Below are 55,319 nucleotides of genomic sequence, written 5' to 3' on the forward strand. Positions count from 1 at the left end.
AGCCAAAGCCAAAGCCTGCCAGCGCTCGTTAGCGCATAACTTGCCTGGAAGGGCCTGCCCTGCGCGATACGCTGATGGCCAAGATGCTCAAGCGCGCTCCCCACACAGATCCAGTGCAAACCAATGCTCGGCCGAATCGGCATCCAGCCCCGCGCCCAGCAAGGCGAACAGCTTGCCCAGCGCGGCCTCGCGGGTCATGCCCCCACCACTGACCAGCCCGGTGTCACGCAGACGACTGCCGGCGGCGTAGGTGTCGAACACCACCGACCCTTCCGGACACTGGCTGATGGCGACGATCAGCACGCCAGCCTGGCGGGCGTCATGCAGTACGTCGAGCAGCGCCTGGTCGTCGGACGGCCCGGTGCCGCTGCCATAGCATTCCAGCACCAGGCCTTGGATACCGCTGTCGAACAGGCCGCGCAGCTGTTCGGCGGCAAGCCCCGGGAACACCGGCATGACCGCCAGCTTGACCGGCTGGCGCTGTTGGCGATAGTCCAGGCGGGCCGGCAGTTCCGGGGCGCGCTCGCCATCACGGTGGCGGGGCAGCACGGTGAAGGCGTCGAATGCCTCGCTGCGCAGTTTCGAGGCCCGGCAGCCATGCAGCAGTTGACCGTGGAAGTACAGCTGCACGCCATCTTCCAGGCCGTTTTCGAACAGGCTCAGGGCTCCGACGAGGTTGGCCCAGGCATCGCTGTCCGGCGCGCCGGCCGGGAGCATGGAGCCGGTCAACAGTACCGGCGCCGGCAGCCCCAGCAGCAGGAATGACAGGGCCGCGGCGCTGTAGGCCAGAGTATCGGTGCCATGCAGCACCAGCACGCCGTCATGGCCGTCACGCTCGACGGCCTCGACGATGGCTTCACGCATCGCCAGCCAGTTGGCCTGTTGCATGTTGGCGCTGTCGATCAGCGGGTTCAGTTCACGCAGCGACCACTGCACCTTGGGTGCATCGCCGCAGGCGGCGAAGTGGTCACGCATGCGCGCTTCGAAGCCGCCGGCGGGCGCCAGGCCTTCGGCGGTCTGCAGCATGCCGATGGTGCCACCGGTGTAGAGGACGAGAAGATTCCTAACTGCACGCATGGGAGGATTCCGTAGCGATGTAGCGAAAGAAGAGGCAGCCGCCCACGAACGGGGCGGCTGGGGCAGGGGAGGATATCAGCGCTGCAGCTGCGCCTGGTCGGCGGCTTTGTCAGCGGCTGTTTCAGCCTGCGGATTGGCCGGCCAGGCGGCACGGTCCAGGTCCAGGTCGGCGAACTTGCTGGCGTCGAACACCGGCTGCTTGATGCCCGCCTTGCGCTGCTCGTCGTAGTCGCGCATCACCCGCAGGCCGACCTTGAACAGCAGGGCCAGGGCGATCAGGTTGACGAAGGCCAGGCAGGTCATGGTGATGTCGGCGAAGGCGAACACGGTCGACAAGTTCTGTACCGAACCCCAGATCACCAGCGCCAGTACCAGGCCGCGGAAAATCATCAGCACCACGCGGTTGCGGCTGAGGAACTGCAGGCTGTTCTCGCCCAGGTAGTAGTTGTAGAGGATGCAGGTGAACACGAACAGCGACAGCGCCACGCTGACGAACAGGCGGCCCCAGTCACCGACCACGGCGGCCAGCGAGTTCTGGGTCAGGACGATGCCGTCACCTTCGAAGCCCGGGGTATAGAAGCCCGACAGCAGGATCAGCAGCGCGGTGCAGGTGCAGATCACGAAGGTGTCGAGGAACACGCTGAAGGCCTGGACCACGCCCTGCGCGCCCGGGTGCTTCACGGCGGCCACGGCGGCGACGTTCGGCGCGCTGCCCAGGCCGGCTTCGTTGGCGAACACGCCACGCTTCACGCCCATGACGATGGCGCTGCCGAGCAGGCCGCCAAACGCCGGGTCGAGGCCGAAGGCGCTCTTGAAGATGGTCTCCAGCATGGCTGGCACGTGTTCGATCTGGGTGCCGATCACGTACAGGGTCACGCCGATGTAGGCCAGGGTCTTGACCGGTACCAGCAGGTCGGACACCGCAGCGATGCGCTTGATGCCGCCGATGAAGGTGATGGCCAGCAGCACCGCGAGGACGATGCCGGTACGGCTCGGGTCGAAGCCGAAGGCGTTCTGCAGCGAGTGGGTCACGGTGTACGACTGCACGCCGATGAAGGCGAAGCCGTAGGTGACCAGCAGCAGGATCGAGAACACGATCGCCATGCTTTTCAGCTTCAGGCCGTGCAGGATGTAGTACGCCGGGCCGCCGCGGTACAGGCCGTCGCCGTCGGCGCGCTTGTAGACCTGGGCCAGGGTGCATTCGAAGAAGCTGCTGGCCATGCCGACCAGGGCGGTGACCCACATCCAGAACACGGCGCCCGGCCCGCCGAGGGTCACGGCGATACCGACACCGGCGATGTTACCGGCGCCGACGCGGCCGGCGAGGCTCAGCATCAGGGCCTGGAACGAGCTCAGTTGGCCTGCCTGGCCGCGAAGGGATTCCTTGAAGACACCGAACATGTGGCCGAAGTGGCGGAACTGGACGAACCGCGAACGGATGGTGAAGTAACCGCCGAGTCCGACGATCAGCACGATGAGCAGTTTCCCCGAAAGGAAATCGTTGAGTGCTTCGAGCATTGGAAAATGACCTCGATTCTTATTCTTCGCGTGGAAAGACCAGCGGGCGGCAGGCGCTCCGCTATTCATTGGGGGCGCATGGTTGGCCATGACAACTATGGTTACAATTTCGCGGGTTGCTCCGTTTTGGTGCGACTTGATGCTAGACTTGCGCCACTCGCATCACCTGGACCCGCGCATCATGGGCGATCATTTCGCTGTCAACCTCAAATTGGCCTGTAGCCACTACCGCTCTATCTCCGAGGTTTGCCGGCAGCTGTCGATCAACCGGGCGCAATTCAACAAGTACCTGAGCGGCCAGAGCCGCCCGACGGCCTACAACCTCAAGCGCATCGGTGACTTCTTCGGTGTGGAGGACTACGAGTTGGGTTTGCCGCCCGAGCAGTTCGCCCGATTGATCGGTGCGCGCAACCTGGAGCCGCAGGGCGGCCAGCAGGACGACCCGATCAGCGAACTGTTCAAGCCGTTGCACAAGGAGGCGGGCAATCTGGCGCGGTACTGCGGCTACTACTTCGAATATTCCAACTGCATGTCGGTGCCAGGGTCGATCCTGGTATCGCTGGTGCACCTGTGGGAAGAACGGGGCAGTTTCCTGTTCGAGCGACAGGAGCGGCAGGAGCGCAGCACCGGCAACGACCTGCATGCCGAAGTTCGTTGCCGCTATCTGGGCGCGGCGTTCCAGCTGCAGGATCGGGTGTTCCTGATCGACTACGAGTCGCTGACCTTCAACGAGATGAGCCAGACCATCCTCATCCCCAGCTTCAAAAGCCGCATCAGCCGGCTCAATGGCCTCAAGACCGGGGTCTCCAGCGGTGACCGGCGCAACCCGGCCTGCACCCGGGTGGTCTGGGAATACCTGGGCGAGGAGATCAACCGCATCAATGCCTACCGCCAGATCAAACTCTATCGCCCGGACGATCCGCGTATCGATGACGACATCCGCGACCGGCTGAGCGCGGGGATGGTCAGCAACGGGCTGTTCGAGATCGAGTGAGCGCCGTCACCACCGGGCATGCCGCAGCCGCTGTGGGAGATTTGCGCCGGTGCCATGCACCGCGCTGCCTGCTTCGCGGGTAAACCCGCTCCCACAGGGACTGCCTCAAGACGTCAATCGAGAATGAACGCCGCCACGGTCTCGGCGACCTGGTCCGCCACCTCCGGCCTGTCGCGCAGGTGCGCGGCGATGCCATGGTCGCAGTCGGTCAGCATCAGGCACTCGACGTGGGGAGCGGGTACCGAGCGCAGCAAGGTGTGGGTCACTTCCTCGGGAATCGGGCTGTAACGCGTCACTCCCGCCAGGTTTCGTGTGCCCGCCGAGGTGCCGGGGCCCTGGCCGTGGACCTTGGAGTTGAGCCCGTCGTACTCACCGACCACCAGCAGCACCCGCCCTTGGAACTGCTGCAGGAACGCATAGCTGTCGCAGTCGAGAAAGGCAAAAGGCTTGCGGATCGCTTCGCTGAACGCCGGACCGAACGGCGCGGCATGGGCCGCATCGGGGTAGACCGCCGGACAGATCAGCACCAGCTTGCGTACCTGTGGTCGCTGGGCCGCCAGCTTGAGGGCGATGGCGCCGCCCAGGCTATGGCCGATCAAGGTGTCGCTGCGGCTGTCGAGGTGTTGGTGGAAACGCAGGGCTTCCTGCAGGTTGCTGGCCAGCGATGCGTCCTTCGCCCCCGGTTCGCTCGCCCGGCTGTGCCCGGAGAGGTTGCCGGTCAGCGAGCCGATTCCCCGTTGTTGCAGGCGGTACAGCAGTGGGTTGAGCCGCGTGAAGTCCGACCGGGCGCCGCCAACGACGAAGACCGGTGCCGAGCGCTCGGTGTGCGCCAGCAGCAGGCGGGCCTGCTGGCGATAACCGTCGAAGCGTTCTTCGATGAATCGCTCCGCGCCGGGCGCGGGTTCGTCGTATTGCCAGAGGGCACGTGGTGCAGCGCTCGGCTCGAGGTCCATCTCCTGCTCCTATGAGAATTGCGTGTTCAGCCATTCGATGATGGGATTGCCGGGTGTGCTCAGCAGCTTCAGCGCCATGATGCAGCAGACGCAGACTACCAGCGGCCTGATCAGACGTGGGCCGAAACGCACGGCACAGCGCGCGCCCAGCTGGGCACCGACGAACGCCGCTGCGGCCATCGCCAGGGCCAGTGGCCAGATGATCGCCCCGCCCAGCGTGAACACCGACAACGCCCCCAGGTTGCAGGCCGCGTTCAGTAGCTTGCTGCTGCACACCGCGCGCATCAAGTGTTGGCCAAGCAGGAGCACGCAGGCAAGCATGAAGAAAGACCCGACGCCAGGGCCGAACACCCCGTCGTAGAAGCCGATCAGCGGTGCAACGCCGAGGCAGAACAGGCTGAGGGACACCTTCGCTTGGCGTTGCTGCTCCTGGAGTTTCGGGCTGAATGCGAACCAGGCCGCGACGAGTATCAGCAGCACCGGCACGCAGGCCTGGAGCAGGGACTGCGAAACCAGGCTCACCGACAACGCCCCCAGCGCACCGCCGATGAACGCCATGAGCGCCATGGGCAGGCCGCTTTGCCAATCGATCATGCCCTTGCGGGCAAAGGCGACGGTGGCGGAAACCGTGGCCGAGGCGGCCTGGAACTTGTTGCTGGCGATGGCCGCCAGCGGATCGATACCGACGATGAACAGCATGGGCAGGGTGAGCAGGCCGCCACCTCCGGCAATCGCGTCGAAGAAGCCGGCCAGCAACGCCACTGCGGCGAGCAGCAGCAGAAGTTCGAGATCAAGGGCATGGGGCAAGGTTTCCAGCACGGTCGAAAGCTCCTGGTCAGCCGCGAACGAGCAGCGGGTCGTCGCTGATCACCAACGGACGGGCGAAGGGGGAGTAGGCGAACAGACGCACCAACAGACGGCGGTTGTCCTGGACCGTGTCGCGACCGTGCAAGGCCCGGCAGTTGTTGATCAGCAGGGCGTTGCCGGCATCCAGCACGAACGCCATGGGCCGGGCTGAGCCGAGCAGGTTCTGGAAGGCATCGAACGCGCGTGCAGCGGCCTCGCTGGCGTCGTCGTTGACTGAGAACCGGTAGGCGTTGTAGCGCATGCTGAAGCCGCCGTTGGGGTCGAACTGCAGCATCGAGGTGGCCTTGCCTGCCGCTCCCTGGCCCTGCACGAAGCATTCGCTGCGGCTGAAATCGAACGATGGCGATGTCAGCGCCAGAGCATGCAGGCCTCCCAACTGCTCGATGATGGGCGGCAGGGGAAACACCCGGGTCGGCTCCCTTGCCGGGTTCCAGCGGGCCGTAAGGATCAGCGCGGAAGGGGCGGGTGAGTGGCCATGGCAGGCCTGCACCGAACAGTTGTAGGGCGCTTCGGTGTGCGGGCCCAGGTGAAGCCCGGAGTGGGAGCTGAGTTCCACGGGTGCCAGGCGGTTTTCGCCGGTGCACGGGGTATGGCCGCCGCCTTTGAAATTGGCGACCAGGCGGACGAGCTTGCCGTCATTGTCGATATCGAAGGCGAACGCACGATAGTGGGCAAGTTCCAGCAACAGCTGGTTGCGCGAGGCGAGGTAGAGGCAGTCGGCGTCCTGTTCGAGCGCTGCCAGGGCGGGCAGGCGTTCGGGCGGCGGATCATTCGGCGCCTGCATCTGCGAGAACAGCAGCACCGAGAGGTTGCCCTGGGCGAATCGTCGCAGCGTCGATTGCTGGGCAAGCGTCAGGCCGGCCGTGAGCCGTTCGGCGTGGGCATGCGCCTGCCGCGCCGCCCCCCGGGCCTGGGGACCACCCAGCTCGGCGAGGGCCTGGCTGGCATCGGCCAGCGCTTGGGCCTGGGAGGGGGTGAATTGCACGCAAGCGACTTCCTGGTCGTTCATCTGACTCTATCCTTGTCGTTAGGGTTGTCCTGGCACGCCTTGCCCGAGACATCGGGCGAGGGGCAAGGCGGCAATTGGACCTATCGCACGGGCAAATCGAAAGTCAGATTATTCCTTGTCTTTGATCAGTCATTTCCTGGTCGGCGGGGCGACGGGATCTTGCGTCGATATGCGTAAAAAACAGCTGTGCTTGGCCCAGGTTGGACTTCCCCCTGCGGAAACCGCAAAATGGCCGCTTTCCTCCATCGATCTGACCGGACCTGTTGACTCTATGCGTATGCGCCTGATGCTGTTGGGTGGTGGCAATGCCCTCGGGCAAGCGCTGATTCGCCTTGGGGCCGAGGAAGACATCGCTTTCCTGGCGCCGCGTCCGCCGGAGGACGGCTGGGACCCGGCCAGCCTGACCCTGCTGCTCGACGAGCACCGCCCCGATGCGGTGGTCAACCTGGCCTATTACTTCGACTGGTTCCAGGCCGAGTCGGTCAGCGAAAAGCGCCTGGCCCAGCAGGAGCGTGCGGTGGAGCGGCTCGCCGAGTTGTGCCAGCACCACGAAATCATCCTCGTGCAGCCGTCCAGCTACCGCGTGTTCGACGGTTCGCGTGCCACGGCCTACAGCGAGAAGGACGAGCCCGTGCCGCTCGGCTTGCGTGGCCAGGCGTTGTGGCGCATCGAGCAGAGCGTGCGCGCCACCTGCCCGCACCATGTGCTGCTGCGCTTTGGCTGGCTGCTGGACGAGAGCGTCGATGGCGCGCTCGGGCGCTTCCTGACCCGCGCCGAGCAACCTCAGGAGCTGTTGCTGGCCGATGACCGGCGTGGCAACCCGACGCCGGTGGACGACGCCGCCCGGGTCATCCTCTCGGTGCTCAAGCAGCTCGACTGCAAGGCGCCGCTGTGGGGCACCTATCATTACGCCGGCAACGAGGCCACCACGCCGCTGGCGCTGGGCCAGGCGATCCTCGCCGAAGCCACGCAGTGGCGCCAGCTGGCCGTGCAGGCGCCGACCGCCCAGGCCCATGCCGCGCGGCCGGATGCCAGCGAAGAACCGCAGCATGCGGTGCTGGCCTGCAAGAAGATCCTTCACACCTTCGGCATCAAGCCGCGTGCCTGGCGCGCCGGCTTGCCGCCCCTACTGGACCGTTTCTACCGACATGGCTGACGCCCCCATCCTGATCACCGGCGGTGCCGGCTTCATTGGCTCGCACCTGTGCGACGCGTTGCTGGAGAAAGGCTACGCGGTGCGTATCCTCGACGACCTGTCGACCGGCAAGCGTGACAACCTGCAGCTTGGCCACCCCCGCCTGGAGCTGCTCGAAGGCGATGTCGCCGACGCGGCGCTGGTGGCGCGTGCCGCCGCAGGTTGCCAGGCGGTCGTGCACCTGGCCGCGGTGGCCTCGGTGCAGGCATCGGTGGAAGATCCGGTGAAGACCCACCAGAGCAACTTCATCGGCACCCTCAATGTCTGCGAGGCGATGCGCCTCAATGGCATCCGTCGCGTGCTGTTCGCCTCCAGCGCGGCGGTGTACGGCAACAACGGCGAGGGACAGTCGATCACCGAGGACACGCTCAAGGCACCGTTGACCCCCTATGCGGTGGACAAGCTCGCCAGCGAGCAGTACCTGGATTTCTACCGTCGCCAGCATGACCTGGAACCGGTGGTGTTCCGCTTCTTCAACATCTTCGGGCCACGCCAGGATCCCTCCTCGCCGTATTCGGGGGTGATCAGCATCTTCTGCGAGCGCGCCACCCGGGGTACGCCGATCACCGTGTTCGGCGATGGAGAGCAGACTCGCGACTTCCTGTTCGTCGGCGATCTGGTCCAGGTCATGGTGCAGGCGCTCGAGCAGCCGACGGTGGAAGAGGGCGCAGTGAATATCGGCCTGAACCAGGCGACTTCGTTGAACCAGTTGCTCAAGGCACTGGAGCAGGTGGTAGGCGGTTTGCCGGCGGTCAGCTACGGCCAGGCCCGTTCGGGAGATATCCGCCATTCACGGGCGGACAATTCGCGCTTGCTGGCGCGTTTCGATTTCCCTGAGCCGACACCCTTCGTCGAAGGGCTGGCGCGGCTGCTCGGCAAGGCTTGAATCCACTTCGCGGGTCAAGCCCGCTCCCACCGGATCAACCTGGTCCTTGTGGGAGCGGGCTTGACCCGCGATGACGTCACGAATGCCGGACCACACGCCGTCGGCAATCCTCCGGCCCCACCACTCGTCCATCCCGGGCCCGCACCTGCAGCGTCTCCAGCCCCTGGCCGCGATCATCGACCAACTGCGAGCGTGACTCCCCCGCCGTAAACAGGTAACGCTCCCCCCACTGGCGCAAGCCGATCACCAGCGGAAACACCGAGCGGCCCTTTTCCGTCAGCACATATTCCTTGTAGGCACTGCCATCGGATGCAGGCCGCTGTGCCAGCAGGCCGGCCTCCACCAGCAGCTTCAGGCGCGCGGCGAGGATGTTCTTCGCCAGGCCCAGGTTCCGCTGGAACTCGCTGAAACGACACAGGCCATCGAAGGCATCGCGCAGGATCATCAGTGCCCACCGGTCCCCGAGCACTTCCAGTGCGCGGGCCACGGGGCATTGCTGGTTGTTTTCGTCGAGCATGGCGCATTCCCTGAAGCGAGTCTGGTTGCATATTAAAACCACATTTGCTAGAAAGCCAATCGTGTGGTTTCAAATAGAAACCAGAATTGCCGAGGATCTGCCATGCCGTCCCTCTCTCGTGGACTGACCCTGTTGCTGGCCGCCGCCTGTGCCCTGGCCGTGGCCACGGTATATCTGGTCCAGCCGTTGCTGGAGTCTATGGCCGCAAGCCTGGGCGCGACGAGCGCGCAGGCGGGCCTGGTGGTCGGCGTGACCCAGGCCGGATATGCCCTGGGGCTGCTGCTGATCGTGCCACTGGGGGACCTGGTTGACCGCAGGCGGTTGATCCTTGGCCAATTGCTGATTGGCGCCGGCGCCTTGCTGGCCGTGGCGCTTTCCATGGGCTGGGCGATGTTGCTGGTGGCCATGGCCATGGTCGGGCTGGCCGCGGTGGTGGTGCAGGTGATGGTGGCGCATGCCGCCACGCTGGCCACGCCCGCCCAGCAGGGACAGGTGGTGGGCACGGTCACCAGCGGCGTGGTGCTGGGGATTTTGCTGGCACGGCTGGTGTCAGGTGTGGTGGCCGACCGTTTTGGCTGGCATGGGGTGTATTTCGGCGCGGCGGGCATGGCGCTGCTGATGGCGGGGTTGCTCGGCTGCAAGCTGCCTCCTGGCAGGCCGCAGCGGGAGCGGCACAGCTACCGTTCATTGTTGGGATCGGTGGCGCGCCTCTATCGGCATGATCGCTTGCTGCGCCAGCGCGGGGTGTTCGCGTTGCTGATCTTCGCCGCGTTCAGTGTGTTGTGGAGTGCGATGGTGCTGCCCCTGAGTGCCGCGCCGCTGGCCCTCGATCACACGCAGATCGGCCTGTTCGGTCTGGCCGGTGTGGCCGGCGCGCTGGCGGCGTCACGGGCCGGTCGCCTGGTCGACCGGGGACAGGGGCGGGCCGTGACCGGCTGGGGGTTGGGCGTGTTGACGCTGTCCTGGTTGCCGAGCGCATACCTTGAGCAGTCGTTGCTGGCGCTGCTGCTCGGCGTGCTGCTGCTCGACCTCGCCGTGCAGGCGGTGCATGTGACCAATCAGAGCCTGCTGCTGGCGGGGCGCGGGGAAATGGCGAGCCGGCTGATCGGCGCCTACATGTGTTGTTATTCGGTGGGCAGTGGTCTGGGCGCGATGGCGGCGACCTGGGTCTATGCGCAGTGGGGGTGGAGCGCGGTGTGCGTGCTGGGGGCGGGTATCAGTGCGCTTGCCTGGGGCTACTGGGGTTGTCTGTGGCTGCAAGAGCGCAAGCCCGTTCCGGCCGGAGCGGGCTTGCCTGGGGATCAGAACTTGTAGCCGATACCGACCATGTAGACCCACGGATCGACGTCGACGTCGACCTTGGTCTTGCCGACGCCCAGGGCGCTCGGGCCATCGATGGTGGCCTTGGTGTCGATGTCGACGTACCAGACCGCGGCGTTGAACAGCAGGTTGTCGGTGATCATGTAGTCCATGCCCAGTTGGCCGGCGATACCGATCGAATCCTGCAGCTTCATGTTGCTGAAGCCTTGCGCCTTGCGATTGCTGCTCAGGTCTTCATCGAAGAACAGGGTGTAGTTGATACCCACGCCAGCGTACGGCTGGAACTTCGAGGACGGCTCCATCGGGTAGTACTGCAGCGACAGGGTCGGTGGCAGTTGCTTGATGTCGGCCAGCTTGCCATCCAGGCCTGGGCCGAGGCCCTTGACGCCTACGGTGTGCTTGAACGGCGTGGCCGCCAGCAGCTCCAGGCCGATGTGGTCGGTGAGCATGTAGGCGAAGGCCAGGCCCAGCTGGGTGTCGCTGTCCAGAGTCGCCTTGGTGCCCGAAGCCTTGGCGCCGTCGAGCTTGATGTCGCCGCTGTTCTCGTTCGGCGCGGTGGTGATGGCGCCGGAGCGGATGATGAAATCGCCTGCCTGGTGGGCGTGGGCAACAGGGGCTGCGAGCGCCAACGCGACGAGCGAGGCACTGAGCAAGGACTTGTTCATGGAAGCTCCCAGAGGACGTGAGTAATCGAGTAGTCCAATGGTACGAAGCTGACTAAACAGAAAGTTTGACCCAGCTCAACGAAGCCGTGTCCTCGGGCGCAAGCAGTTCTCACTTCAGCTCATAGGCGTAGATTTTCTCGGCCTCCATCTGGTAGCCCGCGTCGGCCAGCTCGCTGCTGGAGGCCTTGACCCGCATCGTGCCCTCGATCCAGTAGGGCTGGTAGAGGTCCTCGATGCGCACGCCCATCTCGCTGAAGATGTGCACGATCTGGTTCGACGGTGGTGGCGGCACATGGATGCAGGCGCCGTAGTAGGGCACCAGGAGGAACTCGGTGGTACGCCCCTCGTCGCTGACTTCCAGGGGCACGATGTAGCCGGGGATCTTCACCACCTGGCCGTCCAGGGCCTTGACCACCGGGGCGTTGGGCGCTTGCTGGCGGGCGGCGGGCGCGGCTTCGGCGGCCAGCGCGTCGCCGATCTGCGACAGGTCGTGCAGCGGCATCAGTTGCGGCGGAATGATCGGCGCGCCCTCGGGAATCAGGGCGGGCCAATCCAGCTCGCGGGGCTCGGCTGCCCAGAGGGGCAGCGAAAGTGTCACCAGAATCGCGAGCAGGAGGTACTGAAGAACGGGTGTTGCCTGCTTCGCGGGTAAACCCGCTCCCACAGAAAGTGAGGCGTTCCCTGTGGGAGCGGGTTTACCCGCGAAGCAGGCGGCGAAGGCTAGGGTCATGTCTGTCTCTTAAAGATGAATCGACAAGCCATCGGCCAGCGACTGCCGATAGGCGCGCCAGGCTGGCACGCTGCCCATCAGCAGCGCCGCGCCAAGGATGATGGCCAGCAGCGTCCATTCATGGGCGCTGGGCCAGGCCAGTGGCAGGTATAGCCCATAGTTGGCTTGCACATAGCCTTGGGCCAGGGCGATGCCCGCGTACAGCAGGCCCAGCCCGGCGGCTATGCCGGCCACCGCCAGGGCGAGCGCCTCGAGCACCAGCAACCCGGCGATATGCCAGGGCCGGGCGCCCACCGAGCGCAGGATGGCCATCTCCCGGCGGCGTTCGTTGAGGCTGGTGAGGATCGCCGTGAGCATGCCGATCAGGCCGGTCAGCACGACGAACAGCGACACCACGAACAGCGCCTGCTCGGCGGTGCCCATCAGGCTCCACAGCTCCTGCAGGGCTACGCCGGGCAGGATCGCCAGCAGCGGCTCGGCGCGGTATTCGTTGATCTCGCGCTGCAGGCTGAAGGTGGCGATCTTGCTGTTGAGCCCGAGCATGAAGGCGGTGATGGCGGTGGGCTGCAGGTCCATGCTGCGCGCCTGTTCGGCACTGATGCGCCCGGCGCCGCGGGCTGGCACGCCGTTGTGCCAGTCGATGTGGATCGCCTCCATCCCCCCCAGGCTGATGTGCAGGGTGCGGTCCACCGGGGTGCCGGTGCGCGCGAGCACGCCGACCACGGTGAATGGCTTGTCGTCGTGCTTGACCAGGCTGATGGCGGCGACACCGTGCGCCAGCACCAGCTTGTCGCCGAGCTTGTAGTGCAGCGCCTCGGCGACTTCGGCGCCGAGCACCACCTCGAACGGGTCGTCGGCGAACGCTCGGCCCTGGCTGAGTTCCAGGTGCTGGCGGCGGCCGAACTGGTAGTGGTCGAAGTAGCCGGTGGTGGTGCCCATCACCCGGTAGCCGCGGTGCGAGTCGCCCAGCGAGATGGGGATCGCCCACTTCACCCGGGGATCCTTGGCGTAGTGTTCGTAGCTGTCCCAGCGAATGTTGTTGGTGGCGTTGCCGATGCGGAACACCGAGTACAGCAGCAGGTTCACCGACCCCGAGCGCGCGCCGACGATCAGGTCGGTGCCGCTGATGGTGCTGGCGAAGCTGGCGCGGGCTTCGGTACGTACCCGCTCGACGGCCAGCAGCAGGCACACCGACAGGGCGATGGCGAATGCGGTCAGCAATGCGGTGAAGCGGCGATTGGCCAGGCTGGCCAGGGCAAGGCGGAGCAGGTACATCAGGCCTCCCGGGGCTTGGCGGCGCGATTGAGCTCGGCCAGGGACAGGTGACGGTCGAACAGCGGCGCCAGGCTCTGGTCATGGCTGACGAACAGCAGGCTGGAGCCTGCCGCGCGGCATTCGTCGAACAGCAGGCGGATGAAGGCCTCGCGGGTGTCGGCATCGAGCGCCGAGGTGGGTTCGTCGGCGATCACCAGCTCGGGCTGGCCGATCAGCGCCCTGGCTGCGGCGACTCGCTGTTGCTGACCGATCGACAGGCTGTCGGCGCGGCGCGCGAGCAGAGCGGGATCGTCGAGGCCCAGGTGCGCGAGCAGTTGAGCGGCGGCCTGGTCGATGCTGCCGTGGCGCTCGGCGGCGCGGGTGGCGCGGCTTTTCGAGAAACGGCAAGGCAGTTCGACGTTTTCCCGCACCGAGAGAAACGGCAGCAGGTTGAACTGCTGGAAAATGTAGCCGGTGTGATCGACCCGGAAGCGGTCGCGGGCGCCCTGGCCCAACGCCGCCAGGTCCTGGCCGAGCAGACGGATGCTGCCTTGGCCTGGGCGGTTGACCCCGCCCAGCAGACCCAGCAGGGTGGTCTTGCCACTGCCACTGGGGCCCTTGAGGAACAGCGCCTCGCCGGGCTCCAGGTGAAATGCCGGGATTTCCAGCAGCGGCGCCTGGCCGGGCCAGGCGAACACCAGGTCATGCAGTTCGATCAGCGGCTGGCTCATTCAGAACGCGACCACGGCCTTGGCGGGGGTGGCTTCCACGCCTTTCTGGCCGTTGGGGCCGATCAGTTGCACATTGATCTTCTGGGTCTGCGCGAAGGTCTTGAACAGCGGGCCGAGATCGATCTGGGTGAGCTTGGCCGGGGTGGCGCAGGTCAGCTGGTAGTGAGCGTTGACGTCGGCATGCTGGTGACCGTGCTCATGGGCGTCACCCTCGTCGTCGGCATGGGCGGCGTCGCCGAACAGCGGGCTTTCCAGCGCTTGCGCGTCTTCCTTGCAGCCGGCGGCCGGGGAGACGCCGAACAGTTTCAGAGGCTGTTCGAGTTGCTGGCGCGCGGCGGCGACCTTGGCCTTGTCGGCATCGGTGCTGGCGGCGTGCTCGAAGCCGACCAGGTTCATGGCCGGGCTGTCCAGTTCCAGTTCGAGGGTGTTGCCGTCGAGCACCGCGTTGAGCTTGGCCACGCCATGCTCGTGGGCGCCCAGGGTGCCATGGGCGTGATCATGATCATGGTCGCCGTGGGCGTGGGCCACGGCCAGGGGAAGCAGGGCGAAGGGCAGGGCGAGCAACAGACGACGCATGGACGGCTCCATAGGCGGCTTGAGATGAATTTGTGATGTTATAACAACTTGTCTTTGCCCCGCCAGCCTGCCTGGCACAGGTTTCATGTTCGTGGGAGCATGGCGGCATCGTGCCCGAATACAAGGAACCTATCGTGAGAATTCGTGGACAGATCGGCGAGTGGCCGGTGGATTTGACCCTCGAGCTGGCGCCGGAAGAGTGGGCGCAGTTGGGGCGCCGCCTGGAGACGCCAGTGCCTGCCGAGGTCGTGTCGGCCAGCAACAGCCCGGCGCCACGCCAGGATGACGGGCAGTGGGCCGCGGCGCGCGAGGTGCTGCGCCAGGCGGGGCAGATCAGCGGGCCGGAGTTGCTGGAACGTCTGGAAGGGCTGGCCGGCAGCGTGGCGGCGGGCAAGCGGCTGCTGGTGCGGTTGCGCCACAGCAGTGAGGTGAAGGTGGAGAGCGGCGTGGATGCGCCGGTGTATCGCTGGGTGGGATGAGTTGCCCGTTCCGGCCTCTTCGCGGGTAAGCCCGCTGCCACAGGGCTTGCATTGCAATACCTGGGATCGGGCCACCCGCGAATGGCGTCAGAACATCGCGGCGGACAGTTTGCGGCGATACACGCTCACCAGCGGATGCTCGTTGCCCAGCAGTTCGAACACCTGCAGCAGGGCTTTCTGCGGCAAGCCGTTCTCGTAGCCGCGGTTGCGCTGGAACAGCTTCAGCAGGCCCTCCAGCGCGGCTTCGTACTGCTGGCGCGCCAACTGCTGGATGCTCAACTGATAGGCCGCTTCGTCATCCTGTGGATTCTGCGCCAGGCGGCTTTTCAGCTCGGCGGCTTCCGGCAGGCTGGCGGCCTGGCGCAGGAAGGTCAGCTGGGCCTTGGCGCCCGCCAGGGCGGCCTTGTGTTCATCGGTCTTGACCGCGTCGAGCACCACCTGGGCCTCACCCAGTTCGCCGCGTTCGGCCAGGCAACGGGCGTAGAGGATCAGCGCCTCGGCGTTGCTGTTGTCTTCCCCGAGCAGCACCTGCAGCAGGACCTCGGCTTCGCTGAAGCGGCTTTCGGCGAACAGTGCCTTGGCTTGCTCCAACGGCGCGGCGGCGGGCGGTGCGGGCATCTGCACATGAGGTTCAAGCATGGCGCGGATGGCCGACTCGGGTTGGGCGCCGGCAAAGCCGTCGACCGGCTGACCGTCCTTGAACAGCACCACGGTCGGCAGGCTGCGGATGCCGAACTGGGCGACCACCTGCTGTTCGACGTCGCAGTTGATCTTGGCCAGCAGCAGCTCGCCCTGATAGCCCTCGGCGATCTTCGCCAGCAGCGGCATCAGCGCCTTGCACGGCGCGCACCATTCGGCCCAGAAGTCGACCAGTACCGGCTTGTGGAAGGAGTTCTCGATGACCAGTTGCTGGAAGTTGGCATCGGTGGCATCGAAGATGTAGGGCAGGCTTGTGTTGACAGGAGCTTGGCTCATCGTGACTCTCGCAAATCCGTGAATGCCTCCACTATAAGGGCTCCCGGCTGGCGTGGTACAGGCTGACCCGGCGGAATTCGTGTGGCTCGGCCAGGTCCGGCAGGGTCAGCGCCTCGAGCACGCCGAGAGGGCGGTACAACGGGTGGCTGAAGTCGCGCACCCGCGAATCGGCCACCAGGGCCTGGCGAGCACGACTGAGGAACTGGTCGAGCAGTGGCAGGTTGGCGCGGTCGTACAGCACGTCGGCGACCAGGATCAGGTCGAAGCGGTCGGCCTCGGCGAAGAAGTCGCTGCTGTAGTGCAGGTCCACGCCGTTCAGCGCGGCATTGGCGCGGCAGGCGTCCAGGGCCAGCGGGTCGAGATCGCAGGCCACCACCTCCAGCGCGCCGGCCCGGGCGGCGGCGATCCCGGCGATGCCGGAGCCGGCGCCGAAGTCCAGCACCCGCTTGCTGCGCACCCACTGCGGCTGTTCGGCCAGGTAGCGCGCCATGGCCAGGCCGCTGGCCCAGCAGAAGCTCCAGTAGGGCGGATCTTCAAGAATGCGCCGGGTCTCCTCGCTGGTGAATTCGCGGTCCATGTTCCGCTCGTCGATCAGCCAGAGCTTCAGGTCGCACCCGGGCAGTTCGCTGACCACCAGGCGTGCTTCGCCGATCAGGCCGCCGAGGGCCTGCTGCAAGGCATGTGGCACCACTTATGGCGCCTTTTCGAAACGCAGCGGGCCGGTGGCCTGGGTTTGCGCCTGGACGATGCGCACGGGAGGCAAGTGCATGATCAACTGGCCGGAGCGGCTGGCGCGGCCACGCAGCTCGACGCGCGCGCCTGCCGGAAACGCCTCGGGGTTGAAGCGCAGGCGGTAGGGCAGGGCCTGCCCGGTGCCGGTCAGGGTGCTGCTGGCCAGCAGCTGTTGCGGGCGGCCGCGCTCGTCGATGACCAGCAGGGCCAGCTCCACATCGGCGCCAGGTGGAATCTCCAGCAGAGAACCGCTCAGTTCGCGCTGGTAGGCGGGTAGCGGGCCCAAGGGTTCGGTCTTTTTCGCCACTTTGGCCGGCACGGGCGCGGGGGCTTGTTCGGGCTTTGGCCGGTCGCTGCCGCAGGCGGCAAGCAGGGCGGCGCAGCACAGCACGACGAGCGCTCGATGATGCATGGAAGAGTCCTTCACGGGCAGATTTGCATGGATGGTAAACCCTTTGGCTTGTCTTGCCAGTGCAATGCGCTACCATGGCCCTCCCTTTTTTTGTTGCCTGCCACCATGCACTGTCCGTTTTGCGGTGCCAACGACACCAAGGTCATCGACTCGCGCCTGGTCGCCGAGGGCGAACAGGTGCGTCGCCGTCGCGAATGCGTCGCCTGCGGCGAGCGCTTCACCACCTTCGAAACCGCCGAACTGGTCCTGCCCCGGCTGATCAAGCAGGACGGCACGCGCCAGCCTTTCGATGAAGACAAGTTGCGGGCCGGCATGCAGCGCGCGCTGGAGAAGCGCCCGGTCAGCGTCGAGCGTCTGGAAGCGGCGCTGGCGCACATCAAGAGCCGCCTGCGCGCAACCGGCGAGCGCGAGGTGAAGTCGCTGGTGGTCGGCGAGATGGTGATGGCCGAGCTGCGCAAGCTCGACGAAGTCGCCTACATCCGTTTCGCCTCGGTCTACCGGCGCTTCCAGGACCTCGACGAATTCCGCGAAGAAATCGACCGCCTGGCCCGCGAGCCAGCCAAAGAGTAAGCATGTCCAGCCAAGCCATTCTCGACGCCCACTACATGGCCCGGGCCGTGGAACTGGCCCGCAAGGGCCTGTACAGCACCCACCCCAACCCCCGCGTGGGCTGCGTGATCGTGCGTGACGGCGAGGTGGTCGGCGAGGGCTGGCATGTGCGTGCCGGCGAGCCGCACGCCGAGGTCCACGCCCTGCGCCAGGCCGGCGAGCGGGCCCGTGGCGCCTGTGCCTATGTCACCCTCGAGCCCTGCAGCCATCATGGCCGCACGCCGCCGTGCGCCGAGGCGCTGGTGAAAGCCGGTGTGGCGCGGGTGGTGGCGGCGATGCAGGATCCCAACCCGCAAGTGGCCGGCAACGGCCTGCGCCGCCTGCGCGAGGCCGGTATCGAGGTCGGCAGCGGCGTGCTCGAGGCCGAGGCCCGCGCCCTCAATCCTGGGTTCCTCAAGCGCATGGAGCATGGCCTGCCGTATGTGCGCGCCAAGCTGGCCATGAGCCTGGACGGCCGTACCGCCATGGCCAGCGGCGAGAGCCAGTGGATCACCGGCCCGGCGGCACGTGCCGCGGTGCAGCGCCTGCGCGCCCGTTCCAGTGTGGTGCTGACCAGCGCCGAGAGCGTGCTGTTCGACAACGCACGCATGACCGTGCGCGGTGAGGAACTGGGCCTGGAGCCCGAACTCACCGCCCTGGCCCTGTCGCGCCCGCCCCTGCGCGTGCTGGTCGACGGTCGCCTGCGCCTGCCGCTGGACGCGTCGTTCTTCCAGGCGGGTCCGGCGCTGGTGGTCACCGCCGCGGGCGAAGACCCACGCTATGCCGCCTCTGGTCACGAACTGATCGACCTGCCGGGCGGCGATGGCCGTGTCGACCTGCCGGCACTGCTGTGGCTACTGGCCGGGCGCGGGGTCAACGAAATCCTGCTGGAGGCCGGCGCCGGCCTGGTCGGCGCCTTCGCCCGCCAGGGCCTGGTCGACGAGTACCAGCTGTTCGTCGCCGGCACCTTCCTCGGCTCCGAAGCTCGTCCGCTGCTGGACTGGCCGATGTCGAAGATGAGCGAGGCGCCGCGCCTGAAGATCACCGATATGCGCGCGGTCGGCGATGACTGGCGAGTCACTGCCATCCCCTTGCCGGCCCCCGGCGTATAATGCCTGGCTTGCACCGCGCAGCCCGTACTTGAGGAGAACAGCATGTTCACCGGCATCATCGAATCCATCGGCACCATCCGCAGCCTCACCCCCAAGGGCGGTGACGTGCGTGTCTACGTCGAAACCGGCAAGCTCGACCTGGGCGACGTCAAGCTCGGCGACAGCATCGCGGTCAACGGCGTGTGCCTGACCGCCGTCGAACTGCCCGGCGACGGCTTCTGGGCCGACGTCAGCGTCGAGACCCTCAAGCGCACCGCCATGGTCGATCTCAAGAGCGGCAGCCGGGTCAACCTGGAAAAGGCCCTGACCCCGACCACCCGCCTGGGTGGTCACCTGGTCAGCGGCCACGTCGACGGTGTCGGCGAGATCGTCTCGCGCGCCGATAACGCCCGTGCCATCCAGTTCCGCGTGCGCGCCCCGAAAGAACTGGCCAAGTACATCGCCCACAAGGGCTCGATCACCGTCGACGGCACCAGCCTGACGGTCAACGAAGTCGATGGCGCCGAGTTCGAGCTGACCATCGTCCCGCACACCCTGTCCGAAACCATCATGGCCGACTACCGCCCTGGGCGTCGGGTGAACCTTGAGGTCGACCTGCTGGCCCGTTACCTGGAGCGTCTGCTGCTGGGCGACAAGGCCGCCGAGCCGAGCAAAGGCAGTGGCATCACCGAAAGCTTCCTGGCCGCCAACGGCTTCTTGAAATCCTGATTGAGAAGGGGGTGCCGCGTGGCGCTCAACAGCATCGAAGAACTGGTCGAAGACATCCGCCAGGGCAAAATGGTCATCCTCATGGATGACGAAGACCGCGAGAACGAAGGCGACATCATCATGGCGGCCGAGTGCTGCCTGCCCGAGCACATCAACTTCATGGCCAAGCACGCCCGTGGGCTGATCTGCATGCCGATGACCCGCGAGCGCTGCGAAACCCTGAAGCTGCCGCTGATGGCGCCGCGCAACGGCTCGGGCTTCGGCACCAAGTTCACCGTGTCGATCGAGGCCGCCGAGGGTGTCACCACCGGCATCTCCGCCGCCGACCGCGCCCGTACCGTGCAGGCTGCCGCCGCCAAGGACGCCAAGGCCGATGACATCGTCAGCCCTGGCCACATCTTCCCGCTGATGGCCCAGCCCGGTGGCACCCTGGCCCGCGCCGGTCACACCGAGGCGGCCTGCGACCTGGCGCGCATGGCCGGCTTCGAGCCGAGCGGGGTGATCTGCGAGGTGATGAACGACGACGGCACCATGTCGCGTCGCGCCGAGCTGGAAGTGTTCGCCGCCGAGCACGGCCTGAAGATCGGCACCATCGCCGACCTGATCCACTACCGCATGATCCACGAGCGCACCGTGCAGCGCGTCTCCGAGCAGCCGATCGAGAGCGAGCTGGGCCAGTTCAACCTGGTCACCTACCGCGACGCGGTCGAAGGCGACGTGCACATGGCCCTCACGCTCGGCAAGATCTGCGCCGAAGAGCCGACCCTGGTGCGCGTGCACAACATGGATCCGCTGCGCGACCTGCTGATGGTCAAGCAGCCAGGCCGCTGGAGCCTGCGCGCGGCCATGAGCGCCGTAGCAGAGGCCGGCAGCGGCGTGGTGCTGCTGCTGGGCCACCCACTGGACGGCGACGTGCTGCTGGCGCATATCCGCGAGAGCGCGGGCGATGCGCCGGCCAAGGCGCCGACCACCTACAGCACCGTCGGTGCCGGTTCGCAGATCCTGCGTGACCTCGGTGTGCGCAAGATGCGCCTGATGAGTTCGCCGATGAAGTTCAATGCGATATCCGGATTCGATCTGGAAGTTGTAGAATACGTGCCCTCCGAGTGACTTGAGGCGGCTTCATCGCCCTCCCGCTCGAGTCAAAACCCTCCCGAGGCCGCCACAGCGCGGCCTCGCTCTTGAAGATGAGAACATCGGAATGACCCTGAAGACCATCGAAGGTACCTTCATTGCCCCCAAAGGTCGCTATGCTTTGGTGGTTGGCCGCTTCAACAGCTTCGTCGTCGAAAGCCTGGTAAGCGGTGCAGTCGATGCCCTGGTACGCCATGGCGTCAGCGAAAGCGACATCACCATCATCCGTGCCCCGGGCGCGTTCGAGATCCCGCTGGTGGCGCAGAAAGTCGCCCAGCAGGGCGCGTATGACGCGATCATCGCCTTGGGCGCGGTGATCCGTGGTGGTACCCCGCACTTCGAATACGTGGCGGGCGAGTGCACCAAGGGCCTGGCCCAGGTGTCCATGGAGTTCGGTGTTCCGGTGGCCTTCGGCGTGTTGACCGTCGACTCCATCGAACAAGCCATCGAGCGTTCCGGCACCAAGGCCGGCAACAAAGGTGCCGAAGCTGCCCTGTCCGCCCTGGAAATGGTCAGCCTGCTGGCGCAGTTGGAGGCCAAGTGATTAGCGACGAAAGCGATCGTTTCAACCCGCGCGATCCGAAACCTGCGGATGCCGGCAAGCCGTCGAAGAGCGCCAAGCGCCGCGAAGCCCGCAAGCTCGCCACGCAAGCGCTCTATCAGTGGCACATGGCCAAGCACTCGCTGAACGAAGTGGAAGCGCAGTTCCGGGTCGATAACGATTTCTCCGACGTGGACGGTGCCTATTTCCGCGAGATCCTGCATGGGGTCCCGGCGAAGAAGGCCGAGATCGACGAAGCGCTGAAGCCTTGCCTGGACACCCCGCTGGAAGAACTCGACCCGGTCGAGCTGTCGGTGCTGCGCCTGTCCGCCTGGGAGTTCATGATGCGCGCCGACGTTCCGTACCGCGTGGTGATCAACGAAGGTGTTGAGCTGGCGAAAGTCTTTGGCGCCACCGACGGGCACAAGTTCGTCAACGGTGTACTGGACAAGCTGGCGCCGCGTCTGCGTGAAGCGGAAGTCCGGGCGAACAAGCGCTGAGAGCGGCGCTGACGAGCCATGGGTGAGTTCGAGCTGATCAGCCATTACTTCGCCGCCGCGCCCTGCGCGCAGGGCGGCGAGTGTGTGGCCCTGGGCATCGGCGACGACTGCGCCCTGCTCGACCTTCCCGCAGGCGAGCAACTGGCGATTTCCACCGACACCCTCGTGGCCGGTGTGCATTTTCCCGCTGTCTGTGACCCGCTGCTGCTTGGCCAGCGTTCGTTGGCCGTGGCGGCGAGCGACCTGGCGGCCATGGGCGCCACGCCCATCGGTTTCACCCTCGCCCTGACCCTGCCGGAAGTCGGCGCCGACTGGCTCGCCGGTTACGCCGACGGCCTGAACCGCATGGCCAGGCGCTGCCGCCTGGCGCTGATCGGCGGCGATACCACCCGTGGCCCCTTGAGCATCACCGTGACCGTGTTCGGTCGTGTGCCGGTCGGCCAGGCGCTGCGACGCAGTGGCGCGCGGCCGGGCGACCTGCTGTGTGTCGGTGACTGCCTGGGCGATGCCGCGGGCGCGTTGCCGTTGGTGCTGGGCGAGCGCGAGGCGCCGGAGGAAGTGGCCAGTGCACTGCTGGCGCATTACTGGTCGCCGCTGCCACAGTTGCAACTGGGCGAGCGCCTGCGTGGCCTGGCCACGGCGGCGCTGGATGTTTCCGATGGCCTGCTGGCCGATTGCGGGCATATCGCCAAGGCGTCTGGCGTCGCCCTCGAGGTGAACCTGGAGCAGGTGCCAGTGTCAGCTGCTCTGCGGGCCTTGCTCGGCGACGAGGAGGCCCGATGGACGGCGCTGACCGGCGGCGACGACTACGTACTGGCGTTCACCGTGCCGCAGGCAGCGCTTGCGAGCCTGCCGGGCACGGTGCAGGTCATCGGTCGTGTGCGCGAAGGGCAGGGCGTGACCCTGCTCGATGCCCAGGGCCGGGATATCACCCCCGTTCAACGGGGCTATCAACATTTCAGGGAGACACCGTGACCGACCACCCCAACCAGGTGCCTGCGGAGTTCGTTCCGCCTTCGGTCTGGCGCAACCCATGGCACTTCATCGCCTTCGGCTTCGGCTCCGGCACCCTGCCCAAGGCCCCGGGCACCTGGGGTTCGCTGGTGGCGCTGCCGTTCATTCCGCTGTGGCAGATGCTGCCCGACTGGGGTTACTGGCTGCTGCTGGGCATCAGCATGCTGTTCGGCGTGTGGTTGTGCGGCAAGGTGGCGAACGACTTGCGCGTGCACGATCATGAAGGCATCGTCTGGGACGAGATCGTCGGCATGTGGATCACCCTCTGGCTGGTGCCGGAAGGCTGGCAGTGGCTGTTGGCGGGGTTCCTGATGTTCCGCTTCTTCGACATCCTCAAGCCGTGGCCGATCCGCTGGATCGACCGTCATGTGCATGGCGGCTTCGGGATCATGCTCGACGATATCCTGGCTGGCGTGTTCGCCTGGCTGGGCATGCAGGTTCTGGTGTGGGCGGTGGCCTGATACAGGGAGCGTTGCGATGGGCCTGAGGACTGTGTTGCTGGCATTGATGCTGTTCGTCGCAGGCCCGGGGGCGATGGCCCAGGAGGCGCCGGCGCAGGTGCGCCTGGTCAGCGAGGAATGGCTCGACTACACCAATGGCGACGGCACCGGGCTGGCCTGGGACGTGTTGCGCAAGGTGTTCGAGCCGGCCGGGGTCAAGGTCCAGGCGCAGAGCGCGCCTTACAGCCGCGCGGTCGGGCTGGTCAAGCGTGGCGAGGCGGATGCCTGGGTCGGTTCGTACAAGGACGAGAACGACGATAACCTCTACCCGCGCTGGCACTTCGACATGGACCACATCTACGCGCTGGGCCTGGCCAGCAAGCCGGTGCCGACGCCCGAGACCATCGGCCAGTTCCGTCTGGCATGGGTGCGTGGCTACGACTACGCCAGCTACCTGCCCAATGCCCGCAACTTCCGTGAGATCCAGCGCCGCGAAGGCATCCTGCCGATGCTCGAGCATGACCGTGTGGACTTCTACGTCGATGCGCTCACCGAGGTCGATTATGTGCTCGGCCAGGCGCCGCACCCCGAACGCTTTCGGCGCAGCCATGTCGCCGAGCTGCCGTTGTACCTGGCGTTTGCCAGGACCGGAAAAGGCCAGGCATTGCGCGATCTGTTCGACCGGCGCATGGAGCAACTGGTGCGCAGCGGCGAGTTGAAGCCGATCTTCGAGCGCTGGCAGCAGCCGTATCCGTTCACCAGCGACAGCCAGCCTCACTAAGACCTCGCCTGCCTCGCGGCCACCCCTCATATGCATCGAACTTTTCGATCTTAAGCCACGGTATTCACCCTGCGCACCCGCGCCGGGCTGCTGATACAATCGGCCAATCTGAAAATTCCTACTTTCCAGGAGCACAACGTGCCCGTCGTCTTTGTTGCCGCCTCTAAACTCCCGACTCCCTTTGCGACCTTCACCATGCATGGCTTTCTCGACGAAGCCACCGGCCGTGAGCACGTGGTGCTCAGCCTGGGTGACATCGCCGACGGCGAGCCGGTGCTGGGGCGCCTGCATTCCGAGTGCCTGACCGGCGACGCCCTGTTCAGCCAGCGCTGCGACTGCGGCTCGCAGCTGGAGGCCGCGTTGCAGGCCATCGCCCGCGAAGGCCGTGGCGTGCTGCTGTACCTGCGCCAGGAAGGCCGTGGCATCGGCCTGTTGAACAAGATCCGCGCCTACGAACTGCAAGATGGCGGCGCCGACACCGTCGAGGCCAACGAGCGCCTGGGCTTCGCCGCCGACCAGCGGGACTACGCCATGTGCCTGCCGATGCTCGAGCACCTGGGCGTGAAGGCGCTGCGGCTGATGACCAACAACCCGCGCAAGGTCAAGGCCCTGACCGACATGCACATCAAGGTCGCCGAACGCGTGCCGCTGCACACTGGCCACAACCCGCACAACCGCCTGTACCTGGCCACCAAGGCCGACAAGCTCGGCCACATGATGGGCAACAAGCACCAGGGCGAGGTGCCCCAGGCGTGACCCGCAGCGAGGTGAAGCGGCGGCTGGCCCTGGCCTGGTGGCAGTACCTGGCGGTGGGTCTGGTACCGTTGCCGGTGATGGCCTGGGCCTTCGGTGGTGGCGAGCCGCTGGTCCCGGTGCTGGCGATGCCGCTGTTCATCGCCGGCGCCGCCACCATGTTCCTCAGCCTGCCGCGCTTCGGCGCCTACAAGCGGGCGCTGATCGCCACCGACAAGCAACTGGGTACGCCGCAAGAGCCCGGTGCCTGGATCGAGCTGGCCCGGGTGCGGCGCCTGGCCATGCTGTACGCCTGCTTCCCGGCCTGGGTGGCGGCGCTTTCGGTGCTGGTCGGGCTGGAGGCGGTACCCCAGATCCTCCTGGCGTTGTCCACCGTGGTCGTGCTGTACCTCTATCGCATTCCGCGTCAGCTCGGCTGATGCGAGCGCTCATCGCCTTCGTTTCGCTGCTGTGTTGCGCGGCCCTGGCCGAAGCCGGGCCGCGGGTCGTCAGCCTGGCGCCGTCGATGACCGAAATCGTCGTGGAACTGGATGCCGGCGACCTGCTGGTCGGTCTGCTCGACGGCGGTGAGCGTCCAGCGGCACTGCGCGACCTGCCTTCCGTCGGGCGCCATGGCCAGTTGGACATGGAGCGCCTGCTCAGCCTCCAACCCGACCTGCTGCTGCTTTGGCCCGGCAGCGTAGCGCCCGCCCAGCGCGATCAGTTGCGGCGCCTGGGGATCGCCACCTTCAGCGCCGAGCCCGGCGATCTCGACCAGTTGATCGGGCAGATCGAGGCGATTGCCCAGCGACTGGGGCGGGACGAGCAGGGGCGCCTGTACGCGTCCGGCCTGCGCGAACGGTTGCGGCAGCTGCGCGAGCGCTATCGGCGGGAGACGCCGTTGCGGGTGTTCTATCAGGTATGGGACAAGCCGCTGTACACCCTCGGTGGTCATCAGGTGGTCAGCGATGCGCTGCGCGTCTGCGGTGCGCGCAACGTGTTCGACGACCTGACCCAGCCGGCGCCGCAGGTGAGCGTCGAGTCGGTGCTGCTGCGCGACCCTCAGGTGATCCTGGCGGGTGATCAGGCGCAGTTGGCCAGCTGGCGTCGTTGGCCGCAGCTGAGCGCGGTGGCGGGCGAGCGGTTGCTGGTGGTGCCGGACAAGGGCCTGGAGCGGCCCAGCGGGCAGATGATCGAGGCCACCGCCCGGCTGTGCGAATTGCTGGAGACTAGAGCGTCGGCGTCCAGGTGAGGCTCAGCAGCCAGGTGCGGCCTTCTTCGCGGTAGCCGTACTGGCTGCCCTCGAAGCTGTACAGCGCGCGGCTGTATTGCTTGTCCAGCAGGTTGTCCAGCTTGAGCTCCAGCCTCACCTCGTCGGTCAGGACCATGCCGCCCCGCAGGCCAAGCAGTCCGTAGCCACCTATGCGCTCGTTGTTGGACGGATCGTCGTAGCTGCCACTGACGGCTTGCCAGCTCGCGCCCACACTAAAACGCTCGAACTGACGATCCAGATCCAGGCTCAACGTGCGACGAGCGCGTCGTTGCAGGGTATGGCCGCTTTCACGGTCGCGGGGATCGATCATGCTCAGGCCCAACTGCGAGGTCCAGCCAGCCCATTCCTGCAGCAGCGACAGCTCCAGGCCGTTGATGCGTGCGTTGTCGACATTGCCGGGGCGCCTGCGCGTGGGGTCGTAGTTGATCGCGTCGCGCAGGTCGGTGCGATACAGCGAGGCCTCCAGCCGGGTTTCGCTGGCCAGTTGGCTGCGCCATTGCAGCTCGTAGCTCTTCGAGTGCTCGGGGCGCAGGTCCGGGTTGCCGTACTGTACGTCGTAGAGGTCGTTGAAGGTCGGGGCGCGAAACCCTTCGCTATAGGACAGCAGCACATCGTTGCGCGGATTCAAGGGGACGGTGAGGCTGGCGTTCCAGGTGGTCTGGTCGCCGTACTGCTGGTTGCGGTCGTGACGAACGCCGAGCTCGCTCGAGAAGCGTTCCCCCGCGAAACGGTACTGGGCGAAGACGGCGCGGTTCCAGCGGCTGTCCTCGCTGAAGTTCGCCGTGCCGTGAAAGCGGTCTTGATACCAGTCGCCGCCCAGCATCAGATGGTTGCGATCGTCGAGGACAAGATCGTTCTGCCAGGTGACCTGATCACGATAGGTGTTGTAGATGAAGCGCTGGTCGCTGAGCTTGTCGCGTTTGTCGTCGCGGTTTTCGCTGTGGCCCAGTTCCAGTCTGGAGTGCCAGGTGTCGTTGAGCTGGGCATCGAACCAGGAGCCCAGGCTGCTGACGCTGAAGTCGGTGTAGGGCTGCTGTGGATAACTTAGCCAGGTGACTTCATCCAGCCGCCCGTAAGGACTGTCGTATTCACTGCGCCCACGACTGTCGAGCAGGTTGACGCCCGCCTCGAAACGCTCGTTGAAGGCGTGGCTCAGGCTCAGGTTGAGCGAACGGTTGCGATAGGCGTCATGGTCGCCATCGCTACCGTACGAGGGCCCGGTCGAATCGATTCCGGCGGTCTCGTCCAGGCTGGCGCCGAGGTTGAAGCGGGTCGCGCCATCACCGCCGGACAGCCCCAGGCTGCGTTGCCAGGTCTGATTGCTGCCGGCGGCGACGCGCAGGCGCGGGTGCAGGCCTGGGCCGTCGCCACGGCGGGTGAAGATCTGGATCACCCCGCCGATGGCGTCGCTGCCGTAGATCGCCGAACGTGAGCCACGCAGGACTTCCACCCGTTCGATCTGGTCGACGTCGAGGAACTGCAGGCCGCTGTCGCCGGAAGTGGTGTTGGCGATGCGCACGCCGTCGACCAGCACCAGGGTCTGGGCGGCCTTGGTGCCGCGGATGAAGATGCCGGGCAGGCTGCCGCGTCCACCGGTGGGTGCGACCTGCACCCCGGGGACACGGGCGAGCAGGTCGGTGACGCCGCTTGGTTGCAGGCGGTCGATGTCGGCACGGGTGAACACCGTGTTGGCAGCGCTGGTGGCGGTGCGCGACTCGACCTGGCGGCTGGCGCTGATCAGCACGTCGGGGAGCTTGAGCGCGTCGTCGCGGGAAGGTTCGGCGGCCAGGGCGGCGGCAGGGAGGCAGAGCAGGGGGAGTGCGCGGATCTTCATGGGCAGTTCCATTGCAAACGCGGGGCAAGTCGCACCGGCGCACCGCTGCGACTTGCCCCGCGATTGGGCGTTACAGGCCGAGCTTGGCCATGCGGGCTTTGACCGATGCTTCGATTCCGGCGACATCCAGCCCACATTCGGCCAGCATCTGCGCAGGCTTGGCGTGCTCGACGTAGATATCCGGCAGACCCAGGTGCAGCAGTGGCTTGACCATCCCCTCACGGGCCAGGAACTCGCCGACGGCGGCGCCGGCGCCACCCATGATGGCGTTCTCCTCGAGGGTCACCAGCAATTCATGGTTGGCGGCCATTTCCAGCACCAGCGCCTCGTCCAGCGGTTTGACGAAACGCATGTCGACCACGCTGGCGTCGATCTGCTCGGCCACCTGCAGCGCTTCGGTCAGCTGTACCCCGAACACCAGCAGGGCGACTTTCTTGCCCTGCCGACGCACCACGCCCTTGCCGATTTCCAGGGGCTCCAGGTCGCCGCTGATCGGCGCGTTGGGGCCGGTGCCGCGCGGGTAGCGCACGGCCGCCGGGCCCTTGTAGTGATGGCCGGTGCTGAGCATCTTGCGCAGCTCGTTCTCGTCGCTGGGGGTCATCACCAGCATGCCGGGGACGCAGCGCAGGTACGACAGGTCGTAGGCGCCCGCGTGGGTCGGGCCGTCCTCGCCGACCAGGCCGGCGCGGTCGATGGCGAACAGCACGTCGAGGTCCTGCACGGCCACGTCATGGATCAGCTGGTCGTAGGCACGCTGGAGGAAGGTGGAGTAGATCGCCACCACCGGCTTGGCACCTTCGCAGGCCATGCCCGCGGCCAGCGTCACGGCGTGCTGCTCGGCGATGGCGACGTCGAAGTAGCGCTCGGGGTAGCGTTCGCTGAAGTCGACCAGGTCCGAGCCTTCCTTCATCGCCGGGGTGATGCCCACCAGGCGGTTGTCGGCGGCGGCCATGTCGCACAGCCACTGGCCGAACACGGCGGAATATTTCGGGCCGCTGGGCTTCTTCGGCGCGACGGGCTTGTCGGCCGGTTCCAGCTTGGTGATGGCGTGGTAGCCGATCGGGTCGACCTCGGCCGGGGCGAAGCCCTTGCCTTTCTTGGTGACCACGTGCAGGAACTGCGGGCCCTTGAGGTCACGCATGTTGCGCAGGGTGGCGATCAGGGTCGGCAGGTCGTGGCCATCGATCGGACCGATGTAGTTCCAGCCCAGCTCCTCGAACAGTGTGCCCGGCACCAGCATGCCCTTGGCGTACTCTTCGGTGCGGCGGGCGATCTCCCAGGCCCCGGGCAGGCGCGACAGCACTTTCTTGCTGCCTTCGCGCATGCTGGCGTAGGTGCGGCTGGAGAGGATCTTGGCCAGGTAGTTGGACAGGCCACCGACGTTGCGCGAGATCGACATGTCGTTGTCGTTGAGGATCACCAGCATGTCGGCGTCCACTTCCTGCGCGTGGTTCAGCGCCTCGAAGGCCATGCCGGCGGTCAGCGCGCCGTCGCCGATCACGGCGATTGACTTGCGCGGGTCGTTCTGCAGGCGTGCGGCGATGGCCATGCCCAGGGCTGCGCTGATCGAGGTGCTGGAGTGACCGACGCCGAAGGTGTCGTACTCGCTCTCGCTGCGGCGCGGGAAGGCGGCGATGCCGTCCTTCTGACGCAGGCTGAGCATGCGCTCACGACGCCCGGTGAGGATCTTGTGCGGGTAGGCCTGGTGGCCGACGTCCCACACCAGTCGGTCGTCCGGGGTGTCGAAGACGTAGTGCAGGGCGATGGTCAGCTCGATGACGCCCAGGCCTGCACCGAAATGCCCACCGGTCTGACCAACGGTATAGAGCAGCTCCTGGCGCAGCTCGTCGGCCAGGGTCTCCAGGTCGGCTTCGGCCAGCCTGCGCAGGCCGGCGGGCGTGTCGGCGCGGTCCAGCAACGGCGTGACCGGGCGTTCGCGGGGGATCTCTTGAAACGTCGTGGGCATCAGGCGAGTCGTTATAGGTTTGAAGACGCGGCAGTTTACCCCATTGTAGGAAAAGCTGCCCATTCGGACGGGTGTGCAGGAAGCTCAATGCGACCCGGATGCTGTAGGAGCGGCCTTGTGTCGCGAAAGGGGTGCGCAGCAGCCCCAGCATTTCAGCGTTGACGCAACGATTGCCGGGGCCGCTTTGCGGCCCTTTCGCGACACGAGGCCGCTCCCACAGGGGATGTGCAAGGCCTCAGTGGCGGCGCTCGACGATGTAGCGGGCCAGCGCCCGTAGCGGCTCGGCGTTCTCGCCAAAGCCTTGCAGTGCTGCCAATGCCTGGTCGCGCAGTTCCAGTGCGTAGGCCTTGGCCGCCTCCAGCCCGAGCAGCGCCGGATAGGTCGGCTTGTCGCGGGCGATGTCGGCGCCCTGGCGCTTGCCGAGGGTGGCGGTATCGCTTTCCACGTCGAGGATGTCGTCCTGCACCTGGAAGGCCAGGCCGATGGCCTGTGCATAAGTCTGCAGGGCGTCGAGCTGGGCCTGCCCGGCGCGTGCGCTGGCCAGAGCGCCGAGGCGCACGCTGGCTTCGATCAGCGCGCCGGTCTTGTGCCGGTGCATGTATTCCAGGGCCTGCTGGTCGAGCTTGATGCCTACCGAACCCAGGTCGATGGCCTGGCCACCGACCATGCCGGCGGGGCCGGCGGCCTTGGCCAGGGCCTGGACCATCTGCAGGCGGATGGCGTCGGCCTGCGGACTCAGGCGCGGGTCGAGCAGGGCGCTGAAGGCCAGGCTCTGCAGGCCGTCGCCGGCGAGGATGGCGCAGGCTTCGTCGAACGCCTTGTGGGTGGTTGGCTGGCCGCGGCGCAGGTCATCGTCGTCCATGGCCGGCAGGTCGTCGTGCACCAGTGAGTAGGCGTGGATCAGCTCCACCGCGCAGGCCGCGCCATTGGCCTGCTCGGCCGGGGCGCCGAGGGCTTCGCAGGCGGCGTACGCCAGCAGCGGGCGCACGCGCTTGCCGCCGTTCATCACGCTGTAGCGCATGGCGGCGTAGAGGCGCTCGAGCTCCCTGGAGGGGGCCTGGAACAACGGTTCGAGGGCGGCGTCGACCCGTGCCTGGGAGCTGGCCTGGTACTGGGCGATCATGCCTGCGGCTCCGCGTCGAACGGCTGGGCGGCCAGCTCGCCGTCACGCTCCAGCAGGATCTGCACCTTCTGCTCGGCCTGGGCCAGGGCACCCTGGCAATCGCGGGTCAGGGCGATGCCTTGCTCGAAGGCGGCCAGCGATTCTTCCAGCGACAATTCGCCGTTCTCCAGGCGCTCGACCAGGGCTTGCAGGTCGGCGAGGGATTGCTCGAAATCGAGGGAGGCTTTTTTGCGGGCCATGGCGACTGTCTCGGTGGCATTCAGAACGGCGCGACACTAGCAGAGCGGGGCAGGGGGAGCAAATTACCCGGGCCTGTCGTTCGTCTTATTTTGTTGCACTTGATGGCCGCGAGAGTGCTTGCATTTTGCCAAGTGATCGCATTGTGAGGGCTTGGGTGCTCTGCCATAATCCGCGCGCTCTGGCCTGCGGGTCAGCGGCTTCCTACCAGACGTTACGTAATGGACTACGTTGTGAGCTTCCTCTCGATCGAATTCGGCCTCTGTTTCACGCTGTTCTTCATTCTTTACTGGAGCCTGTGCTGGAGCGTGCGGCTGCAGAATGTCGTGCTCCTGGTGGCCAGCTATGGCCTGGTGGCGAGTTTCAGCCGGCAGTCGCTGTACATCCTGCTGGGCTACAGCGCGCTGGTGTACCTGCTCGGCCTGCTGGCCGCACGCTACCCGGGCCGCTGGTTCAGCCGGACGCTGCTGCTGGCGCTGGTGCTGGGCTGCTTCTACCTGTTCAAGTACCAGGAGTTCTTCGTCGGTGGCCTGCAGGCGGCACTGACCGCAACCGGGCTGCAGGTGTCGCTGCCGTTGCTGGAAGTGCTGGTGCCGATCGGCCTGTCGTTCTACACCTTCCACTCGGTCAGCTACCTGGTGTCGATCAACCGCCGCGAGCTGGCGCCGGTCGCGCCGCTGGACCTGGCCCTGTACCTGGCGTTCTTCCCCAGCCTGGTGGCCGGGCCGGTCAACCGGGCCCTGCACATGCTGCCGCAGATCCGCCCGCCGGCCATGCGTCAGGTGCTGGAGCCGCAGAGGGCGCTGGGGCTGATCGCCATGGCGGTGGTCAAGCTGTTCTTTCTCGGCGCCTGGCTGGGCAGCGAGTGGGTCGACCCGGTGTTCGACACCCCGGGCAGCGCCACGCCCGAACAGGTGCTGTTGAGCGTGTACGGCTACAGCCTGCTGATCTACTTCAACTTCAGCGGCTACACCAACCTGGTCACTGGCATCGCCCTGCTGTTGGGCTTTCGCCTGCCGGACAACTTCGACGCACCGTACGCCGCGCACAACCTCAAGGAGTTCTGGGGGCGCTGGCATATCAGCCTGTCGCGCTTCATCCGCGACTACGTCTATATCCCGCTGGGCGGCAACCGCCGGGGCGTGTGGCGCGGCAACCTGAACATGCTGCTGGCGATGCTGGTGTCGGGCCTGTGGCATGGGGCGAGCCTCAACTTCATCATCTGGGGCGCACTGCATGGCGTGGGCCTGGCCATCTCCAAGCTGTTCAGCCAGTGGCTGCCTGGCTTCGCGCGCCTGCCGGCGGCGGGGCTACTGGCGCGACTGATGACTTTCCACTATGTAGCCTTCGCCTGGATCTTCTTCCGCAGCCCGACCCTGGATGGCGCCCTCGAGATGCTCGGCGACATCACCCAGGTGAGCCTGGCCGGGCTGAACAGCACCAGTGGCCTGATGCTGCTGGCCAGCGTGCTGTTCGTGGCCAGTTATCCACAATGGGTGACGCTGTTGCGCCAGAGCGGCGCGCTGTTCCAGCGCCTGCCCTGGCCGCTGTATCCGATCCCGCTCGGGGTCGGAGTGTCGCTGGTGATTCTTGCTTCGCAGTCGGGCGTGCCGGGGTTCATCTATGCAAGTTTCTGATAGCCGGCAACTGTTCCAGGCGCAGATGGGCGCGGCCCGTGCGCTTTACGCGATCGTGGTGGTCACCGTGCTGCTGTTCTGGCTCAACCAGGACTCGATCAGGCTCTACTGCCAGCAGAAGTATCACCAGGGCTGCGAGATCCCGTTGCTGGGCCAGGCCCAGGCCTGGCGCCTGGGCGGGCAACTGACCCAGGCGATGGAGGCGCAGCGCGACAGCCTGTTCGCGCCGGCGCCCGCGCCCGAGGTGCTGCCGGCGCCGATGCCGGTGGTGAGTGTCAACCTGGAGACACCGGCGGCGCTGGCCAAGCCTCTGGCGCACAAGCCTGAGCCCACGCACGCCATGCCGGCGGCGCCTTCCGTGCCGGTAGCGTCCGTGCAGCCCGTGGCAAGCGTGCCCGCCGCGCCGCTGCTGCAACCGGGCACGGTCGCCGCGCTGGCGGCGGGCGACGAGGTGTTCCTGGTGGGCGACTCGCTGATGCAGGGTGTCGCTCCGCACCTGGCCAACAGCCTGCGCAAGCGCTACCAGATCCGCACCGTCAACCTCAGCAGGCAGAGCACCGGCCTTGCCTACCCAGGTTTCTTCAACTGGCCGAAGACCGTGGCCGAGACCCTCGATCACACGCCGAACATCCGCCTGATGGTGGTGTTCCTCGGGCCCAACGACCCCTGGGACATGCCCCAGGGCAAGGGCAAGCCGTTCTTGCGCTTCAAGTCGCCGGAATGGGAAGCGGCCTATCGTGCCCGTATCGATTCGATCCTCGATCAGGCTCGCGCGCATGATGTGCAGGTGCTCTGGGTCGGCCCGCCGAACATGGAAAAGGCACGCCTGTCCACGGCCATGAGCTACCTCAGTGGCCTGTACCAGGAACAGACGGCGCTGTTCGGTCAGCACTACGTGTCGGCCAACCCGATCCTCGGCTACACCGACGCGGGCTTCTCGTACACGATGCACACGCCCGAGGGCAAGCGGGTCAAGGTGCGGGTCGACGACGGCATTCATTTCACCATCACGGGCCAGAAGCTGATCGCTGAACAGATCCTGTCGCTGATCAGCTTCCCGGGCCTGACCGTTACAGGACATTGAGATGCGCCAATGGCATCACCTGCTGGGCCTGGCCCTGCTGATCAGCGCGGTACCGGGTTGCAGTACCGGCGCCAACAGCGTGAACGTCCAGGCCGCGGCGCGGCCCGTCGCCACGCCGGTCGCGCGTCAGGACGGCAACGTCGCCGTGCTCGCGGGCAAGCTGCGCGGTGCCGATCGAGCCCCGGTATCGATCGTCCAGCTGGGGGATTCGCACACCGCCGCAGACCTGTTCAGCGGCGAAATGCGCCGCCTGCTGCAGGCCCGCTACGGCGATGGCGGCATCGGCATGGTGCCGGCTTCGCCGGTGCCGGGGATCCGCAACGACCGGGTGCTCATCAAGAGCGAGAAGCGCCAGTGGGAGCTGGTGTCGGCGCGCAACCAGCAGAGCCAGCAGTTTCCACTGGGGGGCTACCTGTCGCTGCCGTTGGCCAACCGCGCCAGTGTGGTATTGCAGGCGCGTGACGAGGACCGCCAGCGCTACAAGGTCTCGGCGCTGTACCAGTCGACCGCCAGCGCCAGTCTCTTCGTCAATGCCGGCCAGCGCCGCGTGCTGCCGGCGAGCAATGGCCAGTGGCGCTTCAGCCCGGCCTACGCCAATGTCGGCCTGCCGGTTCAGTTGAGTGTCGAGGGCGGCCGAGGTGTCGCGCTTGGGGGGTGGTACATCCAGGGGCAGAAGAATACCGGGGTGACCTACTCGGCGCTGGGCATCAATGGTGCGCGTCTGGAGGTGGTGGACAAGTGGCAGCCGGGCTGGCGCGACAGCCTCAAGGCCGTGCGGCCGGACCTGGTGATCCTGGCCTACGGCACCAATGAGGCGTTCGACGACAAGCTCGACCTGGCGTTGTACCAGTCGCAGCTGGATACGACCCTGACCGGCCTGCGCAAGGACCTGCCGCACGCGGCGATCCTGCTGGTCGGACCGCCGGACTCGATCAAGCAGCGCAAGGCGCGCAGCTGCGCGGCACGTCAGCCCCAGCCGTTGGCGGCGGTGATCCGTGTGCAGAAGCAGATGGCGCAGAAGCACAAGGCGCTGTTCTGGGATTGGCAGGGGTTCATGGGCGGGCCATGCTCGATCGCCGGCTGGCAGGCGAGCGGGCTGGCGCGGCCGGACTTGGTGCACCTGACCGCCGAGGGTTATCGCAAGAGCGCGGTAGGGTTGTATGAGTACCTGAAAGGACCGTTGGGGTTGCGTTGAGGCGTGGGGCAAACCCGCTCCCACAGTGATCGGGGGCGGGTTTGCTGGGGTATCAGGCCGGCTCGGCCTCCAGTTCGACCATCGCCTCGCGATAGCGCGCCAGTTCCTCGATGGTCAGCACCGGCAGGTTGTACTGCCGCGCATACACCGCCACCTGCTCGCCACGGGCCATGCTGCCGTCGGGGTTCATCAGTTCGCACAGCACCGCCGCCGGGCGCAGGCCGGCCAGGCGGGCCAGGTCCACCGAGCCTTCGGTATGGCCACGGCGGGTCAGCACGCCGCCGTCACGGGCGCGCAGCGGGAACACATGGCCCGGGCTGACGATATGCCGCTGCTGCGCGGTCGAGCGCAGCGCCGCTTCGATGGTGGTGATGCGGTCCTGCGCCGACACGCCGGTGCTGACGCCTTCGGCCGCCTCGATGGTGACGGTGAAGCCGGTGCCGTGGCGAGCCTGGTTGTTCTGCACCATCGGCGCTAGCTGCAGGGCGTCGACGGTGGCTTCGTCCAGGCACAGGCAGACGATGCCGCTGCAGTCGCGGATCATCATGGCCATGGTCTGCAGCGAAAGGTTTTCGGCGGCGGCGACGATGTCGGCTTCGTCCTCGCGATCGTCGTCGTCGAGCAGCAGTACGGGGCGCCCGGCCTGGAAGGCGGCGATGGCGGCGGTGACGTTGGGGAACTGCTTGTGGTGCATGGTGGACATGAAACGCTCCTCGTGAATGATCGATGAACGTCTCGGGGCGAACAAAATGCGCGCGCAAGGGCGCCTGGACGGCCCCCTGCCAAACGCCTTCTTTCATCCGGACTATGACCGTCGGCCCTGGGATCTCACCAGGTCTGCTGACCCCCGGCATGGCCGGGGCGCTCGCGGGCTCATCTTTCGATTTACCGCCGGTGGGGACTTTCACCCCGCCCTGAAGACCGGGCAAGCATACAGCACTGCGCCACCCCGCTGGCAAGCGCGGTGGCTACGACCTTCGGCGGGGCATGGCCCATGCCTGGGCAGCTGCGATAAGTACCACAGGCCTCGCGCGCAGGCGTTCTACCTTTCTGGCCCGCCCGATTTCGGGTAGCCACAAGGAATGACGAGCATGACCGAGCTTTACACCTTTGCGTCCGAGGACGTGACAGCCGCTTTCGATGGACTCGCGTCCAGCCTGTTCCAGCGCAAGCGCCGGGTCGACGCGCAAGGCAACCCCGCGCCCAGGATGCTGGTGGTTGCCGGCGCCGAAGGTTCGGGCAAGACCTACCTGCTGAACAACTCGCTGCTGGCGAGCAAGCGCTACGATGACTACGTCAACCTGTACACCCCCGACTTTCGCAAGCTGCACCCGCAGTACGAGCAGATGAAGGAGCACGGAGGGCGGCATGCCTATGCCCACACCGAGTCGTTCATCTGGCAGCTGGGCACGAAGATCTTCGGCCATGCCTTGGCCAACCAGTACGACATCATCATGGAAACCGCGCTGGACGCTCCCGGCTTCGCCAACGTGCCGGCCCTGGCGCGTGAGGCGGGCTACCAGCTGGAGCTGCACCTGATCGCCTGCCAGAAGGAGTTCGGCCACTGGGCCACCCTGGAGCGCGCGGTGAAGAGCGTGGCCGAGGACGCGCTCGAACGTTTCGTCTCGCTGAGCAAGATCGAAACCTCGCAAGGCAACGCCATGAAGATCATCGACGCCTTCGAGGCCGCCTGCCTGATGGTCCCGGGCTCGCAGATCTGCCTCTATCAGCGCGGCATGGAAACCGACCGTGAGAGCCGGTTGCTGTGCCACAGCCTCTGCACGCCGGACCTGCGCCTGGAGCCGCAAGCGGACTACCACGGCGCACCGTACTTCCAGCCGCCCCATATCGAAGGGGTGTTCGAGATACGCCGTGGCTCTGCGGTGCAAGCGTCCAGCACATTCCCGCAGTACTTCCAGCTGGTGCATACCGGCATGGTCGACAAACAGGTCCGCGACAAGATGCTCAAGGCCTGCTGTGCAACGTTGGGCAGGGCGCAGGCCCTGAGCGAGAGGATCCCGGCCGACGCTTTCCGCGAACTGGCCCTGTACGTGCTCAAGTACCTGCACTCCTGAGCGCCGAAGGCGTCAGCGGGCCAGGCTGTCGAGCACCCGTTCCAGCGACGCCGGCAGCATCGGGCCGTGCCCCAGCCCGGCGAAGCGCTGGTAGCGCACCTGCAAGCCATCGACCTTGGCCAGGCTTGCGGCCAGCTCGCGCATCGGCCGCTCACTGTCGGCCGCCGCCGCGCCGCGCGGATTGGCGGGCTCGTCGCCGCCACGCATCAGCAGCAGGCGCGGGCGGCTCTGGCCAAGGCGCTGAGACAGCCCGGCCGCCTCATGGACGATGGCGCCGTCACGCCACCACAGCGAGGGGCTGGCCGCCGCATAGTCCTGGAACAGGCCGGGGCGGGTGAACAGGGTGTGCAGCACGGCCAGCCCGCCATAGGAATGGCCCCACAGGGTCTGGCGGGCGGGGTCGACTGGCGCCGTGGCGGCGACCATCGGGCGCATGCGTTGGTCCAGCAGATCGAGGAACGCATCGACACCGCCGCTGGGCTGGCCGGTCAACGGATCGCGCTGGTCGGCCAGGCCAGGCACCACCGGGGTGTAGTCGAAGGTTCGGGCGGTACGCTCGATGCGCTGGTCGGTCTGGTAGCCGATGGCGACCAGCAGCGGCGCCTGGCCGGCGGCGAGTTGTTCCAACTGGCGCGCCTGCAGGGCGCCGATGGCGGCGTTGCCGTCGAGCATCCACAGCACCGGGTAGCCACTGGCGGGCGCGGGGCGGTCGGGCTTGCCGATCCACAGACGGTAGTGGCGCTGGCCGTCGCGCGAGTCCAGGTCGAGGTGGCTGAACCGATAGGCCAGGTCCTGGCGTTGCAGCACGCTGCTGTCCATCTTCTGCTCGGGTGCCGGTTGCGCCAAGGCGGGGCCGGTCATGGCCAGGGCCAGGACCAGGGAAAGGGCTTTCATCAGGCGTTCTCTTCGTGGGGCCGGTGCGGCGTCGGGCGACGCCGTACCGGCATGGCCTCAGAAGGAGGCGGTGAGGCTGGTGTACAGGGTGCGGCCCGGTTCGTTGTAGGTGGCCGCGCCTGCGCCTTCGATGTTGTTCACGCCCTGGGCGTTGCCCGCGCGGTACAGGCGTTTGTCGAACAGGTTGTCGACGCCGGCGGTGACGCTGAGGTTTTTGCTGATGGCGTAGGTGCCGCTGGCGCCGACCAGCGCGTAGGGCGCCAGTTGGTCGTTGGACGAGCCGGTCACGCGGTCGCCGTGGTAGTCGTACTTCTTCGGTTTCTGTTTGCCATACCAGGCCACGCTCAGTTGCAGCGACAGGTCGTCGCTGGCCTGCCAGTCGAGCATCGAGTTGAGGGTGTAGGCCGGGGTCACCGAGAGGGTGTCGCCGGTTTCCTTGTTCTTCGACTGGAGCATGTAGGTGAAGTTGTTGCTCCACTTCAACTGCTCGGCCAGCGGGATGGTCAGGGTGCCTTCCAGGCCCTCGACCAGCGCCTTGGGGATGTTCTCCCACTGGTAGATCGCGGCGTTGGCATAGCTGCCGGTGCCGCCGATGGCGTTGCCGATCTTGCTCAGGCCCGAGTCGATCTTGTTCTTGTAGTCGTTGCGAAAGTAGGTCAGCCCCGCGACCCAGCCGTCACGCTGGAACTCGATGCCCAGCTCCTTGTTCACGCTGGTCTCGGCCTTGAGATGCTCGTTGCCTTGCAGGTAGCAGCTGGTGCTCTGGCCGTAGCAGCCCTGGCCGCGGCTGTAGAGCAGGTAGTCGGGGTTGAGCTGGTACAGGTTGGGGGCCTTGTAGGCGCGGGCGATACCGGCCTTGAGGGTGAGGGTGTCGGTGAGCGCGTGCGACAGGTTGAGCGACGGGCTCCAGTTGTCGCCGACGATGCTGTGATGGTCGAAGCGCAACGCCGGGGTGAGCATGGTACCGGGCAGCAGCTCGATGTTGTCCTCGGCGAACAACGAGAAGATCTGCGCCTGCGAGGTGGTGCTGCGACCAGTGCTGGTCAGGCCCGACACGCTGCCGCCCTCGCTGGTGGTCTGGGTGTTGGCGCTGGGGTCGTCGAGTTTCTGCTGGCTCCACTCGCTGCCCAGGGTCAGCGTCTGGTCGCGCCAGGCGTGCAGCGGCAGGTTGAGCTCACCGTGGGCGGTGAGGTCGCGCAAGGTCGAGGTGTAGAAATCGGCATTGCTGAAGATGCCTTCGGTACCGCCGGCCAGGCCCTCGTTGACCCGGCTGTTGCGGGTCTTGGCGTACTGCAGGTAGGCCATGGTGCTGCCGAAGTCCCAATCGCCACGGTGGGTGATGGCGTAGTTCTCGCGGTACATGATGTTGGTTTCGCTGCCCAGCAGGTTCTTCACGGTGCTGTTGGAGTTGGTGTTCTGGGTATCACCGCTGTAGATGTTGCCCTGGCGGCTGAAACCGGCCTCGAAGTCGAGGGTCTGCTCCGGGGTCAGGTGCCAGCTGAGCAGCCCGTTGACGTCCTTGTTGCGCACGCCTTCACGGCCGGCGGGCAGGGTGCCGACCTGGTTGCCGGTACGCGCGGACTGGTGGCCCTCGTTGATGTCCCAGTCGTCCGAGTCGGTCTTGGCGACGTTGCCGTACACCCGGTAGCTGAGGCGGTCGGTCAGCGGGCCGTTGAGCCCGAAGCTCACCCGTTTGGTGGCGCCTTCGTCACCGTGCTGGGGGAAGTTCTGGTACACGGTCATGTTGCCGTGAGTGTCCTTGCCGGCCTGCTTGGTAATGATGTTGATCACCCCGCCCATGGCGCCAGAGCCATAGCGCGCCGCCGCCGGGCCGCGAATCACCTCGATGCGTTCGACCTGGTCGGCCGGCACCCAGTTGGTATCGCCACGGCTGTCGCGTTCGCCGCGCCAGCCGTAGCGCACCGCGTTGCGGCTGGCGACCGGTTTGCCATCGACCAGGATCAGGGTGTTCTCAGGGCCCATGCCGCGGATATCGATCTGCCGGTTGTTGCCGCGCTGGCCGCTGGTGGAGTTGCCGGTGAGGTTGACCCCCGGCATGGTGCGGATGATCTGCGACAGGTCGTTGGCCGGCGGGCGTTTCTTGAGGTCCTCGGCGGTGATGATCGACACGCCCGGGGCCTGCTTGCTTTCCTCCAGCGCGGTGGCCACCACGTTCTGGCTTTCCAGCTCGATCGGTTCGGGTTGGCTGGCGGCCTGCACGGCGGCGCTGAGCAGGCAGCTGGACAGCAGCAGGAAGGGTGCGAAGGAAAGCGGGCGGGGCGACATGTGGGATCTCCGGCACGGCGGGCTGAATTCAAGAGATCACAGATGGTAATAACTCTTATTTGAGAGTAAAGCGCATTAACTTTCTAAACACTTTCACTCGTCGGCAGCAGCAGGTGCAGGCACAGGCCGGGGTAGCCGTTGCTGGCCCATAGCCGGCCACCTTGCAGCTCGATGGCGCGCCGGGCGATGGCCAGGCCCAGGCCGAAGCCGGCACCGCTGCCAGGCAGGCGGCGATAGGGCTGGAAGATCTGTTCGAGCTCGGTCTCCGGCACGCCCGGTCCCTGGTCGCGCAGGCACAGGTGCCAGTGCGCGCCTTCGCGCCAGCCCTCCAGGCTGACCCGGCCGCCGGGCGGTGAATGGCGGATGGCGTTGCGCAGCAGGTTTTCCAGGGCCTGAGCCAGGCTGTCCAGGTGCGCCTGCACCTGGCAGTCGAGACCCAGCGTGCAGGGCAATCGCTCACTGGCCCAGCCGCTTTCGAAACAGCTGTCCTGGGCCAGCGCTTCCCAGACCGACAGCACCAGCACCGGCTCGGTCGGCAGCTGGGGTTGTTCGGTGTCCAGCCAGGCGAGGTCCAGGGTGTCTTCCAGCAGCTTCTGCATGTCGTCCACCTCACGGTCCAGGCGCTGGCGCAGTTGCTCCTCCGGCAGGCCGCTGTCATGGGCGATGCGCAGGCGGGCCAGTGGGGTGCGCAATTCGTGGGACAGGGTGCGCAGCAGCAGGCGCTGCTGGTCGAGGCTGCGGCGCAGGCGCATGGCCATGTGCTCGAAGGCCTGGGCCAGCTCGCCCAGTTCGTCGCGGCGCTCCTGCAGCGGCAGGCCGGGGCTGTCCAGGTCGTCCGCGCGCAGGGCATCGGCGCGGTCGCGCAGGCGATTGAGCGGAGCCACCAGATGGCGGTACAAGGCCAGGCCCAGCAGCAGGGCGAGCAGTGCGGGCGCTACGCCGTGGGTGACGACGTGGGTCCAGGGCGTCAGGCCGGTGGGCAGCAGGTGCTCGGGGAGCTGAATGACCAGACGGCCTTCCTCCGGATGCTCGGGGAACGCGATGCTCACATAGGGCAACTCGTCCTGCAGGCGTCGGCTCATCGGCCAGTCGAGCTTGCGCATGAAGGTCAGCCGGCCGGCTTCCTCGGCGCTCAGCGCTGTGGTGCCGAGGCTTTCCAGGCGGGGGCCGACGATGGCCACCCAGGTGTCCTCCTGTCGCTGCAGCTGGTGGCGCAGCTGCTCCACGCCGATGGCGCCGTCATCGTGCCAGGCTTGCTCGGCCTGCTCGGCGAAGCGTGCCAGGAAGGCGCGCTCGGCGGGGGCGAGGAAGTAGGTGCTGCGTTCGACCGAGAGCCCCCAGGTCCAGATCAGCCAGGTCAGCAGCAGGCAGAAGCCCACTTGCAGCAGGGCCAGTTTCCACAGCAACGGGTGACGGCGCATCAGCGGGGTGCCGTTTCCACCAGCACGTAGCCCTGGCCGCGCACTGCCTGGATCTCCAGATGGCCTGCGCCGATGTTGGCGAGCTTGCGGCGCAGGTTGCAGACATGCACGTCCAGGCCCCGGTCGAGGCGGGTATAGGGGCGGTGCAGCACGCTCTGGTAGAGGAACGCCTTGCTCAAGGCCTCGCCGGGGTGCTCGCGCAGCGTCGCCAGCAAGCGGTATTCCGAGCCGGTCAGGCCGGCACTGCGACCCTGGTGCGCGACGTCATGGTTGGCTGGGTCGAAATGCAGGCTGGAGTGCGGCGCTGGCGCGCTCGGGCGACGGTCCAGCGCCACGCGGCGCAGCAGGGCGTCGACCCGGGCATCCAGCTCGGCCAGGCTGAACGGCTTGGGCAAGTAGTCGTCGGCGCCACGGGTGAAACCGCTGATGCGGTCCTGCTCCGCGCCCAGTGCCGACATCAGCATCACCGGCACCGCCTGGTGGCGGCGCAGTTCGTCAAGCAGGCTGAGGCCGTCGATGCCGGGCAGCATGATGTCCAGCAGGATCAGATCGAAGCGTCCCTGTTGCATGGCGGTCAAGGCCTGGGTGCCGTGCTCGCAGGCCTGCACGGCGAAACCGCGCCGCTGGAAATGCTGTTCCAGGCCTTGGCGCAGGCGGGAGTCGTCTTCGGCGAGCAAGAGCTTGGGGGACACAGGAAGGCCTTGATGAGAATTCGTTGCAAATACGAATCATCCCATTGAGCGCAGTGTCTGGGCAATGGCCGGATACTGGCATTTCGTCAGGTGGCGCCGACAGAACCCCGCCACAAGCGCCCCCGCGCTCAGCGGCTGATGAAAATCCCGGCGCGCTCGCTGCGGGTTAGCAGGCCATGGCTCTGGCTGAGCATGGCCACCGCCAGGGGCAGGTCGTCGAGGGGGAAGGTGCCGGAAACGCGCAGATCGGCCACGGACGGATCGCAGATCAGGGGCTGGTCGCTGTAACGCATCAACTCCTGGGCCCATTGCAGCAGCGGCATGTCGTCAGCCACCAGCAGCCCGTTGCGCCAGGCCAACCGGGTGGCATGGGCCGCCTCGACGGGGCCGGGGCGGTCGCGGCTGAAGCGCACCTGTTGCCCGGCATGGATGATGGTCGGGCTGTCGGCCCGCTTGAGGTGGAGACGCACGGCGCCCTCGTAGACTGCGAGCTGGGTTTCGTGCGCCAGCTGGCGCACGCTGAACGCTGTGCCCAGGGCCACCATCACGCCCTGTTCGGTCTGCACACTCAGCGGCCGCGGTGGTCGCTGCGGGTCCGGCGCGGTGACGAGGTAGATCTCGCCTCGCTCCAGGTGCAACAGGCGTTGCTCGGCACTGAAGCGCACACTCAACGCCGTATCGCTGTTGAGCGACACCTGGCTGCCATCGACCAGCAGCACGTCCCGACGCTCGCCCACGGCGGTCAGGTAGTCGCCGCCGGCCACGCCACGCCGCCAGACCCACCAGCCCAGCGGAGCCACGCCGACCAGCAGGAGCACGGCGCGCAGCACGGCGCGGCGACTGCTGTCCGAGGGGCGCGCGAGGGTCTGCCTGGCCAGTGTCGGTGGCAGCGTGCCCAGCCGTGACAGCAAGCGCTGCGCGCGACGCCAGGCGCGTTCGTGCTCCGGGTCGCTGCGTCGCCAGTGTTCCAGCTCGGCCTGCTGTGCCGCGTTCAGCGGCCCTTCCTGCATCAGCAGCAGCCACGACGCCGCCTTGGCGAGCACCGGCTGGGCGATAGGCGTGTCATTCATCGGGCATCTGGCTCAGGCATGCCACATAGCCCTCGTGGATGTACTTCTTCACCGTGGGCAGGGCGATGTTCAGGGCCTGGGCGATGTCCTTCTGCTTCATGCCATCCAGGGTCGCCATCAGGAATGCCTGCCTGACCCGCGGGCGCAGGGTATCGAGCAGCGCATCGATCTCGTGCAGGGTCTCGAGGATGACGCTCTGTTGCTCGGGTGACGGGTGTTGCGGTTCGGGCACCAGCGCCAGGGCCTGGAGCCAGGCCTGTTCCAGCGAATGCCGACGGCGCCAGCTGACCAGCACGCAGTTGGCGATGCGGGTCAGGTAGGCCCGCGGCTGGCGGATGGCTTCCGGCTGCAGTGTGCTGCGGCTGGCCAGCACACGCACGAAGATGTCCTGGGCCAGATCGTCGGCCACGCCACGTCCCCACGAGCTGAGGCGATACGCCAGCCAGCTGCGCAACCAGGCATGGTTCTCGATGTACAGCGTGGTGACGGCGCAGGGGGGGCTGTGGGGCGGTGGGGGTCTGAAGGCGGTCATGGCTCGACGGGACAAAGGGTGCAAATGCAAACAATTATCACTAATCTGCCCTGAATCACAAGGTCAGATGAAAATGCGAATCGCCCGCATATACCTTTTTTCCGTTCGTGCGACAGAGAGGGCAGGAGCCCGCATCCAGTGCCGGGCATAGACCTTACGAGCGAGAAAAGCATGCCCGCGACCCGTCGGCTTTCCCCTGTTTCACGCCCCTTGCAGCGCTTGTCCCCGATCAGCTTCGCCGTCCGTTGCGCGGTGCTCGGCTGCCTGATGACCAGCGGCGTGCCCCTGGCCCAGGCTGCCAGCGAAACCACCCGCGAAAGCACCCGGATGGACGACGCCACGCTGCGCGACTACGACATTGCCCAAGGCCCGCTGGGGACCTCGCTGGGCGCGTTCGCCAGCCAGTCGGGCATGCTGGTGTCCTATGACGCTGACCTGACCCGAGGGCGCGCCGTGCCGGCGCTCAAGGGCCGTTTCACGGTTCGTGAAGGCGCGCAGCGGCTGTTGGCCAATACAGGGCTGCAGCTGCTGCCGAGCGCGGGCGGTACCTACCGCCTCATTGCGCAAGGCAACGCGCAGGGACGCGCGACCGAACTGACGCCAACCCTGGTCGACGCCACCGAACTGCTGGATGCCCAGCAGACCTACCGTGCGCCACGCTCGACCGTGCACCTGGTGCGCGAAGACCTCGACCGTTTCGGCACGGTCTCGGTGGGCGACATGCTCAAGGGCGTGGCCGGCGTACAGGTGGGCGACAGCCGCAACGGCGGCGCGCTGGACGTCAACATCCGCGGCATCCAGGGGCAGAGCCGGGTGGCGGTGCGGGTCGATGGTTCGGAGCAGGCGCTGGATGTGTATCGCGGCTATGGCGGCACCCAGCAGCGCAGCTACATCGACCCGGACCTGCTCAGCAGTGTGACCGTGAACAAAGGCCCAAGTACCCGCTCGGGCGCGATCGGCGGCTCGGTGGAGATGAAAACGCTCGGGGTGGAGGACATCCTGGTGGATGGCAACAGCGTAGGCCTGCGCCTGACCGGAAACCTCTGGAACAACGGCGTCGAACCGGAGCATCGCAACAGCCATTCCCTGGACGAGGAACTGAGCACCACGCCCCGCGACAGCCGTGCCAGCCTGTTCGGTTCCAAGGCAGAGTCCGGCAGTGCGGCCTTTGCCTACACCAACGAGCGTTTCGACCTGGTGGCGGCCTATGCGCACCGTGACCAGGGCAACTACTTTTCCGGCAAGAAAGGCCAGGACCGCTACCGTCTCTACGATCGCTGGGGCGACGAGGAGCCCAGCGTGGCCAACACCTACAATGCCGGCGAAGAAGTGCTCAACTCGTCGTCGCAGACCGATTCCTACCTGCTCAAGACCACCTGGCGGCTGGCCGACGACCACACGCTGGACCTGGGCTACCGCCGATTCGAGGGGCGGATGGGCGAGATCATGCCGTCGGACATCTTCCGCTTCGGCACCGCCAGCATCTATCAGTACCCACCGTCGCAGATCGATATCGATACCTATACCGCGCGTTATCACTACCTGCCCGAGGGCAATCCGCTGGTGGACCTGACCGGCAGCCTGTGGATGACCGACGCGCAAACCAGCAGCCTGAGCGCGGCCTGGATGGCGCCCAAGTCGCAGCTGTTCCGCACCGACCGCGCCTGGGCCCGCCAGGATGACCGGCGTATCGGCGGCGACCTGAACAACGTGTCGCGGTTCGCCACCGCCCATGGCGATTTCAAGCTGGACCTGGGGGCCGGCTTCCAACTCCAGGACCTGCAGCCGCAGAAGAGCGTGCTGGCCACCCAGCACGACATCAACGCCAACCGCATGCTGCGCGATGCCTCGCGCCAGGAGTTCAGCTTCAACGGCAATCTGCAATACCAGCCCATCGAACAGGTGACGCTGTGGGGTGGAGGTCGCTACGCCCATTACCGGACCAAGGACAACACCGTGCGGGCCGAGGCCCGGCGCGAGGATCGGGAAGTGCGCTGGATCACCGCCAGCAGCCCAGGGCATTGGGGCAGCATGATGTGGTTCCCCGACCAGAACGGCCAGTACACCGACGCCACCGACCCGCGCCTGAACAATGGCATCGTCTTCGAGAACAGCAACGAGCCGTTCAATGGCGTGCCATTCAACGAGTCCGGCGCGACCAATGTGGTGGTTCATCCGGAGGGCGTCAGCAATGTGGTCACCGGCTACGACTACACCCCGCAGGGCACCAGCAGCGCAGGTGGCTTCTCGCCCGCGTTCGGCATCAATGTCGAGTTCCTCCCCGACACCTTCGTGTATGCCTCGTATACCCAGGGCCTGCGCCTGCCCTCGTTGTTCGAGACCAGCCAGGGCACCCAGCAGGTCACGCCGGGCAAGCACCTCAAGCCCGAGCGCTCGCGCAGCTGGGAGGTCGGCGTCAGTGCCTTGCGCAGCAACTTCCTGATCCAGGGGGACTCGCTGTCGGCCAAGCTCGCCTACTTCGACAACGACATCAAGCACTACATCACCCGCTACTACGACCCAAGTCCAGGGCTGTGGGGGCGTATGACCTTCAGCAACACCGACAGCTTCAAGACCCGCGGCCTCGAGCTGCAGTCGCACTACGACGCCGGGCGCGTGTTCGCCGACCTGTCGGCCACCTACTACCTGCAGACCGAGACCTGCGACGCGGCTTTCGCGGCCAAGCTGCGCGCCAGCGCCAATCAGTACCAGCGTACCCAGGACACCCCGGACTGCACGCCAGGCAGCTACATGGGCTCGTACACCAATACCCAGAACCCGCCGCGCTTCTCGGCGAACCTGCTCACCGGGTTGCGTTTCTTCGACGAGGCGCTGACCGTGGGCGGACGCATGACCTACACCTCCGGACCCACCGCGCAGATGGACAAGCCCTGGCAGACCGGCGCCACGACGCCGCAGATCGACTACCGCTCGGTGGCGCTGTTCGACCTGTTCCTCAAGTACAAGGTGCTGGAGCACACCGAGCTGAACGTGTCGGTGCAGAACCTGACGGATCGCTATTACCTCGACCCGCTGGCGCAGAGCTTCATGCCGGCGCCGGGGCGGACCTGGCGGATGGGCGTGGTGACGCGGTTCTGACTGGCCTGGTACGGCCTTGCAGGCTGTACCGTGCAGGAACGCATGGTTTTTGACGGGCATTAAAAAGCCGGCTTGTGGCCGGCTTCTCGGGGACGGTCTTGGCTTATTTTTGATAAACCGCAACCGCCTTAAACAGTTGGCAACATGGCCTGAAAAAGATGGCGGACGACTGTGTCAGGCGTCGCCAGGCCCTCTGGAATGCGGCTTGCACCATCAGGGGGCGTGATGTGCGGCGTAGCATACTAGGGCGCGTTGGCGATGCCCAGCAAAAAGTGCCATGCGGTGTGTCATTCAGGCCGTGTCGGGCGCAGGCACGCCCACCAGAATACCCAGCCAAGGATTTCCAGGCCCTGGACCCGACGCTGGTAGGCGGTGTAGCGCTCGATGGGATGGTTGAGCCGGTCGTGGCTGTGCAGGCACAGCGTGCCGTTGTGGCCCAGGGTGAGGTTCTGGACCCGCAAGCGGCCATTGTGCAGCAGCGCATAGCACTCACCTTCGACCACCCGGGTAAAGGTGCGGTCGATGGCCAGGAGCGCGCCTTGGGGAACCAGCGGTGCCATGTTGTTGGCCGGCATGCCCAGGCAGATGGCTTTTTCCGCCTGGACATTCAGGCTTTCGAGCGCCTGGCGAGGGATTGGCTGGTGGCGCCCCGGTACCGGTTCCAGTGTTCCCTGGTACGGCTGGTAGAGGGGCAGATCCACCGTTTCACTGCCCAGCGCCAGCAACGGCGCCGGGGCGGTGTCGTGGGGCGGCGCTGGCGGCGCGGCGCTCAGTGGAGCGGGGTGCTTGAGGCCTTCACCATTGCGCAGCCAGCGCCGGTTCACGCAGAACAGGTCGGCGATCTCGTCGAGCCGGGCCAGCGGCACACCGCGCTTGAACCAGTTGTTGACGTGCTGAGGGGTGACGTTGCGCTGTGCGGCAAAGTCGGAAGGGGTGAGATTGCACTCCTGCAGGAGGGCTTTGAGACGATCGCCGGATGTGTTCATGGCGTCGAGTCTATCGACCCTTTAATTGTGTGGAAATCAACCCGATGTAGAGGCGATCTGTAGGAAAATTTGCAGGTTGTAGGGGAGGGCTGAGGATCAGGTGGGAAGCTTCTTTGAGGCGCGACAAGCGCGCTTCCAAAGGGATTGCGTATGGCCTGGAGAGGCGCACGGCATGGGGCGGTGGAATGACACGCACAAAAAAGCCCTGCCGAAGCAGGGCTTTTCACTGTCAGGCTCAGCCCTTGTAGGCAGCGACCGACTTGGTGATCGCGGCGCGGGCGGCGTCAGCACCTTCCCAGCCTTCGATCTTGACCCACTTGCCCTTCTCGAGATCCTTGTAGTTCGCGAAGAAGTGCTCGATCTGCTGGATCAGCAGCGCTGGCAGGTCGGTGTATTCCTTCACGTCCACGTACAGCTGGCTCAGCTTGTCGTGAGGAACGGCGATGACCTTGGCGTCGCCGCCGCCATCATCGGTCATGTTCAGCACACCAACCGGACGGGCGCGGATCACCGAGCCAGGGGCAACCGGGTACGGGGTCACGACCAGCACGTCCAGCGGGTCACCGTCGTCGGCCAGGGTGTTCGGGATGAAGCCGTAGTTGGCCGGGTAGAACATCGGGGTGGCCATGAAACGGTCGACGAACAGGGTGTCGCTGTCCTTGTCGATCTCGTACTTGATCGGCGCGTGGTTGGCCGGGATCTCGATGGCGACGTAGATGTCGTTCGGCAGGTCTTTGCCGGCTGGAATCTTGCTGTAGCTCATTGGGCAATGCCCCCGTGTTTGATCAAAAAAGTGGCGGCGATTATAGGCACATTCCCACAACGCATGCCACGCTCGGCCAGATGTGCGGGCGCTTCAGGCGTGGCTTTCGCGGTAGTCCGGGTGTTCGGCCTGCAGGCGCGTCAGACGATTCAGCGGGTCCTGGCGGTAGAACAGTGACAGCTGCCGGTAGACCTGCGGGTAGGCCTGGTGTAGCAGATCAGGGGCGCTGAAGAAGTATTCGCTGGTGACGGCGAAGAACTCGGCCGGGTTTTCCGCGGCATAGGGGTCGATGGCCATTTCGGCATCCGGGTTGGCATCGAGCTGGCGGTTCATGTCGTCGTAGGCCTGCTGCATGGCCTGGGCCCAGTCCTCCACGCGCATTTCGTCGTGCAGCGGTGGCAGGCCGTTGGCGTCGCCGTTGAGCATGTCGAGCTTGTGCGCCAGTTCGTGAATCACCAGGTTGTAGGCTTCCCAGCCACCGCTGGACAGCACCCCGGGCCAGGCCATGATCACCGGCCCCTGCTGCCAGGCCTCGCCGCTATGCTCGGCGTCCCACACATGCTCGACGCCGCTGCCGTCGCGGTGGCGCTGGGGGCTCTTGAAGTCGTCGGGGTAGAGGATGATCTCGTGGAAGCCTTGGTACCAGTTCAGGTCGCCCAGATGCAGCAACGGCAGTTGGGCCTGGGCGGCGAGAAACAAGCGTTGCTCATCGTCCAGCTCGACGCCTGGCAGGGTGGTCAGGTGCTTGTCGTGCAGGAACAGCACGCAGGCCTCGCGCAGCCAGCGGTCCTCCTGGTCGGTGATGCCATCGAGCAGCGGCAGCCGCGCGCGGATCGCCTGCCAGAGCTGCGCGTCGACCGGGTAGCGGGCCAGGGTGCGCCGCCGCCGCCAGGCGCTGAACGACCACATGGGGCGGTCAGTGGGCCTTGGCCGTGCGGCCGAAGCGGCCACGCAGGAGGCCGAGGATCATCGGCACCAGCGAGAGGATGATGATGGCGACGACCATCAGCGACAGGTGCTGCTTGATGAACGGCACGTTGCCGAAGAAGTACCCCAGGGTCACCAGTCCGCCTACCCACAGCAGCGAGCCGGCGATGCTGAAGCCCAGGAAGCGCGGATAGTGCATATGGGCGATACCGGCGACGAACGGCGCAAAGGTGCGCAGGATCGGCAGGAAGCGCGCCAGGGTGACGGTCTTGCCGCCGTGGCGTTCGTAGAACTCGTGGGTGCGCTGGAGGTAGTCCTGGCGGAAGATCTTCGAGTTGGGGTCGCGGAACAACCGCTCGCCCGCCGTGCGCCCGATCACGTAGTTGGTGCTGTCGCCCAGGATCGCCGCCGCCATCAGCAGGCCGGCCAGCAATACCGGGTCCATGCCGCCGCCCGCGGCCACGGCGCCGGCGATGAACAGCAGCGAGTCGCCCGGCAGGAACGGCATCACCACCAGGCCGGTCTCGCAGAAGATCACGGTGAAGAGGATGGCGTAGATCCAGGGACCGTAGTTGGTGACCAGCAGATCGAGGTAGGCATCGAGATGCAGGATGAGGTCCAGCGGGTTGAAATCCATGTACAGCACCTGTGTTCTTGACCCGCTTCTACGGGCGCGCGAGGACGGACAGCGCCATGGGACTGGAAAGATTTACCGGCTGATTCGGTAACTTTTCACACATGACAGGAGGGGCATTATACGGCGAAGTCCGGAATACGCCCGGAGAGTTTGTAGCGGGGGATTACGATTGCGTGGGAACAGGCTTGCCCCGCGAAAGGGCTGGTGAAGCAATCGCGGGGCAAGCCCGCTCCCACAGCGTGCGATGCGCGCGGGCGTCGCTCAGTCCTGGCTGATCGGCAGGATGTAGTTCTCGAACTCGGTGTCCTTGCGAAAGCCCATGGATTCGTAAGTCTTGCGCGCCACCTCGTTGTCGCTGCTGGTGGACACGCGCATGCGCACGGCGTTGGTTTTCCTGGCCATCTTCTTGGCTTCGCGCATCAGGTGGTCGGCCACCAGCATGCGCCGCGAGTCCTCGGCCACGTAGATGTCGTTGAGGATCCACACGCGCTTGAGCGACAGCGACGAGAAGCTCGGGTAGAGCTGGCAAAATCCCAGCAGCCGGTCGTCACCTTCGTCCGGCAGGGCCAGGTAGATGATCGATTCGCCGCGCTTGAGACGTTTTTCGAGGAACGACCTTGAGCTGTCCGGGTAAGGCAGTTGCCCATAGAACTCGCGGTATTTGACGAACAGCGGTGTTAGCAGGTCGAGGTGTTCCAGGGTTGCCTTGATGATGCGCATGGGCGGGCCTCTGAGTCCATTTGGGGATACGGCGGATTGCCAGCAGCGTTCGGTGCATGCTGCCTAATGCAGGCTAGAAGCGCAATCCGCCTTCCATGACAGTTTCTCATCCCTCTCCGAGCAGGAAATTTCCGGTTTTTGACGAGGAATCTTCGCTGTCGATGCTATGGACCTCGGCTTCGTCCTTCAGATTCACCCCCGAAAGCTGCCGCCTGCAGGCCTCGCGCATCAGGTACAGCAGGCGATGGGCGGCCATCCCGTAGCTCAGGCCTTCCAGGCGCACGTTGGAGATGCAGTTGCGGTAGGCGTCGGTCAGGCCGACCTTGGGCGCATAGGTGAAGTACAGGCCCAGGCTGTCGGGCGAGCTCAACCCCGGGCGCTCGCCGATCAGCATCACGGTCATGCGCGCGCCGAGCAGTTCGCCCACTTCGTCGGCCACCGCGACCCGGCCTTGCTCGACCAGGATCACCGGGGCGCTGGTCCAGCCGTCGGCGGCGGCCTGCTCCTCGAAACGGCCGAGGAACGGCAGGGTGTGACGATGCACGGCCAGCGCCGAGAGGCCGTCGGCCACGACGATGGCCAGGTCGACCCCGCCGGGGTTGGCCTGGGCATGTTCGCGCAGGCGCTGCACGGAGTCCTCGTGCAGGCGCCGGCCCAGGTCGGGGCGTTGCAGGTACTGGTGACGGTCGCTGGCGGCGCTGTGCAGCAGCAGGCTGTCGCGGCCACGGTCGCTGAGCTGCTGGCGCAGGCCGGCGTGATCGAACGGCAGGTGCACGGCATCGCGGGCCTGGGCGTGGGCGAACTGGAAGTCCAGCTGGGCGCCGGTCGGCAGGCTGATGCCGGTGCGGCCCAGGGCGATGCGCGCCGGGGTCAGGTTGCGCAAGGCCAGCCAGGGGTTTTCCGGGGTGGGAGTGTGTCGTTCCATGCTCACCTCTAGACCAGGTGCGCCAGGGCGTGGCGGAAGGCTGGCGGCAGGTTGTCGCCAAAGCGGATGCGGCCATCGGCCTGGGTGAAGATGCCGGTGCGCTCGAGCCAGGCCTCGAATTCCGGCCCGGGCTTGAGGCCCAGGGTCTGGCGCGCGTAGAGCGCGTCGTGGAACGAGGTGGTCTGGTAGTTGAGCATGATGTCGTCGGAGCCGGGGATGCCCATGATGAAGTTGATGCCGGCCACGCCCAGCAAGGTCAGCAAGGTGTCCATGTCGTCCTGGTCGGCCTCGGCGTGGTTGGTGTAGCAGATGTCGCAGCCCATGGGCACGCCGAGCAGCTTGCCGCAGAAGTGATCCTCGAGGCCGGCGCGGATGATCTGCTTGCCGTTGTACAGGTACTCCGGCCCAATGAAACCGACCACGGTGTTGACCAGGAACGGCTTGAAATGGCGGGCCACGGCGTAGGCCCGGGTTTCGCAGGTCTGCTGGTCGACACCGTGGTGGGCGTTGGCCGACAGCGCGCTGCCCTGGCCGGTCTCGAAGTACATCAGGTTCTGCCCGACCGTGCCGCGCTTGAGCGACAGACCGGCTTCGTAACCTTCCTGCAGCACGTTGAGATTGATGCCGAAGCCGGCGTTGGCCGCTTCGGTGCCGGCGATCGACTGGAACACCAGGTCCAGCGGCACCCCGCGGTTGATCGCCTCGATCGAGGTGGTGACGTGGGTCAGCACGCAAGCCTGGGTGGGAATGTCGTAACGCTGGATGATCGCGTCGAGCATTTCCAGCAGCGCGCAGATCGAGGCGATGCTGTCGGTGGCGGGGTTGATGCCGATCATGGCGTCGCCGTTGCCATAGAGCAGGCCGTCGAGAATGCTGGCGGCGATACCGGCCGGCTCGTCGGTGGGGTGATTGGGCTGCAGGCGGGTCGACAGTCGCCCGCGCAGGCCCATGGTGCCGCGGAACGCGGTGACCACGCGGATCTTCTGCGCCACCAGCACCAGGTCCTGCACACGCATGATCTTCGACACCGCCGCCGCCATTTCCGGCGTCAGCCCAGGGGCCAGCGCGCGCAGGCTGTGCTCGTCGGCCTGCTCGCCGAGCAGCCAGTCGCGCAGGCCGCCAACGGTCAGATGGCTGACCGGGGCGAAGGCCTGCTGGTCATGAGTGTCGATGATCAGACGGGTGACTTCGTCCTGTTCATAGGGGATCAGTGCTTCGCTGAGGAAGTGCTTGAGCGGGATGTCGGCCAACGCCATCTGCGCGGCGACGCGTTCACCGTCGTTGCTGGCGGCGACGCCGGCCAGGTAGTCGCCCGAGCGCGCCGGGCTGGCCTTGGCCAGGACGTCTTTCAGGCTGTCGAAGCGGTAGACCTGGTTGCCTACCGTGTGGGTGAAACTTGCCATACAGAATCTCCAGGGCGCCGCAGGACCAGCCTGCGGCGTGGGTCGGCGATCAGTGCAGGGCCTCTTCGGCCTTCTGGATCGCGGCGAATTCCTCTTCGGGCGTTCCGGCCACCAGGTGGTGGCGGCTGTAGAAAGCAAAGTAGGCAATCAATACTGCATAGATCACGGCGGCGCCAATCACCACCCGTGGGTCGACCAGGAACCCGGCGACCACGGCGAGGCAGGCCAGCACCAGGGCCACGCCCGAGGTGAGGATACCGCCGGGGGTGCGATAGGGCCGCTCCATTTTCGGACGGCGGATGCGCAGGGTGATGTGCGCGGCCATCATCAGCACGTAGGACAGCGTGGCGCCGAACACCGCCACCAGAATCAGCAGGTCGCCCTGGCCGGTCAGCGACAGGGCGAAGCCGATGACCCCGGGGATCACCAGGGCCAGCACCGGCGCCTTGCTCTTGTTGGTCTCGGAGAGCTTGCGCGGCAGGTAGCCGGCTCGGGACAGCGCGAAGATCTGTCGCGAATAGGCGTAGATGATCGAGAAGAAACTGGCGATCAGGCCGGCCAGGCCCACCAGGTTGACGAAGCTGCCCATCCAGGTGGAACCGCCATAGGCCTTCGACAGCGCCTCGACCAGCGGGTTGCCCGAGGCCTTGAGCGCCTCGGAGCCGGCGCCACCCGGGCCGACCACCAGGATCAGCAGGGCGAAGGCCAGCAGCACCAGCATGGCGCCGATCAGGCCGCGCGGCAGGTCACGCTTGGGGTTCTTGGTCTCTTCGGCGGCCAGTGGCACGCCCTCGACGGCCAGGAAGAACCAGATCGCATAAGGGATCGCCGCCCATACCCCGACGTAGCCGAACGGCAGGAAGCTGCTTGCACCAACGGCGTCGGTCTTGGCGATGTCGAACAGGTTGGCTGCATCGAAGTGGGGCACCATGCCGATCAGGAACACGGCCAGGGCGATGGCGGCGACGGCGGTGATGATGAACATCAGCTTCAAGGCCTCGCCCACCCCGAAGATGTGGATGCCGATGAACACGATGTAGAACGCCAGGTAGATCATCCAGCCACCGATGCCGAACAGCGACTGGCAGTAGGCGCCGATGAACACGGCGATGGCCGCGGGGGCGATGGCGTACTCGATGAGGATCGCCGTGCCGGTGAGGAAGCCGCCCCAGGGCCCGAAGGCGCTGCGGGCGAAGCCGTAGCCGCCGCCGGCGGTGGGGATCATCGAGGACAGCTCGGCCAGGGAGAAGCACATGCACAGGTACATGGTGGCCATCAGCAGGGTGGCGAGGAACATGCCGCCCCAGCCGCCCTGGGCCAGGCCGAAGTTCCAGCCGGCGTAGTCGCCGGAGATCACGTAGGCCACGCCCAGGCCCACCAGCAGGACCCAGCCGGCGGCGCCTTTCTTCAGTTCGCGTTGCTGGAAATAGTCCGAGCCGACCTTTTCGAAATCGACGGAGGAACTTGCCGGCGTGCTGCCGGAGTGATCGCTTGGCATAGTGTTCACCTGTTGTTTTTCTTAGGTTGCCGGAGGGACTGCCGGCCCTTGGTGATTTTTACTGCAGGAAGCGAGCCAGAGCCCTTGGGGCCGCTTTGCGGCCCTTTCGCCGGCAAGCCGGCTCCCACGCAGAGGCGGTTGGACCTGTGGGAGCCGGCTTGCCGGCGAAAGGGCTGCGCAGCAGCCCCAATGGCCTGTTTAGAAGAAGCCCTGTGGATTGATGTCGTAGCTCACCAGCAGGTTCTTGGTCTGCTGGTAGTGGTCGAGCATCATCTTGTGGGTTTCACGGCCGACGCCGGACTTCTTGTAGCCACCGAACGCGGCGTGGGCCGGGTACAGGTGGTAGCAGTTGGTCCACACGCGGCCGGCCTTGATGCCGCGGCCTACGCGGTAGGCGCGATTGATGTCGCGGGTCCACACGCCGGCACCGAGGCCGAACTCGGTGTCGTTGGCGATCGCCAGGGCTTCGGCTTCGTCCTTGAAGGTGGTGACGCTGACCACCGGGCCGAAGATCTCTTCCTGGAACACCCGCATCTTGTTGTTGCCCTTGAGTAGGGTCGGCTGGATGTAATAGCCGGTCGCCAGTGAACCTTCGAGTTGCT

At 66.3% G+C, this 55,319-nt stretch carries 56 protein-coding genes and 1 riboswitch (1 of these 57 running past the window's edge); of the genes, 22 read left to right on the top strand and 34 right to left on the bottom strand.

Annotation, left to right across the window (positions count from 1 at the left end; all coding sequences use genetic code 11):
- Positions 1-87: 87 nt before the first annotated feature.
- Both N7422_RS10945 and N7422_RS10950 read right to left on the bottom strand, forming a co-directional pair.
- On the bottom strand, positions 88-1,077 hold the full coding sequence (locus N7422_RS10945) for an asparaginase (protein WP_279806547.1): 990 nt from the start codon (positions 1,075-1,077) through the stop codon (positions 88-90).
- A 75-nt stretch (positions 1,078-1,152) separates the two neighbouring features.
- The gene (locus N7422_RS10950) at positions 1,153-2,595 is read right to left on the bottom strand and encodes an alanine/glycine:cation symporter family protein (RefSeq protein ID WP_279806548.1); all 1,443 of its coding nucleotides are present in this window, start codon (positions 2,593-2,595) and stop codon (positions 1,153-1,155) included.
- 181 nt (positions 2,596-2,776) lie between these two features.
- Here N7422_RS10950 and N7422_RS10955 point away from each other — a divergent pair, with 181 nt between their 5' ends.
- Entirely contained in the window at positions 2,777-3,589 is an 813-nt protein-coding gene (locus N7422_RS10955; RefSeq protein WP_279806748.1) for a helix-turn-helix transcriptional regulator, read from the top strand.
- Between the two features lie 113 nt (positions 3,590-3,702).
- Here N7422_RS10955 and N7422_RS10960 read toward each other — a convergent pair whose 3' ends face one another.
- The 3 genes from N7422_RS10960 to N7422_RS10970 are packed head-to-tail and all read right to left on the bottom strand — an operon-like array spanning position 3,703 to position 6,418.
- Positions 3,703-4,542: an alpha/beta fold hydrolase gene (locus N7422_RS10960; protein WP_279806549.1), complete on the bottom strand. Its 840-nt coding sequence runs from the start codon at positions 4,540-4,542 to the stop codon at positions 3,703-3,705.
- Positions 4,543-4,551: 9 nt separating this feature from the next.
- Positions 4,552-5,361, bottom strand: coding sequence for a TSUP family transporter (locus tag N7422_RS10965; protein WP_279806550.1), 810 nt, complete (start codon positions 5,359-5,361; stop codon positions 4,552-4,554).
- Between the two features lie 16 nt (positions 5,362-5,377).
- Positions 5,378-6,418, bottom strand: coding sequence for a hypothetical protein (locus N7422_RS10970; RefSeq protein WP_279806551.1), 1,041 nt, complete (start codon positions 6,416-6,418; stop codon positions 5,378-5,380).
- A gap of 271 nt (positions 6,419-6,689) precedes the next feature.
- Between N7422_RS10970 and N7422_RS10975 the strand changes: the two genes are divergently transcribed.
- Both N7422_RS10975 and N7422_RS10980 read left to right on the top strand, forming a co-directional pair.
- Positions 6,690-7,574 (top strand): sugar nucleotide-binding protein, encoded by an 885-nt coding sequence (locus N7422_RS10975; RefSeq protein ID WP_279806552.1) that lies wholly within the window; start codon positions 6,690-6,692, stop codon positions 7,572-7,574.
- Positions 7,567-8,499, top strand: a complete 933-nt coding sequence (locus N7422_RS10980) for an NAD-dependent epimerase/dehydratase family protein (RefSeq protein ID WP_279806553.1) — start codon at positions 7,567-7,569, stop codon at positions 8,497-8,499. The genes N7422_RS10975 and N7422_RS10980 overlap by 8 nt, the downstream gene beginning before the upstream one ends.
- A gap of 76 nt (positions 8,500-8,575) precedes the next feature.
- Here N7422_RS10980 and N7422_RS10985 read toward each other — a convergent pair whose 3' ends face one another.
- Positions 8,576-9,016: a helix-turn-helix domain-containing protein gene (locus N7422_RS10985; protein WP_279806554.1), complete on the bottom strand. Its 441-nt coding sequence runs from the start codon at positions 9,014-9,016 to the stop codon at positions 8,576-8,578.
- A 102-nt stretch (positions 9,017-9,118) separates the two neighbouring features.
- On the opposite strand from N7422_RS10985, the gene N7422_RS10990 reads away from it, so the two are divergent.
- Complete coding sequence (locus N7422_RS10990; protein ID WP_279806555.1) at positions 9,119-10,330, top strand: MFS transporter; 1,212 nt, start codon at positions 9,119-9,121, stop codon at positions 10,328-10,330.
- Here N7422_RS10990 and N7422_RS10995 read toward each other — a convergent pair.
- From N7422_RS10995 to N7422_RS11015, 5 genes are all read right to left on the bottom strand, one after another.
- Positions 10,318-11,001, bottom strand: coding sequence for an OmpW family outer membrane protein (locus tag N7422_RS10995; protein ID WP_279806556.1), 684 nt, complete (start codon positions 10,999-11,001; stop codon positions 10,318-10,320). The two genes, N7422_RS10990 and N7422_RS10995, sit on opposite strands and share 13 nt — an antisense overlap.
- A gap of 109 nt (positions 11,002-11,110) precedes the next feature.
- The gene (locus N7422_RS11000) at positions 11,111-11,731 is read right to left on the bottom strand and encodes a DUF3299 domain-containing protein (protein WP_279806557.1); all 621 of its coding nucleotides are present in this window, start codon (positions 11,729-11,731) and stop codon (positions 11,111-11,113) included.
- 9 nt (positions 11,732-11,740) lie between these two features.
- The gene (locus N7422_RS11005; protein WP_279806558.1) at positions 11,741-13,006 is read right to left on the bottom strand and encodes an ABC transporter permease; all 1,266 of its coding nucleotides are present in this window, start codon (positions 13,004-13,006) and stop codon (positions 11,741-11,743) included.
- Complete coding sequence (locus tag N7422_RS11010) at positions 13,006-13,716, bottom strand: ABC transporter ATP-binding protein (protein ID WP_279806559.1); 711 nt, start codon at positions 13,714-13,716, stop codon at positions 13,006-13,008. The genes N7422_RS11005 and N7422_RS11010 overlap by 1 nt, the downstream gene beginning before the upstream one ends.
- Positions 13,717-14,292 carry a DUF2796 domain-containing protein gene (locus tag N7422_RS11015; protein ID WP_279806560.1) on the bottom strand — a complete coding sequence of 192 codons (576 nt, stop codon included), beginning with the start codon at positions 14,290-14,292 and terminating at the stop codon, positions 13,717-13,719. It abuts the gene before it with no gap.
- 134 nt (positions 14,293-14,426) lie between these two features.
- Here N7422_RS11015 and N7422_RS11020 point away from each other — a divergent pair, with 134 nt between their 5' ends.
- Positions 14,427-14,771 carry a hypothetical protein gene (locus N7422_RS11020; RefSeq protein WP_279806561.1) on the top strand — a complete coding sequence of 115 codons (345 nt, stop codon included), beginning with the start codon at positions 14,427-14,429 and terminating at the stop codon, positions 14,769-14,771.
- 87 nt (positions 14,772-14,858) lie between these two features.
- Here the strand turns inward: N7422_RS11020 and trxA are convergent, their stop codons facing one another.
- Genes trxA through N7422_RS11035 form a run of 3 tightly spaced genes read right to left on the bottom strand, consistent with a single transcriptional unit; the run spans position 14,859 to position 16,890 of the window.
- The gene (trxA, locus tag N7422_RS11025) at positions 14,859-15,746 is read right to left on the bottom strand and encodes a thioredoxin (protein WP_279806562.1); all 888 of its coding nucleotides are present in this window, start codon (positions 15,744-15,746) and stop codon (positions 14,859-14,861) included.
- Between the two features lie 31 nt (positions 15,747-15,777).
- Positions 15,778-16,437 (bottom strand): 50S ribosomal protein L11 methyltransferase, encoded by a 660-nt coding sequence (locus tag N7422_RS11030; RefSeq protein ID WP_279806563.1) that lies wholly within the window; start codon positions 16,435-16,437, stop codon positions 15,778-15,780.
- Positions 16,438-16,890 carry a YbaY family lipoprotein gene (locus N7422_RS11035; protein WP_279806564.1) on the bottom strand — a complete coding sequence of 151 codons (453 nt, stop codon included), beginning with the start codon at positions 16,888-16,890 and terminating at the stop codon, positions 16,438-16,440.
- Between the two features lie 105 nt (positions 16,891-16,995).
- Between N7422_RS11035 and nrdR the strand changes: the two genes are divergently transcribed.
- From nrdR to N7422_RS11095, 12 genes are all read left to right on the top strand, one after another.
- The gene (gene nrdR, locus N7422_RS11040) at positions 16,996-17,460 is read left to right on the top strand and encodes a transcriptional regulator NrdR (protein ID WP_009685710.1); all 465 of its coding nucleotides are present in this window, start codon (positions 16,996-16,998) and stop codon (positions 17,458-17,460) included.
- A 2-nt stretch (positions 17,461-17,462) separates the two neighbouring features.
- Positions 17,463-18,590, top strand: coding sequence for a bifunctional diaminohydroxyphosphoribosylaminopyrimidine deaminase/5-amino-6-(5-phosphoribosylamino)uracil reductase RibD (gene ribD / locus N7422_RS11045; RefSeq protein ID WP_279806565.1), 1,128 nt, complete (start codon positions 17,463-17,465; stop codon positions 18,588-18,590).
- Between the two features lie 42 nt (positions 18,591-18,632).
- On the top strand, positions 18,633-19,298 hold the full coding sequence (locus tag N7422_RS11050) for a riboflavin synthase (RefSeq protein ID WP_279806566.1): 666 nt from the start codon (positions 18,633-18,635) through the stop codon (positions 19,296-19,298).
- 18 nt (positions 19,299-19,316) lie between these two features.
- On the top strand, positions 19,317-20,408 hold the full coding sequence (ribBA, locus tag N7422_RS11055; protein ID WP_279806567.1) for a bifunctional 3,4-dihydroxy-2-butanone-4-phosphate synthase/GTP cyclohydrolase II: 1,092 nt from the start codon (positions 19,317-19,319) through the stop codon (positions 20,406-20,408).
- 91 nt (positions 20,409-20,499) lie between these two features.
- Positions 20,500-20,976, top strand: a complete 477-nt coding sequence (ribE, locus tag N7422_RS11060) for a 6,7-dimethyl-8-ribityllumazine synthase (RefSeq protein WP_003255395.1) — start codon at positions 20,500-20,502, stop codon at positions 20,974-20,976.
- Positions 20,973-21,473, top strand: a complete 501-nt coding sequence (gene nusB / locus N7422_RS11065) for a transcription antitermination factor NusB (protein ID WP_279806568.1) — start codon at positions 20,973-20,975, stop codon at positions 21,471-21,473. The genes ribE and nusB overlap by 4 nt, the downstream gene beginning before the upstream one ends.
- Positions 21,474-21,491: 18 nt before the next feature.
- A complete protein-coding gene (gene thiL / locus N7422_RS11070; protein ID WP_279806569.1) occupies positions 21,492-22,448 on the top strand; it encodes a thiamine-phosphate kinase in 957 nt (318 codons plus the stop codon).
- On the top strand, positions 22,445-22,948 hold the full coding sequence (locus tag N7422_RS11075) for a phosphatidylglycerophosphatase A (RefSeq protein WP_011531970.1): 504 nt from the start codon (positions 22,445-22,447) through the stop codon (positions 22,946-22,948). The genes thiL and N7422_RS11075 overlap by 4 nt, the downstream gene beginning before the upstream one ends.
- Before the next feature lie 16 nt (positions 22,949-22,964).
- Positions 22,965-23,708, top strand: a complete 744-nt coding sequence (locus N7422_RS11080; RefSeq protein ID WP_279806570.1) for a transporter substrate-binding domain-containing protein — start codon at positions 22,965-22,967, stop codon at positions 23,706-23,708.
- Between the two features lie 138 nt (positions 23,709-23,846).
- Positions 23,847-24,464, top strand: coding sequence for a GTP cyclohydrolase II (gene ribA / locus N7422_RS11085; RefSeq protein WP_279806571.1), 618 nt, complete (start codon positions 23,847-23,849; stop codon positions 24,462-24,464).
- Positions 24,461-24,880, top strand: a complete 420-nt coding sequence (locus N7422_RS11090) for an MFS transporter (RefSeq protein ID WP_279806572.1) — start codon at positions 24,461-24,463, stop codon at positions 24,878-24,880. Before ribA ends, N7422_RS11090 begins: the two co-directional genes overlap by 4 nt.
- Entirely contained in the window at positions 24,880-25,692 is an 813-nt protein-coding gene (locus tag N7422_RS11095; RefSeq protein WP_279806573.1) for a cobalamin-binding protein, read from the top strand. Before N7422_RS11090 ends, N7422_RS11095 begins: the two co-directional genes overlap by 1 nt.
- Here N7422_RS11095 and N7422_RS11100 read toward each other — a convergent pair.
- The 4 genes from N7422_RS11100 to N7422_RS11115 all read right to left on the bottom strand — a co-directional run bounded on the left by N7422_RS11100 (position 25,670) and on the right by N7422_RS11115 (position 30,875).
- Positions 25,670-27,559 (bottom strand): TonB-dependent receptor, encoded by a 1,890-nt coding sequence (locus N7422_RS11100; RefSeq protein ID WP_279806574.1) that lies wholly within the window; start codon positions 27,557-27,559, stop codon positions 25,670-25,672. The genes N7422_RS11095 and N7422_RS11100 overlap by 23 nt on opposite strands.
- A gap of 58 nt (positions 27,560-27,617) precedes the next feature.
- On the bottom strand, positions 27,618-29,513 hold the full coding sequence (gene dxs, locus N7422_RS11105; RefSeq protein ID WP_279806575.1) for a 1-deoxy-D-xylulose-5-phosphate synthase: 1,896 nt from the start codon (positions 29,511-29,513) through the stop codon (positions 27,618-27,620).
- A 235-nt stretch (positions 29,514-29,748) separates the two neighbouring features.
- A complete protein-coding gene (ispA, locus tag N7422_RS11110; protein WP_279806576.1) occupies positions 29,749-30,636 on the bottom strand; it encodes a (2E,6E)-farnesyl diphosphate synthase in 888 nt (295 codons plus the stop codon).
- Positions 30,633-30,875, bottom strand: coding sequence for an exodeoxyribonuclease VII small subunit (locus N7422_RS11115; protein ID WP_279806577.1), 243 nt, complete (start codon positions 30,873-30,875; stop codon positions 30,633-30,635). Before N7422_RS11115 ends, ispA begins: the two co-directional genes overlap by 4 nt.
- Before the next feature lie 219 nt (positions 30,876-31,094).
- On the opposite strand from N7422_RS11115, the gene N7422_RS11120 reads away from it, so the two are divergent.
- From N7422_RS11120 to N7422_RS11130, 3 genes are read left to right on the top strand one after another with little or no spacing between them, the layout of a single operon-like run.
- The gene (locus tag N7422_RS11120) at positions 31,095-32,510 is read left to right on the top strand and encodes an MBOAT family O-acyltransferase (RefSeq protein ID WP_279806578.1); all 1,416 of its coding nucleotides are present in this window, start codon (positions 31,095-31,097) and stop codon (positions 32,508-32,510) included.
- Positions 32,497-33,594: a DUF459 domain-containing protein gene (locus N7422_RS11125; RefSeq protein WP_279806579.1), complete on the top strand. Its 1,098-nt coding sequence runs from the start codon at positions 32,497-32,499 to the stop codon at positions 33,592-33,594. The genes N7422_RS11120 and N7422_RS11125 overlap by 14 nt, the downstream gene beginning before the upstream one ends.
- A 1-nt stretch (position 33,595) precedes the next feature.
- Entirely contained in the window at positions 33,596-34,789 is a 1,194-nt protein-coding gene (locus N7422_RS11130; protein ID WP_279806580.1) for an SGNH/GDSL hydrolase family protein, read from the top strand.
- Between the two features lie 52 nt (positions 34,790-34,841).
- Here the strand turns inward: N7422_RS11130 and ribB are convergent, their stop codons facing one another.
- Positions 34,842-35,492, bottom strand: coding sequence for a 3,4-dihydroxy-2-butanone-4-phosphate synthase (ribB, locus tag N7422_RS11135; protein WP_279806581.1), 651 nt, complete (start codon positions 35,490-35,492; stop codon positions 34,842-34,844).
- Between the two features lie 81 nt (positions 35,493-35,573).
- Positions 35,574-35,715, bottom strand: a riboswitch (FMN riboswitch).
- A gap of 165 nt (positions 35,716-35,880) precedes the next feature.
- Between ribB and N7422_RS11140 the strand changes: the two genes are divergently transcribed.
- Positions 35,881-36,864, top strand: a complete 984-nt coding sequence (locus N7422_RS11140) for a zeta toxin family protein (RefSeq protein ID WP_279806582.1) — start codon at positions 35,881-35,883, stop codon at positions 36,862-36,864.
- Positions 36,865-36,876: 12 nt separating this feature from the next.
- Here N7422_RS11140 and N7422_RS11145 read toward each other — a convergent pair whose 3' ends face one another.
- The 6 genes from N7422_RS11145 to N7422_RS11170 form a co-directional block, all read right to left on the bottom strand.
- On the bottom strand, positions 36,877-37,758 hold the full coding sequence (locus N7422_RS11145; protein WP_279806583.1) for an alpha/beta hydrolase: 882 nt from the start codon (positions 37,756-37,758) through the stop codon (positions 36,877-36,879).
- A 57-nt stretch (positions 37,759-37,815) separates the two neighbouring features.
- Positions 37,816-40,044, bottom strand: coding sequence for a TonB-dependent siderophore receptor (locus N7422_RS11150; RefSeq protein ID WP_279806584.1), 2,229 nt, complete (start codon positions 40,042-40,044; stop codon positions 37,816-37,818).
- Positions 40,045-40,127: 83 nt separating this feature from the next.
- Positions 40,128-41,465 (bottom strand): sensor histidine kinase, encoded by a 1,338-nt coding sequence (locus N7422_RS11155; RefSeq protein WP_279806585.1) that lies wholly within the window; start codon positions 41,463-41,465, stop codon positions 40,128-40,130.
- Positions 41,465-42,157 carry a response regulator transcription factor gene (locus N7422_RS11160; RefSeq protein WP_279806586.1) on the bottom strand — a complete coding sequence of 231 codons (693 nt, stop codon included), beginning with the start codon at positions 42,155-42,157 and terminating at the stop codon, positions 41,465-41,467. Before N7422_RS11160 ends, N7422_RS11155 begins: the two co-directional genes overlap by 1 nt.
- A gap of 128 nt (positions 42,158-42,285) precedes the next feature.
- A complete protein-coding gene (locus tag N7422_RS11165; protein ID WP_279806587.1) occupies positions 42,286-43,227 on the bottom strand; it encodes a FecR family protein in 942 nt (313 codons plus the stop codon).
- Positions 43,220-43,759, bottom strand: coding sequence for a sigma-70 family RNA polymerase sigma factor (locus N7422_RS11170; RefSeq protein ID WP_279806588.1), 540 nt, complete (start codon positions 43,757-43,759; stop codon positions 43,220-43,222). Before N7422_RS11170 ends, N7422_RS11165 begins: the two co-directional genes overlap by 8 nt.
- A 171-nt stretch (positions 43,760-43,930) precedes the next feature.
- Here N7422_RS11170 and N7422_RS11175 point away from each other — a divergent pair, with 171 nt between their 5' ends.
- Positions 43,931-46,858, top strand: a complete 2,928-nt coding sequence (locus N7422_RS11175) for a TonB-dependent receptor (protein WP_279806589.1) — start codon at positions 43,931-43,933, stop codon at positions 46,856-46,858.
- A 287-nt stretch (positions 46,859-47,145) separates the two neighbouring features.
- Here the strand turns inward: N7422_RS11175 and N7422_RS11180 are convergent, their stop codons facing one another.
- The 9 genes from N7422_RS11180 to N7422_RS11220 form a co-directional block, all read right to left on the bottom strand.
- Positions 47,146-47,844: a S24 family peptidase gene (locus tag N7422_RS11180; protein ID WP_279806590.1), complete on the bottom strand. Its 699-nt coding sequence runs from the start codon at positions 47,842-47,844 to the stop codon at positions 47,146-47,148.
- 235 nt (positions 47,845-48,079) lie between these two features.
- Entirely contained in the window at positions 48,080-48,607 is a 528-nt protein-coding gene (gene ppa / locus N7422_RS11185) for an inorganic diphosphatase (RefSeq protein WP_003255365.1), read from the bottom strand.
- A 93-nt stretch (positions 48,608-48,700) separates the two neighbouring features.
- Positions 48,701-49,516: a zinc-dependent peptidase gene (locus tag N7422_RS11190; protein ID WP_279806591.1), complete on the bottom strand. Its 816-nt coding sequence runs from the start codon at positions 49,514-49,516 to the stop codon at positions 48,701-48,703.
- A 7-nt stretch (positions 49,517-49,523) separates the two neighbouring features.
- The gene (locus N7422_RS11195; RefSeq protein WP_279806592.1) at positions 49,524-50,171 is read right to left on the bottom strand and encodes a DedA family protein; all 648 of its coding nucleotides are present in this window, start codon (positions 50,169-50,171) and stop codon (positions 49,524-49,526) included.
- Between the two features lie 261 nt (positions 50,172-50,432).
- Positions 50,433-50,891 carry a GNAT family N-acetyltransferase gene (locus tag N7422_RS11200; RefSeq protein ID WP_279806593.1) on the bottom strand — a complete coding sequence of 153 codons (459 nt, stop codon included), beginning with the start codon at positions 50,889-50,891 and terminating at the stop codon, positions 50,433-50,435.
- A gap of 106 nt (positions 50,892-50,997) precedes the next feature.
- Complete coding sequence (gene eutC, locus N7422_RS11205) at positions 50,998-51,816, bottom strand: ethanolamine ammonia-lyase subunit EutC (RefSeq protein ID WP_279806594.1); 819 nt, start codon at positions 51,814-51,816, stop codon at positions 50,998-51,000.
- Positions 51,817-51,824: 8 nt separating this feature from the next.
- Positions 51,825-53,219 (bottom strand): ethanolamine ammonia-lyase subunit EutB, encoded by a 1,395-nt coding sequence (locus N7422_RS11210; protein WP_279806595.1) that lies wholly within the window; start codon positions 53,217-53,219, stop codon positions 51,825-51,827.
- A 49-nt stretch (positions 53,220-53,268) separates the two neighbouring features.
- Entirely contained in the window at positions 53,269-54,717 is a 1,449-nt protein-coding gene (gene eat, locus N7422_RS11215; protein ID WP_279806596.1) for an ethanolamine permease, read from the bottom strand.
- 198 nt (positions 54,718-54,915) lie between these two features.
- Positions 54,916-55,319 carry the end of an aldehyde dehydrogenase gene (locus N7422_RS11220; protein ID WP_279806597.1) on the bottom strand. 1,117 nt of this gene lie beyond the right edge of the window, so the window shows 404 of its 1,521 coding nt (coding positions 1,118-1,521); the start codon falls outside the window, past its right edge; its stop codon occupies positions 54,916-54,918.

It is taken from the genome of Pseudomonas sp. GD04091, from assembly GCF_029836165.1.
In the GTDB taxonomy this organism is placed as follows: domain Bacteria; phylum Pseudomonadota; class Gammaproteobacteria; order Pseudomonadales; family Pseudomonadaceae; genus Aquipseudomonas.

Excerpts from the sequence above, each read along its gene's own strand:
- N7422_RS10945 (WP_279806547.1), bottom strand. The coding sequence starts at position 1,077 with ATGCGTGCAGTTAGGAATCTTCTCGTCCTCTACACCGGTGGCACCATC.
- N7422_RS10950 (WP_279806548.1), bottom strand. The coding sequence starts at position 2,595 with ATGCTCGAAGCACTCAACGATTTCCTTTCGGGGAAACTGCTCATCGTG.
- N7422_RS10955 (WP_279806748.1), top strand. The coding sequence starts at position 2,777 with ATGGGCGATCATTTCGCTGTCAACCTCAAATTGGCCTGTAGCCACTAC.
- N7422_RS10960 (WP_279806549.1), bottom strand. The coding sequence starts at position 4,542 with ATGGACCTCGAGCCGAGCGCTGCACCACGTGCCCTCTGGCAATACGAC.
- N7422_RS10970 (WP_279806551.1), bottom strand. The coding sequence starts at position 6,418 with ATGAACGACCAGGAAGTCGCTTGCGTGCAATTCACCCCCTCCCAGGCC.
- N7422_RS10975 (WP_279806552.1), top strand. The coding sequence starts at position 6,690 with ATGCGTATGCGCCTGATGCTGTTGGGTGGTGGCAATGCCCTCGGGCAA.
- N7422_RS10980 (WP_279806553.1), top strand. The coding sequence starts at position 7,567 with ATGGCTGACGCCCCCATCCTGATCACCGGCGGTGCCGGCTTCATTGGC.
- N7422_RS10985 (WP_279806554.1), bottom strand. The coding sequence starts at position 9,016 with ATGCTCGACGAAAACAACCAGCAATGCCCCGTGGCCCGCGCACTGGAA.
- N7422_RS10990 (WP_279806555.1), top strand. The coding sequence starts at position 9,119 with ATGCCGTCCCTCTCTCGTGGACTGACCCTGTTGCTGGCCGCCGCCTGT.
- N7422_RS10995 (WP_279806556.1), bottom strand. The coding sequence starts at position 11,001 with ATGAACAAGTCCTTGCTCAGTGCCTCGCTCGTCGCGTTGGCGCTCGCA.
- N7422_RS11000 (WP_279806557.1), bottom strand. The coding sequence starts at position 11,731 with ATGACCCTAGCCTTCGCCGCCTGCTTCGCGGGTAAACCCGCTCCCACA.
- N7422_RS11005 (WP_279806558.1), bottom strand. The coding sequence starts at position 13,006 with ATGTACCTGCTCCGCCTTGCCCTGGCCAGCCTGGCCAATCGCCGCTTC.
- N7422_RS11010 (WP_279806559.1), bottom strand. The coding sequence starts at position 13,716 with ATGAGCCAGCCGCTGATCGAACTGCATGACCTGGTGTTCGCCTGGCCC.
- N7422_RS11015 (WP_279806560.1), bottom strand. The coding sequence starts at position 14,292 with ATGCGTCGTCTGTTGCTCGCCCTGCCCTTCGCCCTGCTTCCCCTGGCC.
- trxA (WP_279806562.1), bottom strand. The coding sequence starts at position 15,746 with ATGAGCCAAGCTCCTGTCAACACAAGCCTGCCCTACATCTTCGATGCC.
- N7422_RS11035 (WP_279806564.1), bottom strand. The coding sequence starts at position 16,890 with ATGCATCATCGAGCGCTCGTCGTGCTGTGCTGCGCCGCCCTGCTTGCC.
- nrdR (WP_009685710.1), top strand. The coding sequence starts at position 16,996 with ATGCACTGTCCGTTTTGCGGTGCCAACGACACCAAGGTCATCGACTCG.
- ribD (WP_279806565.1), top strand. The coding sequence starts at position 17,463 with ATGTCCAGCCAAGCCATTCTCGACGCCCACTACATGGCCCGGGCCGTG.
- N7422_RS11050 (WP_279806566.1), top strand. The coding sequence starts at position 18,633 with ATGTTCACCGGCATCATCGAATCCATCGGCACCATCCGCAGCCTCACC.
- ribE (WP_003255395.1), top strand. The coding sequence starts at position 20,500 with ATGACCCTGAAGACCATCGAAGGTACCTTCATTGCCCCCAAAGGTCGC.
- thiL (WP_279806569.1), top strand. The coding sequence starts at position 21,492 with ATGGGTGAGTTCGAGCTGATCAGCCATTACTTCGCCGCCGCGCCCTGC.
- N7422_RS11080 (WP_279806570.1), top strand. The coding sequence starts at position 22,965 with ATGGGCCTGAGGACTGTGTTGCTGGCATTGATGCTGTTCGTCGCAGGC.
- N7422_RS11095 (WP_279806573.1), top strand. The coding sequence starts at position 24,880 with ATGCGAGCGCTCATCGCCTTCGTTTCGCTGCTGTGTTGCGCGGCCCTG.
- N7422_RS11100 (WP_279806574.1), bottom strand. The coding sequence starts at position 27,559 with ATGGAACTGCCCATGAAGATCCGCGCACTCCCCCTGCTCTGCCTCCCT.
- dxs (WP_279806575.1), bottom strand. The coding sequence starts at position 29,513 with ATGCCCACGACGTTTCAAGAGATCCCCCGCGAACGCCCGGTCACGCCG.
- ispA (WP_279806576.1), bottom strand. The coding sequence starts at position 30,636 with ATGATCGCCCAGTACCAGGCCAGCTCCCAGGCACGGGTCGACGCCGCC.
- N7422_RS11115 (WP_279806577.1), bottom strand. The coding sequence starts at position 30,875 with ATGGCCCGCAAAAAAGCCTCCCTCGATTTCGAGCAATCCCTCGCCGAC.
- N7422_RS11120 (WP_279806578.1), top strand. The coding sequence starts at position 31,095 with ATGGACTACGTTGTGAGCTTCCTCTCGATCGAATTCGGCCTCTGTTTC.
- N7422_RS11125 (WP_279806579.1), top strand. The coding sequence starts at position 32,497 with ATGCAAGTTTCTGATAGCCGGCAACTGTTCCAGGCGCAGATGGGCGCG.
- N7422_RS11130 (WP_279806580.1), top strand. The coding sequence starts at position 33,596 with ATGCGCCAATGGCATCACCTGCTGGGCCTGGCCCTGCTGATCAGCGCG.
- ribB (WP_279806581.1), bottom strand. The coding sequence starts at position 35,492 with ATGTCCACCATGCACCACAAGCAGTTCCCCAACGTCACCGCCGCCATC.
- N7422_RS11140 (WP_279806582.1), top strand. The coding sequence starts at position 35,881 with ATGACCGAGCTTTACACCTTTGCGTCCGAGGACGTGACAGCCGCTTTC.
- N7422_RS11145 (WP_279806583.1), bottom strand. The coding sequence starts at position 37,758 with ATGAAAGCCCTTTCCCTGGTCCTGGCCCTGGCCATGACCGGCCCCGCC.
- N7422_RS11150 (WP_279806584.1), bottom strand. The coding sequence starts at position 40,044 with ATGTCGCCCCGCCCGCTTTCCTTCGCACCCTTCCTGCTGCTGTCCAGC.
- N7422_RS11155 (WP_279806585.1), bottom strand. The coding sequence starts at position 41,465 with ATGCGCCGTCACCCGTTGCTGTGGAAACTGGCCCTGCTGCAAGTGGGC.
- N7422_RS11165 (WP_279806587.1), bottom strand. The coding sequence starts at position 43,227 with ATGAATGACACGCCTATCGCCCAGCCGGTGCTCGCCAAGGCGGCGTCG.
- N7422_RS11170 (WP_279806588.1), bottom strand. The coding sequence starts at position 43,759 with ATGACCGCCTTCAGACCCCCACCGCCCCACAGCCCCCCCTGCGCCGTC.
- N7422_RS11175 (WP_279806589.1), top strand. The coding sequence starts at position 43,931 with ATGCCCGCGACCCGTCGGCTTTCCCCTGTTTCACGCCCCTTGCAGCGC.
- N7422_RS11180 (WP_279806590.1), bottom strand. The coding sequence starts at position 47,844 with ATGAACACATCCGGCGATCGTCTCAAAGCCCTCCTGCAGGAGTGCAAT.
- ppa (WP_003255365.1), bottom strand. The coding sequence starts at position 48,607 with ATGAGCTACAGCAAGATTCCAGCCGGCAAAGACCTGCCGAACGACATC.
- N7422_RS11190 (WP_279806591.1), bottom strand. The coding sequence starts at position 49,516 with ATGTGGTCGTTCAGCGCCTGGCGGCGGCGGCGCACCCTGGCCCGCTAC.
- N7422_RS11195 (WP_279806592.1), bottom strand. The coding sequence starts at position 50,171 with ATGGATTTCAACCCGCTGGACCTCATCCTGCATCTCGATGCCTACCTC.
- N7422_RS11200 (WP_279806593.1), bottom strand. The coding sequence starts at position 50,891 with ATGCGCATCATCAAGGCAACCCTGGAACACCTCGACCTGCTAACACCG.
- eutC (WP_279806594.1), bottom strand. The coding sequence starts at position 51,816 with ATGGAACGACACACTCCCACCCCGGAAAACCCCTGGCTGGCCTTGCGC.
- N7422_RS11210 (WP_279806595.1), bottom strand. The coding sequence starts at position 53,219 with ATGGCAAGTTTCACCCACACGGTAGGCAACCAGGTCTACCGCTTCGAC.
- eat (WP_279806596.1), bottom strand. The coding sequence starts at position 54,717 with ATGCCAAGCGATCACTCCGGCAGCACGCCGGCAAGTTCCTCCGTCGAT.